The sequence below is a fragment of the Streptomyces sp. NPDC036815 genome (genome assembly GCF_055609205.1).
Map to the genome: position 1 here is coordinate 170389 of NZ_JBVJPW010000010.1, position 57052 is coordinate 227440.

Consider the following 57052-nt stretch of genomic DNA (forward strand, 5'->3'; position numbering starts at 1 on the left):
CTACGAGCCCGACCCCACTGCGGCGGGATTCGTGAAAGGCGAGCGGGAAGTCCGCCTGACGATCATCCGGACCATTCGTGATCACCTTCAGGACCCCACCGTGCCGACCACCTGGTGCGGGTGCGACCTGGACTTCACGGGGGCCGTCTTCGACGGCGGCGACTTCACGGGCGCCCTGTTCTCCGGCGGCACGGTCGACTTCAGCGGCGCGACGTTCTCCGGTGGCGTGGTCCACTTCATCCGTGCGACGTTCTCCGGAGGCATGGTCGACTTCGATGGCGCGACGTTCTCCGGAGGTGTGGTCCACTTCGATGGCGCGACCTTCTCCGGCGGCAGGGTCCACTTCGTCCGCGCCAGGTTCTCGGGCAGCGCGGTCTACTTCATCCGCGCGACGTTCTCCGGCGGCGTGGTCGACTTCACCATCGCGAGGTTCTCCGGCCGCGGAGTCGCCTTCGGCGGCGCCACGTTCTCCGGCGGCGCGGTCCACTTCAGCCGCTCGCTATTTTCCGGCGGCTCGGTCGCCTTCGACGGCACGAAGTTCTCCGGCGGCACGGTCGATTTCGAGGGCGCGACGTTCTCCAACGGCACGGTCGTCTTCCATAACGCGACGTTTTCCGACGGCACGGTCGACTTCAGCGGCGCGACGTTCTCCGGTGGCACGGTCGACTTCGCGGATGCACGCATTCATGCCGAAGCGGCCATCAGTTGGGGCCCGTTCCCGGTGATACCCACCAATCAGCCCTGACCTCAAGCCGGGACGCCGGCGCGTACGAGGGAGACGGGCTGAACACCGGAAGGGGTGCCCTTCCATGGAGGGGCATCCCTTCTGCCACTCGGTGCCCTTGCCCCCCGGTCGAGATCACCGGGCAAGGCATACGAGCCGTCACTCACCAGCCAAAGGGCTTACTCAGCAGGATGGAACTTTGACCCGGTCAGTGTGATCAGAGGTGAGCGTCGCCATCGTTTCGGCGTAGGCGCTCCAGGCGTTGCCCTTGGCGGCATAGTTCATCTTGTTGGTCATTCTCCAGTCTCCCTCCTCGCACGGATAGCCGGCGCCCTGGAGCTTGAGCATGCCATTGCCGGTGGCCCCGGAATACTCGCCGCTGTACTGCTTTCCGCTGGGGCTGGTGAGGCTGTAGGAGCCAGTGCCCTGACAGGCGACCTTTGGCCACTCGGTGAGGTTGCCGATGGCGTGGTTGTCGTACTTGCACCAGTGTGCCGCCGCCTCGGGCTGCACCTTTCCGCCGCCCTTGAGCAGGCAGCGACCGCTTTTCACTTCGAACGTCGGGTTGCTGACCCGGTCGTGGTCAAAGGTCGCTTCAGCGCATGACCACCCGCGCTTCCAGTCGATGTCCGACTGAGTAGTCGGGACTTTTCCGCCCTCGAGGGGGACCCACTTGCCGTTGACGCACTTGGCCAGCAGCTTGCCGGTGTCATCGCCGTAGAACTCGCCCTCTGGGACAACCGTGCCCGTCCAAGTGCAGTCCCGCGTGGGCTGCCCGAGCGGAGAGGCAAGAGCGACGGGCGCGGATAGCGCGGCTGCAGTCCCCAGGATCGTAGTCAGAGTCAGAGCCGTGCGGAAGATGGGCATGATCGTCTCTCTGTTCGGATGGGAACTGACCACCCATCTAGTCCCCGACGAGATAGTGCAATAACGGTGCGTGACTATTTGGAGTCGTTTGGCTCAGCGCGCCCGCTCGGCTTCCCTCGAATCGCGATCGTCAGTCGCTTCGGGTGCGCACCTCTCCGCCCACGATGCCCGAGAGCGACGCTCCCAGTGGCGAGACAGACCTCACGAAGATGGAGCCCACGGCTCTGCGGAGCGTGTATGGCTCCATACGTGAGTTCCGGGGCCACCTATCCGGATGACGAGGCGACCTCTCGTCAACTTGACACGAAATGGATCGAACCTGCTTCCGCCCCGGCTCCGGTCTGAGATTCTGGAGACTGATCGAGAGGGGCCGCAGGTATGGAGTGGAAGACCCACGGAGAGCGTCAGGTCTACACCAACAAGTGGGTGAATCTGTGTCTGGTCGACGTCCAACAGCCTGACGGGCGCCGGTGGGAGTACCACGTCGTACGTCTGCGGCACCTGGCCGTGGCCGCCGTGGTGAACGACCGCCAAGAGGTTCTGATGATGTGGAGGCATCGCTTCATCACGAAGTCCTGGGCATGGGAACTGCCCATGGGCCTGGTGGAAGAGGGCGAGACTCCTGAAGAGGCGGCGGCCCGCGAGGTGTTGGAAGAGACGGGTTACCAACCTGGCCCCATCAAGCCCCTCGTCTACGGCGAGCCCGCCAACGGGATCACCGACTCGCAGCACCACGTCTTCCGCATCGACGGCGGGACCTATGCGGGCCCACCAACCGAGAAGAACGAGTCGGACCGCGTCGAGTGGATTCCCCTCTCAGAGGTGCGCGGGATGATCGACCGCAAGGAGATCGTGAGCAGTGGATCGCTCATCGGCCTCCTGTACCTCCTCATGGACGAATCGATCCGCTGACCGGCGGAAGGAGCGCCCGTAGCCTCGCCTCGAAGGCCAGCGCTACGGGCTCGTTCCTATGCGGGGCGAGCTGGTCGTAGAACTCCCTGAGGTGGCCCGCGACCCGCTCGGACGCCACCGTCGAGGCCGACTCCAGTGCCTGACTGGCGGTATGGCAGGCCTGATCCAGCTTTCCCTGGTCCAGCTGCGTACGCGCGAGCCAGAACGAGTGGAAGGCCCGGCCGCGCTGGTTGGCGCGGTCTTCTCGACGTAATGCGTCCGCGATCAACGGCTCCGCGATCACGGCCTCACCCAACCGTCCGTGCGCAATGCCGGTGTCCACGATGAGCTTCGCCTCGTCGAAGTAGGACACCCACGACGGGTCCGGGTCTGCCGCCTGGATCTGCTCGAACTGGCGGTGTGCCTCCCCCAGTGCCCGGTGGGTGGAGTCCCGGTTCCCGAGCGTGGCGTGCGCGAAAGCCTCCCGCATGGCAAGCATCGACAGGACACGCGGGGTCGTGCCCAGAGTTGTTCGGGCCTGGTCCTGGGCGGCGTTCACGTAGGCCAGCGAGTCCGCAGGCTTGTCCTCATAGGTGGCCTGCAAGCTCAGGCAGCCCAGGATGTTGGTCATGGCCTGCCGGTCGTCGCTCTCCCTGGCGAGCTGCAACGCCTGCGTGAAGTAGGCCGTCGCCTGGTGGTACTGGCGGGCGTCGAAGTAGGTCCACCCCGCCATGCGTGCAAGCTCGGCGGCGACGCCGTACAGGCCGTTCTGGATGGCGGCGGGCCCGTTCTCCTTGAGTCGCCCGATCACATAGCGCAGCTGCCCGATGATGGCCGGCCGCAGTGCCTCGCCCCCGTGCTGGTCGTCCTGGCGCCAGTAGCCCTCGATGGACGACTGAAAGGCCGTGAGTGTCACCGCGTTGAGGCTCGTCCTGGTAGTCAACGCCAAGATGCTGTCTACGTCGGTGCCTGGCAGCATCGACGGTCCAAGCGTCTCCGGACTCGGCTCCTGCGGCCCCTCGGGTTGGCTGACCTCAAGTGGCTGAGGGGTTTCCCAAGGCCGTCGCGCGAGCCCCAGCATGTGTCCTGGAATGCGCAGACCGTCCGCGATGCGTTCGACCACGTCCATGTGCAGCAACCGACGTCGGCCCGCGATGACTTCACCGACACGGCTCGGAGTCAGATCACACTGTCTGGCGATCATTGAGGGGTAGACGCCCGCCCTGATCTTCACCATCCGGAAGACCCGGGCGAAGTCCCGCACGCGGCAGGCTTCGATCATCTCGGGGTCAGTCAGCAGCCCGGCAGGAAGTTCCTGCGGATGGGCCTGCCCGGTCATCGCGAAGCTCCCACGGACTACCCAACGTTGCCGCGTGTCACCTGCCGTGATGGTACCCAAGTCGGGTAATCAGCTGGGCCTTTCAGCGCGGTCACCGCACTCGCGATGCTTCGAGCATGGCGAACGAACAGCTACCAGCTGCTAGCCCGGCAGCGCGGCCCTCCGGCTCGGAGCGCACCACACCTACCGCGAGATCATCACGCGCCCCTGGCACGCATGGAGGAGAGCTTGACGCGATCAGCGGTCCAGCCCGTCGCTTCTCTGCGCTCCCGCCCTCACCGAACAAAGCCGATCGAGATGCTCTCCCACGCTCAAGGCGCGGTGGGGGCGGGTGCAACAACAAAAGACCGGACCACCCCTCAGCCTGGACAGCATTCCGGGTGTTCCGGTCGCGGAAACCCTGATCAGGGCCCCGTGCAGAATCCATCGTGGTCCACGCCTGGTCCACGCCTGGTCCACGCCTGGTCCACACACACGAAAAAGGGTGCCCCTCGACGAGAGGCACCCTTCTGACCGGCACTCACGCCGATCTGCAAGCGGTGGGTGTGGGATTTGAACCCACGGTGGCGTGAACCACGACGGTTTTCAAGACCGTTCCCTTAGGCCGCTCGGGCAACCCACCCCGCGCCGTCCCACCGGAAACGGAATCAGGACGGCGCGAGCACAAGACTAGCGGGTCAGCTGTCGCCCTTGCGCTGGCCCAGGGTCACGTCGACCGTGTGCTCCTTGCCGTCGCGCTGGTACGTGATCTTGACGGTGTCGCCCGGCTTGTGGGTCCAGATCTGGCCGATCAGGGTCGGGCCGCTGTCGACCACCATGTCGTCCAGCTTCGTGATGACGTCGCCGGGCTTGAGGCCCGCCTTGTCCGCCGGGCCGTTCGGGGTGACCGGCTGCGTCGTGTTGCCCGCGCCCTCCCGGCTGATGGTCGCGCCGTTGCCCTCCTGCTGCAGGGAGACCGAGGCGCCGATCACCGGGTAGACGGGCCGGCCGGTCTTGATGAGCTGCTGGGCGACCTGCTTGGCCTGGTTCACCGGGATCGCGAAGCCCAGGCCGATGGAGCCGGACTGGCCGCCGCCACCGCCGAGGCCGCCGCCGCTCTCGGCGGGCTTGATCGCGGAGTTGATGCCGATGACCGCACCGCGCGCGTCGAGCAGCGGCCCGCCGGAGTTGCCGGGGTTGATGGACGCGTCGGTCTGCAGCGCGCTCATGTACGAGCTCTTGCCGCTCTGGCCGCCGTCGCTGGAGGTCACCGGGCGGTTCTTGGCGCTGATGATGCCGGTGGTGACGGTGTTCGACAGGCCGAAGGGGGCGCCGATCGCGATGGTCGAGTCGCCGACGGCCACGCGGTCGGAGTTGCCGAGGGCGAGCGGCTTCAGGCCCTCGGGGGCGTTCTTGAGCTTGATGACCGCCACGTCGTAGCCCTCGGCGCGGCCGACGACCTCGGCGGCGTACTTCTTGCCGTTCGAGAACGTCACCTGGAGCTTGCCGCCCTCCGCGGCCGACGCCACCACGTGGTTGTTGGTGAGGATGTGGCCCTGCTTGTCGTAGACGAAGCCGGTGCCCGTGCCGCCCTCGCCGCCGCCGCTCTGCGCCTCGATGGTCACGACGCTCGGCAGCGCGTCGTTCGCGGTCTTGGCGACGGAGCCGGGCTCGCGCTTCAGGTCGGCGGGGGTGTCCGCGGCGGAGACCGTCGTGGAGCCCGTGTTGTCGTCGTTCCGCTCGGCCGCCCAGTAGCCGACGCCACCGCCGATGCCGCCCGCGATCAGGGCGGCAGCGAGCACCGCGGCGACCAGGCCGCCGCGCCGGCCGCCGGGCTTCGGCTCCTGCGGGTGGTACGAGGCGCCCCAGCCGGAACCGGAGCCGCCGTCCGTGGCGTACGAGGGAACGGCGGGCGGCGGCGGGGGCGGCCAGTGCCCGGCGGCGGGAGCGGCCCCGGGAGCGTGCCCCGGAGCGGCCTGCGGAGCTCCCGCGTGGGCCGGGGCGTGCCCGGGAGCGGCGTGCGCCCCCTCGTGACCCGGCTGCCCGGCGGACGCGGTGGCACCCGCGGAGGCCGGAGCCGCGGCACCGGGCTCGGCCCCGGCGGCGGAACCGGCGATACCGGCTGAACCGGCGGTACCGGCCGCAGGACCCCCGGCAGCGGAGTCGGCAGGAACAGCGGGAGCGTCCACCGGCGCAGGGGGCGCGGACGGGGCCTTGGGTACCTCGTTGCCCTCGTTCTCGGTGCTCACAGCTCTTCTCCTCGGTCCATGCTGTCGTTGCGTGCGTTCTCGGTCACGGCCTGGCTGTGCCAACTGTGCAGCTGTCATCTCTGAGCATCTGTCTGCAGTCAGCTTTTCCCATGGGCTGTCAGGGCACCATAAGCCGAGCCTGTGTGTCCGGCGCTCCCGGAGGGTGCCGTCCGGCGAGCCGTCGAGTACCCCGTGATGGCACCATGACGCGGTGACCCTCGCACGACAGCACCAGATCCAGGTCGTCGCCCACCGCGGAGCCTCCCAGGACGCTCCGGAGCACACGCTGGCTGCCTACAAGAAGGCGGTCGACGACGGTGCCGACGCTCTCGAATGCGATGTACGGCTCACCGCCGACGGGCACCTCGTGTGCGTCCATGACCGGCGCGTCAACCGTACGTCGAACGGCCGCGGGGCCGTCTCCGCCCTCGAACTCGCCGATCTCGCCGCCCTGGACTTCGGGTCCTGGAAGAAGCAGCACGGGGAGGCCGACGAAGGGCCCGACTGGGAGGGCTCCGCGGGCGAGGCCACGTCCGTGCTGACCCTGGAACGCCTCCTTGAACTGGTGGCCGAAAGTAATGCCTCCGGGCGGCGGGTGCGGCTGGCGATCGAGACCAAGCACCCCACGCGCTGGGCGGGCCAGGTCGAGGAGCGGCTGCTTCTGCTGCTCAAGCGCTTCGGTCTGGACGCCCCCTCCAGTGAGGCCGAATCGCCGATCCGGGTCATGAGCTTCTCCGCGCGTTCGCTGCACCGCGTGCGGGCCGCGTCGCCGATGCTGCCGACCGTCTACCTGATGCAGTTCGTCTCGCCGCGCCACCGGGACGGACGCCTTCCGGCGGGCGTCCGCATCGCAGGCCCGGGCATGCGGATCGTGCGCAACCACCCCGGGTACGTGGCCAAGCTGAAACGCGCGGGACACCAGGTGCACGTGTGGACGGTGGACGAACCCGCGGACGTGGAACTCTGCGCCGAGCTGGGTGTCGACGCGATCATCACCAACCGCCCCAAGCAGGTTCTGTCCCACCTGGACCGTCTGGGACTCCATTAACTCCGGTTACAGGGAGTGCACCGGCGCGTTCGGTCCGTATTCGATCGTTACGAGTGCGTCACCGGACGGGGATTGGCCGGTTTCCGGTCCAGTCCATTGGGGCATCCACACCGTGGCGTGGGGCGAAGGAGGTCTCGGGGGTGGCGTTGGTGGTGGCACGGGAGGTGCCCACGTCGTCGAGCATGGCCGTTCCCCATGGCCCTGCGGGCGTGGGGGAAGCGAGACACCGTATGCGCAATCAGCTGCGCATGAGCGGGGTCCCGGAATCGGTGGTCGACGATGCCGTACTGATCCTGTCGGAGTTGCTCAGCAACGCCTGTCGGCACGGCAGGCCGCTGGGCCGCGGCATGGTCGGCGACGGCGATGTACGAGCGGCCTGGCACATCGATCAGACGGGCCGGCTGACGGTCGAGGTGACGGACGGCGGCGGCCCGACCCGCCCGGCCCCCGCCACCCCCTCGGTCACGGCGCACGGCGGCCGCGGGCTCAACATCATCACGGCACTCTCCGACACCTGGGGAGTCCGCGACGACGTGCACGGCGAGGTCACCGTGTGGGTCGTCCTCCAAGCGGGGCACCACCGCGAGGACTTCGCTACGCGCGTCGCCGCGCCGACGCCGGCCGCGATATCCGACCTCGCCTTCGCGGACCCCTTCGACGACGTGGACTGACCGGGCCGTACACCGACCCCCGTACGGGCAGCCGTCCGAGAACGCGACCCGACGGCCCCCGTGCCAGCGGCTAGGCTCGCGCCCGTACGCAAGAGAGAGCCGTAGCCGGGAGACACCCAAGATGGCCAAGAAGCGCCCGCAGACCAAGGGCAAGTCGCAGCAGCCGCAGCGGGGGGACGGGGAGATGCCGGTCGTCGGCGCCCGCGAACCCTGCCCCTGCGGCTCGGGCCGCCGGTACAAGGCCTGTCACGGCCGGGCCGCCGCCCACGCGGTGACCGAGCTGGTGCAGCGCCCCTTCGAGGGCCTGCCCGGCGAGTGCGACTGGGTCGCGCTGCGCGAGCTGGTCCCCGCCGCCACGGTGGAGCTGACCCTCAAGGCCGGGCTCCCCGAGGGCGTCCCCACGGTCTCCCTCGCCACCGTGCTGCCGATGGCCTGGCCCGCGCTGCGCCGCGACGACGGCTCGGTCCTGCTCGGCCTGCAGAACGACACCTCGTCCGGCGACATCAGCCGCGACCTGGCCGACACCCTCCAGCGCGCCCTCGAGGCCGAGCCGGGTACGCCGGTGAAGGGCCGCCGCGCCCCCGCCGACGGCCCGCGGCTGCAGGACCTGCTCGACCCGGCGGGCCCGTTCGAGCCGGTCGTGCACGCCGGCTTCGAGTTCTGGGTGCCGGACGCGGAGAACGCGACGCCGGAGGTCTCCGCTTCCCTGGAGCGGGCGAACGACGCCGCCATCCCGACCGTGAAGCTGACCGGCGTGGACGCCGCGTACTGGTGTGAGACCCCGGACAAGAACCACCTGCGCTGGGTCATGCCGCACCCCGAGGAGCAGCTCCTGGACGCGCTGGCCCGGCTGCACGCGGCCGGTGCGTCGAGCCTCGGCGAGGGCACCCGCCTGGTCGGCTCCTTCCGGGCACACGGTCTGACCGTGCCGGTGTGGGACCTGCCGAGCGAGGTCGGCGCCGCGGACGTCGAGAAGCCCGCGGCGGAGTTCGCCGAGCGGCTCGCGGCGGCGCTCGCCTCGGACGCCCCGCTGACCGCTGACGAGCGCCGGGCGCGCGGTGGCCTCACCAACCGCCAGGTCACGCTGAGCTGAAACCGTGTGCGCGCGCCGCTCAGGCCGTGTGCCGCGCCGCTGAAGCCGTGTGCCGGGCCGCACCACTGACGCGTCAGTCAGTCGGTGCGGCGGGGGAGGAACGGGTGACTCCCGTCACAACTCCCCTAGGGGGCAAGTAAATCCCTGTCCGGATAACTGGGATCGAATTTGCCAAGAGCCGATCTCTTGTTACCGTTCAGGTAGCCCGGTTGCTGGTGCATCCCCCGTCGCCAGCAACCGGGCCTTTGCGTGCCCGCAAGCCGGTTCAGGGCTCAACTGTCCTGCGGCGATGCGGAGTTGCTCCCCGAGCGCAGCAACAGCCCGCCCGCCTCTCCCGCCGCGTACTCCGCCACCGCCGTGTACGCCGCCGCCTCGCCCGCCGACCGCTCGCGCGGAGTCTCGCAGGTCGCCGGTTCGTCCCCCGCACCCACCGAACAGTGCATCTGCACCGTGTGCGCGCCGGGGCCCATCAGGGTCAGGACGGCGGTCAGCTCCTTGCCGGTGGCATTGCGGTAATAGGTACGCGCCCACGTGTCGTGCCCCAGCGCGAGGACGCACGTCTGCGCTTCGATGCCCTCGGGCGAGGAGACTTGGGGGCCGCAGTGGGCGGCGGTGGTGGCGCCGAGGCCCGCGAGCAACGAGGGCTCCGCGTCGGCCTGCGCCGGTCCGCGCGGCTCCGAAGAGGCGTTCGAAGGGGCGGGGAGGGGCGACTTCGCGTCACCGTCACCCACCGGCCCCGCGGATGCGCCGGCGAGCGGCAGGAGAACCGTGAGGGCCGCGACGCCCAGGAGCACGATCAGGCGGGGTTGCATGAGCCGAAGATAACGACAGTGGGCGCGCGGCCCGGTCGCCGCGCGCCCAATTCCCCTACAACTCGGGCGCGCTCACACCCGTACGAGTGAGGGCGTCCACGACGGCGTCCACCACCGCTTCGACGTCCGGCACCCAGGGGGCGGCGGAGCCGGGCAGCGGCGCGCGCTCCCAGCGGACCCGGCCCTGTCCCGTCCCGGAGGGGGGCAGGGCGAGATAACCGCCCTCGCCGTGGAAGCGCAGCGAGCCGGGGACGCAGTCCTTCGCATAGAGGAGCTCGCCCAACTGGGCCATGGAGTACGGCGCGACGAGCAGGTGGATCCTGGCCTCGGTGGCGACCACCGGGCCGAGCCTGATGCCCATCTCGTCGAGCGCGGCGAGGGCGCGCACGCCCGCGTCCACGGGGAGGCTCACGGCGCACGGGGCGCTGCCTCCGGTGGCGAGCACGACGGGTGCGCCGGGTCGGTTGGTCCACCACCAGCGGACCATCCGCTCGTCGGTGGTGGCGGCGAGGAGGCCGGGGTCGAGGGGGTGCGCGCCCGGTACCGCGCAGTCGGGGTCGGGGCAGGCGCACCGGCTGCCGTCGCGTCGGTCGAGTCCGACTCCCGGCAGTACGGGCCACCGCCATGCGGTCGCGAAGGTCAGAGCCGCGCCGAGCTGTCCGGCGCTCCGGCCGGGCTTTCTTCCGATTCGCCAGGACAGGAGCCTGCGTCGCCTTCCGAGGATCTCGCGCATGAGCGCTCGTTCCTTTCCGTTGCACGCCGGCGTTAGCCGGGGAGACTGCGGGCCACATCACACCATGTGTGGATCTCTTCGCTGTACGTACGAGCTGGCACATCCGACCCCAGCCTGCGGCATGGGGAACCACTCTGAACCGAGCGTTGACGTGGCGTGGGGTGGCGGCGCCTGGCGTTTGCCGTCCCGCGATATTGCTTGCCGCCTCCGCCACGGGAGGATGGGGCACGGTCGTCGTGAGTTAGGACGCCCGGGTCCTTGGTCAGGTTCCGGACGGGTCCCAACTGCCCCTGGCCATCACTGAGTACGTACCCAGCGCGACCATTGCAACGCTTTACCGAACAACGTCAGTCGACCCCAATATGCCCTAACCCGGCGCTGTTTTCAGCCATATTTTCAAGATCTTTTTCAAGTCACGCAATTCCCTCGGACACCAGGAATCCCAGCAGGACAATGCTGGACATCTCCTCATCAGTGCGTGTACATCTGGAGGCACTGCTAGCGGCGCAGAATGACATGGGGGTTTGCGATGCTATCGAGCATTACGCACCGGCCGGAAAGCCGTCGGCCATGAACGCCCCGCACCTTCGGAAAGTGGCCGGAATCGATTCCACAGTTCCGCCACCGGCCCACACTGTCGCGCCCACCGCGCAGGCCACGCCCGCCGCAGCGCCCCCGGAGGGCACTTCCCTGCCGGGCGCACCGGGTGCCGTGCTCCAGGACCGCCTCGCGGGCTGGGTCTCCGACCTCACCACGCTCCACGAACTCACCGAGCGGATCGCCCGCACGACCACCCTCGACGACGCCCTGCACGAGCTCCTGCGCGCCGGTGCCGCGCTGGTGGGCGCCCGGCGCGGGCTCGCCGTCGTGGAGCCCGCCGACGGGCTCGGCCCCGACACGACCGTCGGCCTCGGCCTCGACCGCGCCGACCTCGGGCACATCGAGACGGTGCCGCGCGGCGCCACCTCGTACGGCAGGATCCTCGACGCCGCGGAGGGCCGGCCGGGTGGTGTGCCGGACGAGATCGCGCAGCCCGACCTGCTCGCCGAGGACGGCCTCGACCCGCGCCACCGCGAGGTGGCCGCCCGCCTCGGCTACGCCGCGAGCTACGCCGTGCCGCTGGCCACCGGCACGGCGGGCCGGATCGGCGCCGCCGTCTGGCTGTACGACGAGCCCGCGGAACCGGCCGAGCGCCGCCGCCACCTCGTCGGGCTCTACACCCGCCACGCCACCGAGCACCTCGCGCGGCTCATCGACCTCGACCGCGCCCGCGCCGCCGACGCCACCCTGCGCGAGGAGCTCATGCCCTCGCGGCTGCCCCGCATCGCCGGGGTGCAGCTCGCCGCCCGGCACCGCACGGGCCCGCGCGGCGGCGGTGACTGGCACGACGCGCTGGCGCTGCCGGACGCGGCGCTCGGCCTGGCGGTCGGGTCCGTGACCGGCTCCGGCCCCAGCGCCGTGGCCGCGATGGGGCGGCTGCGCGCCTCCCTGCGGGCGTACGCCGTGATGGAGGGCGAGGACCCGGTCGCCGTCCTCTCCGACCTGGAGCTGCTTCTCCGGCTGACCGAGCCCGCGCGCTCGGCGACGGCGCTCTTCGCGTACTGCGAGCCCGCCCTGCGCAAGGTCGTGCTCGCCGGTGCCGGGCACAGCCCGCCGCTGATCGTCGGCGAGCGGCGCACGGAGTTCGTCGAGACCTCCCTGTCCGCGCCGCTCGGGATGCTCGCCTGCTGGGAGGCGCCGAGCGTGGAGATCAGCCCGGAGCCCGGAGAAACGGTGCTTCTCTACACCGACGGGCTCCTGCACCGCACCGGCGACCCGATGGACCGGGCCTTCGCGCGGCTGCACGCGGCGGCGGCGAGCGTGCCCAGGAGCATCAGGGACGACCCCGGAGCCATCGCCGACCACGTGCTGCGCACCGTGCTGCCGGACGGCCTCGACACCGCGGACAGCGACGAGGACGTGGTGCTGCTGGCGGCGCGCTTCGAGTGAGCGTGGGGTACGTCCCGGCGGGGCGTCGGGCACGCGCGCGTGGAGGGTTCTTTCGTGAGGCCCCGGGCACGGTGTGTAAGTGGCCTTCCGGCCCTGGGACCCCTTCCGTACACCCGTACGATGGAGGATGGTCCAGTGTCGTACAGAGGAGGCAGATCGTGTCGGAGGCGCTCAACCCGGCGGAGCCCATTGCTGCTACCGCAGCGGGCCCGGAGGAGACCGAAGCAGAGCCGATCAAGCAGCGCAAGAACGGCCTGTACCCGGGCGTTTCCGATGAGCTCGCCGAGAACATGCAGTCCGGCTGGGCCGACACCGAGCTGCACGACCTGCAGCCGATCGCGCAGGCCGAGCACACCGCGGCCCGCCGCGCCGCGCTCTCCGCGCGCTTCCCCGGCGAGCGCCTGGTCGTCCCCGCGGGCAACCTGAAGACCCGGTCGAACGACACCGAGTACGCCTTCCGGGCCTCCGTGGAGTACGCGTACCTCACGGGCAACCAGACCGAGGACGGCGTCCTGGTCATGGAGCCCACCGCGACCGGCCACGACGCGACCCTCTACCTGCTGCCGCGCTCCAACCGTGCGAACGGCGAGTTCTGGCTGGACGGCATGGGCGAGCTCTGGGTCGGCCGCCGGCACTCCCTCACCGAGGCCGAGAAGCTGTACGGCATGCCCGCATCCGACGTGCGCGAGCTGGCCGGGGCGCTGCGCGAGGCCACCGGGCCCGTCCGCGTCGTGCGCGGCCACGACGCAGGCATCGAGGCGGCCCTGACCGACAAGGTCACCGCCGAGCGCGACGAGGAACTGCGCGTCTTCCTCTCCGAGGCGCGGCTGGTCAAGGACGCCTTCGAGGTCGGCGAGCTGCAGAAGGCCTGCGACTCGACGGCCCGCGGCTTCGAGGACGTCGTGAAGGTCCTCGACAAGGCCGAGGCCACCAGCGAGCGCTACATCGAGGGCACGTTCTTCCTGCGCGCCCGCGTCGAGGGCAACGACATCGGCTACGGCTCGATCTGCGCCGCGGGCCCGCACGCCACCACCCTGCACTGGGTGCGCAACGACGGAGCCGTGCGTTCCGGAGAGCTGCTGCTGCTCGACGCCGGTGTGGAGACGCACTCGTACTACACCGCGGACATCACGCGCACGCTGCCGATCAACGGCCGCTTCGACGCGCTGCAGAAGAAGATCTACGACGCGGTGTACGAGGCGCAGGAGGCGGGCATCGCGGCGGTGAAGCCGGGCGCCAAGTTCCGCGACTTCCACGACGCCGCGCAGCGTGTGCTCGCCGAGAAGCTGGTCGAGTGGGGCCTCGTCGAGGGCCCGGTCGAGCGCGTCCTGGAGCTCGGCCTGCAGCGTCGCTGGACCCTGCACGGCACCGGCCACATGCTCGGCATGGACGTCCACGACTGCGCCGCCGCGCGCACCGAGGCGTACGTGAACGGCACGCTGGAGCCCGGCATGTGCCTGACCGTCGAGCCCGGCCTGTACTTCCAGGCGGACGACCTGACCGTGCCGGAGGAGTACCGCGGCATCGGCGTGCGGATCGAGGACGACATCCTCGTCACGGAGGACGGCAACAAGAACCTGTCGGCGGCTCTGCCGCGCACGTCCGACGAGGTCGAGGCGTGGATGGCGCGGCTCAAGGGCTGACCTTTCGCGGACCGGCGTCATCGCGAGCCAGGCCTCTTCGCGAACCGGGCCTCTTCGCGAACCGGGTCTCTTCTTTAAGAAGAGGCCCGGTTCCGCGTTTCCGGGTGCCTAGCGCTCATCCTCGCCCGCCACCTTGGCGGTGCTCAGGGCGATGCGGTTCCAGGTGTTGATGGTGAAGATCAGGGCGAGGACACGGGCCAGTTCCGGGGCGTCGAAGTGGCGGGCCGCCTCGGCGTAGACGTCGTCCGGCACGCCACCCCGGGAGACGAGCGTGACGGACTCGGTCAGGGCGAGGGCCGCCTGCTCCTTCGCCGTGAAGAAGTTCCTGGCCTCGCGCCACACGCCGATCATGTGCAGCCGCGCCTCGTCCTCGCCCGCCTTCCGGGCGTCGGAGGTGTGCATGTGGAGGCAGTAGGCGCAGCCGTTGAGGAGCGAGGCGCGGATCTGGACCAGCTCGACCAGGGCCGGGTCGAGGCCTTCGCGGGCGGCGGCGTCGAAGCCTATGAGGGCCTTGAACGCCTTGGGGGCGGACTTGGCGAAGTCGAGGCGGGGCGCGTGCTCGTGGGGCTGGGGCTGGGGCTGGGGCTGAGCGTCGGTCGTGGTCTGCAAGGTGGTCGTGGTCTGCAACGTGTCCGTGCTGTTCGTCATGACCATGAATCTACGGCCGGAAAAGACCTCGGGTAGGGTGCATTTCCATGCCGGAATCATGGGTCAATCTGGCGGAGCGCATCGGCAGCGACCTGCATGTGGAGCTGTCGGGCCCCGGCAGTCGCCGAGCCGTCCTCATCCGTGCGCTGCGGGACGCCGTACGCGAGGGCAGGCTCGCCCCCGGCACCCGTCTGCCGCCCTACCGTTCGCTCGCCGCCGACCTCGGTCTGGCCCGCAACACGGTCGCCGACGCCTACGCCGAGCTGGTCGCGGAAGGCTGGCTGACGGCGCGGCAGGGCTCGGGCACACGGGTCGCGGCCACGGCCTCCGCCGCGCGGACACCGCCCCGGCGCCCCCGGAAGCCCGCCCCCGCCCGGCCCGCCGCCCCCGCCCACAACCTGCGGCAGGGCACGCCGGACGCCGCCTCCTTCCCCCGCACGGCCTGGCTCGCGGCTGCCCGTCGCGCGCTGGGCGCCGCGCCCAGCGAGGCCTTCGGGCCCGGCGATCCGCGCGGCAGGGCCGAGCTGCGCCAGGCGCTCGCCAACTACCTGGCGCGGGCCAGGGGGGTGCGGGCGGACCCCGAACGGATCGTGGTGTGCTCCGGTTTCGCGCACGGTCTCCGGCTGCTCTTCGGGGGCGCGCGGGGCGCGGGCGGTGGGGTGCTGCGCGGGCCCTTCGCCGTGGAGTCGTACGGTCTCGGCTTCCACCGGAAGATCCTGGCGGACTCGGGCGTACGGACGGTGCCGCTCGGCCTGGACGAACAGGGCGCCCGCGTCGAGGAGTTGACCGAGGGGCCCCGGGTCCGCGGCGTCCTGCTCACGCCCGCGCACCAGTTCCCGACCGGTGGTCCGCTGCGGGCCGCGCGGCGCGCGGCGGTCGTCGACTGGGCCCGCGCCAGCGGCGGTGTGGTCCTGGAGGACGACTACGACGGCGAGTTCCGCTACGACCGCGAGCCGGTCGGAGCCCTGCAGGGCCTCGACCCCGAGCGGGTCGTCCATCTCGGCTCGGTCAGCAAGAGCCTGTCCCCCGCGGTGCGCCTGGGCTGGATGGTGCTTCCGGAGCATCTCGTCGACGGCGTCCTCGCGGCCAAGGGGGAGCGGGAGGCGTGGGCGAGCGTCCTCGACCAGCTCACGCTTGCCGACTTCATCGCCTCCGGGCAGTACGACCGGCACGTCCGCCGGATGCGGCAGCGTTACCGGAACCGCCGCGACCGCCTCGTCACCGCCCTCGCCGCGCACGCCCCCCACGTCACGGCGACCGGCATCGCGGCCGGCCTGCATGCGGTGCTGCGGCTGCCGCCCGGCACGGAGGCGTCCGCGGTCAAGGCCGCGTCCTGGCAGGGGGTCGCGCTCGACGGCCTCGCCGCCTTCCGGCATCCGCTGGCGACGATGCCCGCCGGGGACGGGCTCGTCGTCGGGTACTCGACGCCCGCCGAGCACGCCTACGGGGCGGCTCTCGAAGCGCTGCTCCGGGCGCTGCCGCCCGCGGACGACGCCTCCTGAGAGGGAGACAGGCCCGGCGGAGAGGGGAAATAGGCTCGGCTCCTTGATCGTTCAGTGCGGATACCAGTCGGCAAGCGGAGGGGATCTGACCATGAGCAGCGCGAGCGGCACCGTCGAGGGCGAGAGCCGGGTCGAGGGCGAGAGCCGGGTCGACGGCGACGGCAGCAACAACGCGAATCCCTTCAACCGCCGTGTCATCGAGGAGTTCCGGGCCAACGGCGGCCGGGTGGGAGGACCCTTCGAGGGGGCGAGTCTGCTCCTGCTGACCACCCGCGGCGCGCGGAGCGGGCTGCCGCGGACTACGCCCGCGGTCTACCTGCCGGACCCTCGCCCCGGCGGCGACCGCCTCGTCGTCTTCGCCTCCAACGGCGGCTCGGAGAAGGCCCCGGGCTGGTACCACAACCTCGTGCGCGACCCCGCGGTCGTCGTCGAGGTCGGCACGGAGCGGTACGAGGCCCGCGCCACGCCCGTCGACCCTCGCGAGCACGACGAGCTGTGGCGTCGGCAGATCGAACGGGACCCGAACTTCGCGGAGTTCCGGGACCGGGCCCCGCGCACGATCCCGGTGATCGCGCTGACCCGCGCGGATCAGCCGGCGGAGTCCTCCGCGTAGGAGCCCTGCCCGGAGGAGCCCTTCCCGGAGGAGCCCTCCGGGCAGGGCACCCACCGGTACCCGTCGCCGTCCCGGCGGACCGTGCCGAAGGGGACGTCCGCGAAGTGGATGCCGAAGCCGAAGGTGCCGGGCTCCGCGAGCTCGGCGACCAGGGCGCGGCGGGCCTCGGCGGCCGCGTTCCGGTCCAGGTCCGGGGAGGCGGACCACTCGGGGTGGGCGACCTGGACCGGCGAGTGCAGCGCGTCGCCGAACGCGATGACGCGCTGCCCGCCCGCCGAGATGACGTACGCGGTGTGCCCGGACGTGTGACCGGGGATCAGCCGGACCCGGACGCCGGGGCGGATCTCCTCGCCGTCGGCCACGGTGCGCACGCGCGGCGCGAGGGTCGCGAGGACGTCCTCGCCGAGGCCCTCCGCACCGGCGTGCAGGCGTCCGGCCCACTCCTGCTCGGCCAGCAGGTACTCGGCACCGGCGAGCGCGGGCCCGTCGCCGCCGGGCGCGGCCTGCCAGGCCCAGCCGACGTGATCGGGGTGGAGGTGGGTGAGGGCGACCGCGCCGATCTCCGCCGGAGGGCGGCCGGCCGTGGTCAGGTTGTCGAGCAGCGCACCGCTTTGGACCGCGCCGAGCCGCTCGCCCTCCCGCGCGGGCAGCGTCATCGGGCCGAAACCGGCGTCTATCAGCAGCGCGCCCGCGCTGCCGCTGTCCTCGCCGTCCGACCCGTGCTCGTGCTCGTACTCGTACTCGACGAGGAGGCCGCCGATTCTCGCCACCAAGTAGCCGTCGGCGTCGAGGTATTCGGGGTGCGCGGCCCAGTCGGCCCCGGTGGAGTCGGCGAACCAGAGGCGGGGCGACAGCTGCACCATGCCGTCGGGTACGTACGTCAGCTTGAGGTGGCCGATCCGCAGCGAACGCATCCGTGCGGGGCTCCGGAGCCGCTCGCCGCCATGTGCCGCTGTGTGACGGGTAGTTGTCATGGCCGCTGCCAACCGCGCCGCCGGTGCCCCGCATTCCCGTACCCGGCCGCCGAACCCTTCAGGCCGTCATCAACGGCGCGTCCTCACGCCACTTGAGGATCTTGTCGAAGCTGATCACCGCGCCACCCCTGCCCGGCTTGTTGCCGAGGTGGACGTGGTCGGCGAGTTCCCTGATGAGGCAGAGGCCCCGCCCGTGCTCGTCCGTCTCCGCGGCGGGCGGCCGGGGTGGCGGACAGCCGCGCGAGGCTCCGGGGAAGCCCGGCCCGGAGTCGGTCACCTCGATACGGCACTTCTCGCCGTCCAGATAAGCCGTGACCCGATATCCGCCCGTACCGCCCGCCGCACCCCCGGGGATGCCCGCACCGCCGTGTTCCACGGCGTTGGCGCACGCTTCGCTGAGAGCGACCGACAGGTCGTAGGAGACTTCCGGGTCCACGCCCGCCGTCTCCATCGTGCCGATCAACAGGCGGCGGGCGAGCGGAACGCTCGCAGCTTCGCGCCGCAAATGGAGAGACCACCAGATGCTCATGCTCCAGCCTCCTGGCTGCGGCTCGACATACCGATACGTATTGCCACACGCGCTCACGGCTAAGCGCCCGCCCGACGTGATACCGCCCATACGGCGGATGCGCGGCCCGCGCCACCCGGTGTAGGACGGCGGCACCGGGCCCCTCCCCGGACCGGCGCGCAGATCCGTCCGGCGGCCCGCAGAAGCCCCCAACACCCTGGAACGGGACCTTCCGGACCTGCCGTACGCACGGGGCGGGCCCAGTGCGATGATGGCCCCGCCATGACTGCCCCCCACCAGCACCAGCCGTGCGACGGAGCCGATCTCCGGCTGCTCAGGGCCGCGACCTTCGCCGCGGTCTGCGTCGTGCTGTCCGCCGGGGGTCATGTGCTCGCTTCCTGTGCGGGCGTCCCGCTGTGGACGCTGGGGCTCGCCTTCCTCCTCGTCCTCGCCGTCGCGCTGCCGCTCGCCGGGCGGGCCCGTTCGCTGCCCGGCATCGCCGCGCTGCTCGCGGCGGGACAGCTCGGCCTGCACGCCCTGTTCGGCCTCGGCCAGCACGGCGCCGTCACCGTCGCCGTCACCCGCAACGGTGACGGCACCCTGGTGGAACGGGCCGCGCGCCTGGTCTGCGGCGCGGGCGCCGCGACGATCACGCCCGCGCAGGCCCACCGGATCCTGACCACCGCCGGGCTCGGCCCCGACGGCGCGGGCTCCTCCGGAGCGATGCACTCCGCGGGACACGGGCACGGCGGGCCCGCCGCCGCGGACACCGCACTGGACTCCGTGGCGGGCGCTCAGGGAGCCGGGGGCCCGACGGGCTCCATGGGGTCGATGGGCGCCATGTCGCTGCTGCCCTCCGTGCCCATGCTCATCGCCCACGTCCTCGCCGCCCTGGCCGCCGGCTGGCTGCTGCGCCGCGGCGACGTCGCGCTGCTGCGCCTCGTCCGGCTCGCCGACGGGGCGCACGGGGTCGCCGAGGGCGCGCTCGTCCGTTCCCTGCGGTCGGCGCTCACCCTCGTCCGCGCCCTGCGGGCGGGGCTGCCCGGCGCGCCCGAGACGACCGGACCGCGGGCTCCGCGCACCGCCCGTCTCGCGCCTCCCAAGCCGCGCACCGTCGCACTCGAGGACACCGTGATCAGGCGCGGCCCCCCGGTGGGCTCCCTCGCCGTCGAACTCGCCGCCTGAGGCGACACACTCCACATCGCTGTACGGAGGGGTCGCCCGGCGCCGCGCGCGTGCCCGACGGGCCGCGCTCACCCCTCGTATCCAGCACCGGTAGGCGACCCGCGCGTCGCGTACCGCTCACCACTGACGAAAGTGGAGTGTTCCTGTCATGAAGATGTCCCGTATCGCCGCCGTCGGCACCGTCGCCGCCTCCGCCGTCCTCGTCCTCTCGGCGCCCGCGTTCGCGCACGTCAGCGTCTCCCCGGAGGGCGAGGCCGCCAAGGGCGGGTACGCCACGGTCAACTTCAAGGTGCCGAACGAGATGGACGACGCCTCGACCAACAAGCTCGAGGTCTCCTTCCCGACCGACCACCCGCTCGCCTCCGTGATGACCCAGCCCATCCCGGGCTGGACCGTCAAGGTCACCAAGAGCAAGCTCGACAAGCCGCTGGAGATCCACGGCGAGAAGATCGACGAGGCCGTCACCAAGGTCACCTGGACCGCCGACGGCAAGGGCATCCAGCCCGGCACCTTCCAGAAGTTCCCGGTCTCCATGGGCCAGCTGCCCGAGGACACCGACCAGCTCGTCTTCAAGGCGATCCAGACGTACGACAACAAGGACGTCGTCCGCTGGATCGAGCCGCAGCAGAAGGGCCAGGAGGAGCCGGAGCACCCGGCGCCCGCCCTCACCCTGACCGCCGCGTCCGAGGGCCACGGCGCCGCCGGTGACAACGCCTCGGACGACAAGCCCGCCAAGACCGAGAGCGCGTCCTCCGACTCCTCGGACAGCAGCGACACCACCGCCCGCGTCCTCGGCATCGTCGGCATCGTCGTCGGCGCCGCGGGCGTCGCGTTCGGCGTGCTCGCGGGCCGTCGCCGCGTCACCGGCTGAGCCGCAGGACGAGCCACCCACGGGGTGCGCCGCCGCGGCAGACAGCCGCCCCGGTGCACCCCGGCCCCCTCACATCTGGGACATTTTCGTATGCGCACGATGAGCTCGAAGAGCCACTCCACGTACCCCTCGCAGAGCGCCGCGAAGGGCACCCGCAAGAAGGTCGCCGCGGCCGCGCTGCTGGCCGCGGCCGCTCTCACGCTGACCGCCTGCGGCGGCGGTGACGACAAGAAGCCCGCCGCCGACGTCTCCGTAGAGACCGATTCGGGCAAGGCCGCCACGGTCCTCGACCGGCCGTACAAGAAGCCGGACCTCGTCCTCAAGGACACCCACGGCAAGAAGTACGACCTGCGCAAGGAGACCGCGGGCAGGCCGACGCTGATCTACTTCGGCTACACGCACTGCCCGGACGTCTGCCCGCTGACGATGAACAACATCGCCGCCGCCAAGCAGAAGGCCCTGTCCAAGGCCGACCAGAAGAAGCTCAAGGTCGTCTTCGTCACCACCGACCCCGAGCGCGACACCCCCGCGGAGCTCGGCAAGTGGCTCAAGGGCGTGGACGCCGACTTCGTCGGTCTGACCGGTGACTTCGCCACCATCCAGGCGGGCGCCCGGCAGCTCGCCATCAGCGTCGAGCCGTCCAAGAAGGACAAGAACGGCAAGATCGTCTCGATGCACGGCACGCAGGTCATCGCCTTCTCGCCGAAGAACGACGCGGGATACGTCATCTACAACGACAAGGCCACGGCGGACGACTACGCCAAGGACCTCCCCAAGCTCCTCAAGGGACAGAACCCGTGAACCACCGCACCACCCGACACCGCGCACTCGCCGGCGGGGCCATGGCGCTGGCCGCCGCGCTCACCCTGGCGGGCTGCGGCGACTCGGACTCCGACAAGGCGTCCGGGCCTGCCTCCGCGAAGGCGCCCGAGCTCAAGGTCGGCGGCGCCTACATCCCCGAGCCCACCATGGACGACATGGCGGCCGGTTTCTTCACGCTCACGAACAAGGGCGGCGCCGACAAGCTCACCTCCGCGACCAGCGACGTCGCGGGCTCGATCACGCTGCACAGCACCAAGGGCGGCGTGATGAAGGAGCAGAAGTCCTTCGACGTGCCCGCGGGCGGTCACCTCGACTTCGCCAGCGGCGGCAACCACCTGATGCTCGAAAAGCTCAAGCGCAAGCCGGAGAAGGGCCAGAAGGTCGCCCTGACCCTGCACTTCCAGAAGTCGGACCCGATCACGATCGAGGTGCCGGTCAAGGAAGCGACGTACAAGCCGCAGCACGACTCGTCACACAACTCGCACTGAGGGACGGACCGTTGATGCAGACCATCGCTCCCCGCTCCAGGGTCGCTCCCCGGACCAGTGCCGCCCCACGCGCCTGGCGGCTCCTCATCGTGCTCCTCGCCGCGGCCGGCGCCTTCCTCGCCGGTTCCGCGCCGGCCTCCGCGCACGCCGCGCTGACCGGCAGCGACCCGAGGCAGGGAGCGGTGGTCGCGTCGGCCCCCGCCCAGGTCAAGCTCACCTTCTCGGAGAAGGTCGCCATGTCGGACGGCTCCGTGCGGGTGCTCGACCCGGCCGGCAAGCGCGCCGACACCGGCAGGACGGCGGACCTGGGCGCCAACACGTACGGCGTGAAGCTGCGGCCGGGCCTGCCCGACGGCACCTTCACCGTCGCCTACCAAGTGGTCTCCGCCGACAGCCACCCGGTCGCCGGCGCCTTCACCTTCTCCATCGGCGCGCCCTCCGACACCAAGGTCGCGCTGCCCGACCAGGAGGCCGGCGGCGGCCTGGTCGGCCTGCTCTACGACATCACCCGCTACCTCTCGTACGCCGGGTTCATCGTGCTCGTGGGCGGCGCCGCCTTCGTCCTCGGCTGCTGGCCGCCCGGCGCCGCGGTCCGGCCCCTGCAGCGGCTCGTGACGTCCGGCTGGGTCACGCTGACCGGCGCCACCCTCGTCCTGCTGCTCCTGCGCGCCCCCTACACCGGCTCCGGGAAGCTCGCCGACGCCTTCGACATGGGCGCGCTCGGCGACGTCCTCAACACCAAGACGGGTGCGGCCCTCGTCTCCCGGCTGCTGCTCCTCGCCGCCGCCGCGCTGTTCATCGCGGTGCTCTTCGGCGCGTACGTGCGACGTGACGGGCCCGAAGCCGCCGCCGAGAAGAAGGACCTCACCTTCGGGCTCGCCATCGGCGGCACCGTCGTCGCCATCGGCATCGCGGCGACGTGGGCGATGGCCGAACACGCCTCGACCGGCATCCAGGCGGGCATCGCGATGCCCGTCGACGTGCTGCACCTGCTCGCCGTCGCCACCTGGCTCGGCGGGCTCGCGGCGCTGGGCCTGGCGCTGTTCCGCACGACGGCGGTGGACGCGCGGGCCGTGCGACGGTTCTCGACGGTCGCCTTCACCAGCGTCGTCGTCCTCGCCGCGACCGGCACCTACCAGGGGTGGCGCCAGGTCGGCTCGTGGTCGGCGCTGACCGGCACGTCGTACGGGCAGCTGCTCATCATCAAGATCGGTCTGATCGTCGTCCTCGTGGGCGTCGCCTCCATCTCCCGCAGGTGGACCCGGCGGATCGCCGCCGAGGCGGACGGGTCGGTCACCGAGTCGGCGGCCGCCGTGGTCGTCGAGCAGCGCGGCAAGCAGCCGTCGAAGAAGCCGCAGAAGAAACCGGTCACGGTGCCCGCGTCCGGCGAGGGTACGGACGGCGCGGGCGGCGACTCCAAGCGCTCCGCGCAGCTGGCGCGCCAGCAGGCCGCCATGGAGACCGCCCGCGAGAAGCGTGTCCGCGACGCCGACCCGCACCGCTCGGGCCTGCGCCGCTCGGTGCTCACCGAGACCTGCGTCGCCGTCGTGCTGCTCGCCGTCACGACGATCCTCACCACCACCGAGCCGGGCCGCACCGAGGAGGAGGCCGCCAACGCCACCTCCGCCGCGGCGGCGCAGCGCTCGGGCCCGCTCAGCCTCAAGGTGCCCTTCGACACGGGCGGCACCGACGGCAAGGGCACCGTGCAGATGGACCTCGACCCGGGCCGCGGCGGCAGCAACACCCTGCACGTGTACGTGAAGCGCCCCAACGGCAGCGCCTTCGACGTCCCCGAGGTCAAGCTCTCCTTCACCCTCAAGTCGAAGGACGTCGGGCCTCTGCCCGTCAAGCCCGACCACATCGCCACCGGACACTGGAGCGCGAACGGCGTGCAGATCCCGATGGCAGGAAACTGGCAGATCGCGGTGACGGTGCGGACCTCCGACATCGACCAGATCACCGTGAAGAAGAACGCGCAGATCGGCTGAACGGAACCACCATGGCGGACAACGGCATTTCGAGGCGACGGCTGCTCGGTACCGCGGGCGCGACCGGTCTCGCACTCGGCGCGGCGGGCGGCGCCGCCGGTTACGCCGCGGCGCCCTCGTCGGACGGGTCCGCCCCGGCGGGCGCGTCGTCCGCCCTGGCGTCCCTCGGCACGGACGAGGTGATGTTTCACGGGAAACATCAGCCCGGCATCACCACGCCCATGCAGTCCCGCGGCCATCTCGCCGCCTTCGACCTGGCGGCGGGCGCGGGCCGCAAGGAGGCGGCGGCCCTGCTGCGCCGCTGGTCGGCGACTGCCGAGCGGCTGATGGCGGGCAGGCCGGCCGACGGTGAGGACACGGCGGTCGCCCGCGACGCGGGTCCGTCCTCGCTCTCCGTCACCTTCGGCTTCGGCGCCTCCTTCTTCTCCCGCACGGGCCTGCGGAAGCAGCGTCCGGACGCCCTGAACCCGCTGCCCGACTTCTCCTCGGACCACCTCGACAAGGCGCGCAGCAACGGCGACCTGTGGGTGCAGATCGGCGCGAACGACCCGCTGGTCGCCTTCCACGCGCTGCGCGCGCTCCAGCGGGACGCGGCGGGCACGGCGAAGGTGCGCTGGCAGATGAACGGGTTCAACCGCTCGCCGGGCGCCACCGCGCGTCCGATGACCACGCGCAACCTGATGGGCCAGATCGACGGCACGAACAATCCCAAGCCGTCGGAGAAGGACTTCGACCGGCGCGTCTTCGTCCCCGACGACGGGGACCCGGCGTGGATGGCGGGCGGTTCCTACGTCGTCGTACGCCGCATCCGCATGCTCCTCGACGACTGGGAGAAGCTCGGCCTGAAGGAGCAGGAGGCGGTCATCGGACGGCACAAGTCGGACGGCTCACCGCTGACCGGCGGCACGGAGACGACCGAGCCGAAGCTCGAAGAGGCGGGCCCGGACGGCAAGGTCGTCATTCCGCTCAACGCCCACGCCCGCATCACCCGTCCCGACCAGAACGGCGGCGCCGCGATGCTGCGCCGCCCGTTCTCGTACCACGACGGCTTCGACGCCAAGGGGGAGCCCGACGCGGGGCTGCTCTTCGTCTGCTGGCAGGCCGACCCGATGACCGGCTTCATCCCGGTGCAGCGCAAGCTCGACCGGGGCGACGCCCTGTCGGAGTTCATCCGGCACGAGGCGAGCGGGCTCTTCGCGGTGCCGGGCGGGGCGGCGAAGGGCGAGTACGTGGGGCAGCGGCTGCTGGAGGCGTGAGGCGCCGCTCGCCGTACGGCGTGGGCCGTACGTCTTCGCACGCGCGTACGCGGGGCGGGCGCCGCTCCGTGAGACGCGTGAGCCGCGCCACGTCGGGCCCATTAGGGTGACGGTATGTCGGCGACGCGCTATACGTACCTGGGCCCCGAAGGCACCTTCACCGAGGCGGCCCTCCGCACGCTGCCCGAGGCGGCGGCCCGGGAGCTCGTCCCCATGGTCTCCGTGCCGGCCACGCTGGACGCGGTCCGCAGCGGCGAGGCGGCGGCCGCGCTGGTGCCGATCGAGAACTCCGTCGAGGGCGGCGTCACCACCACCGTCGACGAGCTCGCCAAGGGCGAGCCCCTGATGATCTACCGCGAGGTCGTCCTGCCGATCGCGTTCGCCCTGCTCGTGCGGCCCGGCACCGAGTTCAAGGACATCAAGACGGTCACCGGCCACCCCGTGGCCCAGCCGCAGGTCCGCAACTGGCTGGCCGCGCACCTGCCGGACGCCGTGTGGGAGTCGGCGGCCTCGAACGCGGACGGCGCGCGCCTCGTCCAGGAGGGCCGCTTCGACGCCGCCTTCGCGGGCGAGTTCGCCGCGGCGACGTACGGCCTCGTACCGCTGGTCAGCGAGATCCACGACGCGGCGAACGCCGAGACCCGCTTCGTCCTGGTCGGCCGCCCGGCCCGCCCCGCCGCGCCGACGGGCGCCGACAAGACCTCGGTCGTCATCTGGCTGGGCGACGACCACCCCGGCGCCCTGCTCGAACTGCTGCAGGAATTCGCCGTGCGCGGCGTCAACCTCATGCGGATCGAATCGCGGCCGACGGGCCAGGGCATCGGCAACTACTGCTTCTCGATGGACGCCGAGGGGCACATCACGGACCGCCGGGTCGGCGAGGCGCTGATGGGGCTCAAGCGGATCTGCCCGCAAGTGCGCTTCCTCGGGTCGTATCCGCGGGCCGGGGTGGCGACCGAGGATGTCCGGCCGCTGCGGCCCGGGACCACCGACGGCGAGTTCATGGCGGCGTCGGACTGGTTGACGCGCTGCCAGGACGGTCGTTTCTAGCCACGCGCGGTAGTCCTTCCGACCGCTCTCCGTAGCCCTTCCGGCAGCTCCCTGCGGCTCTTTTCGCCTGTCTTGTGACTATGCCGTAGCTGGCCCCTGTGGTCCTACCTGCAGATTTACGTTGTCCACAGAAGTTATCCACAGGCGCGCGTCTCGACCTGGGGACAAGTCGACAACGAAGCGCGACATGGTCGACAAATCGGCCCACAGCCCCCAAGTCCGTCCACAGTCCGCCACGTCACCCCTCGTCCACTCTTTTCTATTGATCAACTCTTTGGAGCGAGGTATTTCCACTCGAAAGTGGGTGTGCGGGCGGTTTGGGAAGGGAATCTTTCGGCCCGTACGAGGCTTTCGGAACACATCCTTCCGACATCCACAGATCTTTCGCACAGGCTGTGGATAACCGTCCGGAGGCGCCGATTCCTGTGGACAACCGCGGTGGACAGACGGCCCAAGTCCCTGCCGCCGCAAGGGGTTCCGGTCAAGGCGGCGGACACACTCTGCCCCATTTCGGGGAATCGTGGCTTTTTATTGACTCAGCCGGACGACGGGCCCGGGGCGCGGGGCGGCAGAGCTTTTCCGGCCGCATCGATCTTGATTCGGGGCGGATGCCGCCGGGAATTCACACTCCGGCAAACCAGACATAACGCACACCCGGGAATATCGATTCGTAGGCCGGAACCGCGCGACGGTAGCCTTGAGGGGTGATTGACCTTCGCCTGCTCCGTGAGGACCCCGACCGTGTTCGCGCCTCCCAGCGCGCCCGTGGAGAGGACGTCGCGCTCGTCGACGCCCTGCTCTCCGCCGACGAGCGGCGCAGGTCGTCCGGCCTCCGCTTCGACGAGCTCCGCTCCGAGCAGAAGGCGCTCGGCAAGCTGATCCCCAAGGCCGCGCCCGAGGAGAAGCAGGAACTCCTCAAGAAGGCGGGCGAGCTCTCCGCCGCGGTCAAGGCCGCGAACACCGCGCAGGACGAGGCCGAGGAGGAGACCAAGCGTCTCCTGCAGCAGCTGGGCAACATCGTCCACCCGGACGTCCCGGTCGGCGGCGAGGAGGACTTCGTCGTCCTCGACACCATCGGCACCCCGCGCGACTTCGCCGCCGAGGGCTTCGAGCCCAGGGACCACCTGGAGCTCGGCGAGCTGCTCGGCGCCATCGACGTCGAGCGCGGCGCGAAGGTCTCCGGCTCGCGCTTCTACTACCTCACCGGTGTCGGCGCCCTGCTCGAACTGGCCCTGGTCAACGCCGCCATCGCGCAGGCGACCGAGGCCGGCTTCATCCCGATGCTGACCCCGTCGCTCGTCCGCCCGCGCGCCATGGAGGGCACCGGCTTCCTCGGCCAGGCCGCGGAGAACGTGTACCACCTGGAGAAGGACGACTACTACCTGGTCGGCACCTCCGAGGTGGCCCTCGCGGCGTACCACATGGACGAGATCATCGACGCCGACAAGCTGCCCCTGCGGTACGCGGGCTTCTCGCCCTGCTACCGCCGCGAGGCCGGCACCTACGGCAAGGACACCCGCGGCATCTTCCGCGTCCACCAGTTCGACAAGGTCGAGATGTTCTCGTACGTCGACCCGGCCGACGCGGAGAACGAGCACAAGCGCCTCCTGGAGTGGGAGAAGCAGTGGCTGACCGGCCTCGGCCTGCCCTTCCAGGTGATCGACGTGGCCACCGGCGACCTCGGCTCCTCGGCCTCGCGCAAGTACGACTGCGAGGCGTGGATCCCCACCCAGGGCAAGTACCGCGAGCTGACGTCCGCATCGAACTGTGACGGGTTCCAGGCCCGCCGCCTGTCGATCCGCATGCGGGACAGCCGCGACGGCAAGAAGGTCCTCCAGCCGCTCGCCACGCTGAACGGCACGCTGTGCGCCGTCCCGCGCACCATCGTGGCCATCCTGGAGAACCACCAGCAGGCCGACGGCTCCGTGGTGGTGCCCGAGGTCTTGCGTCCGTACCTGGGGGGACGAGAGATTCTGGAGCCCATCGCCAAGTGAGTCACCCTGCCCCGGTCACGCCCTCCTTCCCGTACAAGCTGGTCGCGACCGACCTCGACGGGACGCTGCTGCGCCCCGACGACACGGTGTCCGAACGGACGCGTCAGGCGCTCACCGCGGCCACCGCGGCGGGCGCGGCGCACATCATCGTCACCGGCCGTGCGGTGCCCTGGACCCGCCACATCCTCGACGACCTCGGTTACGACGGTCTCGCGGTGTGCGGCCAGGGCGCGCAGGTCTACCACGCGGGGGAGCACCGGCTGCTCACCTCGGTGACGCTCGACCGGCAGCTCGCGGGCCTGGCGCTCGCCAAGATCGAGGCGGAGGTCGGGCCGCTCTTCCTGGCCGCGAGCCGCGACGGTCTCGACGGCGAGGTCCTGGTCGGCCCGGGGTACGCGGTCCAGGACGGCCCGCTCCCCGCCGTCCCCATCGAGGACGCCGCCGACCTGTGGGCGGCCCCGCTGAACAAGGTCTACATCCAGCACCCCGGCCTCGGCGACGACGCGCTGGCCGAGGTGGCGCGCGTCGTGGCGGGCGACCTGGTCGGCGTGACCATGGCGGGCGAGGGCATAGTCGAACTCCTCCCGCTCGGCCTCTCCAAGGCCACCGGCCTCTCCCTGGCGGCGCGCCGGCTGGGCGCGAAGGCCGCGGACACGATCGCGTTCGGCGACATGCCGAACGACATCCCCATGTTCGGCTGGGCGGCCCACGGCGTGGCCATGGCCAACGCCCACGACGAACTGAAGCTGGTCGCGGACGAGGTGACGACGTCCAACGAGACGGACGGCATCGCGGTGGTCCTGGAGCGGTTGCTGGGCTGAGCGGCCCTTCGGCGGAGGATGCGGATCGACCCCCTCCCGGGAGGGAGGGGCGGCCCGCGCAGCGATGCGGATTCCGCGCGCTCGAAGCGGCCGCCCCCGGGCAGCTCCCCCGTGAAGCGGGACTCCACGAAATGGGTGACCACTCCGAAGCCTGCCGCACGCTGCCCTGCCGGGAACTCGACTGACCCGTACTGGACGGGTTCGTCGGCTCCTCTCCCGGACGGTGACCGCGCCGGTCTCCCGCCGCGGTGACGTCAACTACTCTGCCCGCGACCCGAATTCACCGCTACCGAATAAATCGGGTCACCTGATCCGAATTAATCGAGGCGCCTCGCTCCGGGGCGCCTCGCGACGGGTCACTCCTCACCGGCCAGCGTCAGCGACCGCAGCTTCTGTCCCGCGTACCAGGTGGCGAGCGCCGTGACGGCGACCAGCAGGACCGTCGCGGCCGGCAGGCCGACGTCCGAGGTGATCAGATCGCCGTGGCCGACCTTCTGGGCCACGGCGAGGGACCACTGCTGCACGCTGAGCGTGCGCGCTCCGGAGACCAGCGATCCGAAGAGCGCCTCCCACACGAGGGCGTAGACGAGGCCGAAGACCACGGCGTGCCGGGTGACCGTGCCGAGGAGCAGGAAGATCGCGGCGTACGTGACGGACGCGACGAGCGCGGCGATCGTGTAGGCGATGGCGACCTGCTGGCCGTTGCCGTTCAGGATCATCCCCGCGACGAACGTGGGGATCGCGGAGAAGGCCATGGTCACGGCGATGGCGACGATCAGCTTGGTGAAGATGATCGTGGGCCGCTTGACCGGCTTGGACAGCAGGTAGACGACGGAGCCGTCGTCGATCTCCGGGCCGATCGCGCCGGTGCCCGCGATGACGCCGATGATCGGCACCATCGTGGCGAGCGCGAAGCCGCCGAGGACGTCGACGGCCACCTGGTCGTCGGCGCCGCTGAAGCCCCGTACCGCCGCGGAGATGACGATCAGGAGGAGGGGCAGGGCGAAGAGGATCAGAGCCCGGCGCCGGCCGAGCAAGGCCCGGTAGGTGAGCCGGGCGACAGTGGGGTTGTACACGGTGACTCCCTTCAGGCCGCGACGAGGTAGGAGAAGACCGACTCGAGGGACTCGTCCGAGGGCGAGACCGTCAGGAGCCGGATGCCGTGCTCGCGCGCGACCCGGGGCAGCAGCGCCGTGAACCGGCCGAAGTCGACCGCCTGGATACGCAACGCGCCCTCCTTGAGGTCGACTTCGATACCGGCCGTCGAGGGGTCGGCGATCAGCGCGGCGGCCAGGGTGCGGTCGTCGCTGGAACGGATCAGATAGCGGTGCGGACGGTCGGTCATCAGGCGGCGGATCCTGCGGAAGTCGCCGCTCGCCGCGTGCCGTCCGGCGACGATCACCTCGATGTGCGAGGCCAGTTGCTCGACCTCTTCGAGGATGTGCGAGGAGAACAGGACCGTGCGGCCCTGGCCGCCCATGGTCCGCAGGAGGTCCATGAGCTGCATGCGCTGGCGCGGGTCCATGCCGTTGAAGGGCTCGTCGAGCAGCAGCACGGACGGGTCGTGGACCAGGGCGGAGGCCATCTTCACGCGCTGGCGCATGCCCTTGGAGTACGTGGAGATCTTGCGGTCCTGCGCGTACTCCATCTCGACCGTGGCGAGCGCCTTCCGGGCGGCCCGCTCGTCCAGGCCGTGCAACTCGGCGTTGGCGACCACGAATTCGCGGCCCGTGAGGAAGTCGTACATGCCCTCGCGCTCGGGGACGATGCCGATGTCCCGGTAGATCGCCTCGTTGCGCCAGATCGGCTTCCCGTCGAGGGTGACGCTGCCCGTGGAAGGGGCGAGGAAACCACCCATCATGTTGATGAGGGTCGATTTGCCCGCGCCGTTCGGACCGAGGAGCCCCGTGACTCCCGGGCCGATGTTCATGGTGATGTCGTTGACCGCCACCACGTTGCCGAACCAGCGCGACGTGTGGTCGATGCTGATGGTGGTCATTAGAGGCCGACCTTCCGGTAGCGGCGCATCAGTGCGCCGTAGCAGCCCGCGATGAGGCCGAGAACGACTACTACGTAGATGACGCCCACGCCGGACGAGGGGCCTTCCGCTCCGGGGAAGGCGGAGGTCGCGCCGAGGAAGGCGGTCTGCACCCCGTCGACGAGCGTGATCGGCGAGAAGAGTCCGAGCCAGGCGATGGCTCCGTTGCTGCCCTGCTCGAAGGCGATGGCCTGGACCGTGGACACCGCTCCGTAGGTGATGGTCAGGACGGCGATGACGGCGGCGATGCCGAAGCCGCGGCGGGGCGTGATCGCCGAGATGACGAGCGCGATGCCGGAGAAGAGCAGACAGAGCACCGCTACGGAGACCAGGCCTTGGGCGAACCCCGCGCTCTGGTCGGCGAAGTCGAGTTTGGCGAGCAGCGCGCCCACGTAGAGCACGAGGAGCGGCGCGGCGGTGAGCACGAAGAGGGCGCAGGACATCGCGGCGAACTTCGCGAGGACGTAGTCGCCGCGTTCGATGGGACGTGAGAAGTAGAGGGGCACCGTCTTGAAGCGCAGGTCGCGCGAGACGGTCTGCGGTGCCTGGGCCGCCAGGAAGAGGCTGATGACGGCCTGGAGCACGATCGCGTAGCGCGTGTAGTCGACGGGCAGGTCGTCGGCCTTCGTGGCGACGGCGACCGCCACCATGATCGCCGCGGGCAGGCACATGACCGCGAACAGGATCATGGGCAGGACCTTGGACTTGGCGGAGCGCCCGAGTCCGTACGCGCCGCGCAGGCTCTGCGAGAAGAGCGAACGGCGGGCGTAGGCACGGCCGAGGCGCGGGCCTTCGTAATTGCGGTACCCGATGTTGTGGATCTGGGTGGACTCGGTGCTCATCGCGCCCCTCCCTCCTTCTGCTGTGCGGCGGCGGTGGCCGCCCAGGCGGCGGCACGCTCGGTCACGGGCTCCTGCCGCGGCTCGTCCTTGAAGACCTCCGCGATGTGGTGCCTGCGCTGTTCCATCCGGACCAGGCCGAGGCCGAGGTCGGCGACGAGGTCGCGCACGATGTCGTACGTCTCCTCGCCGTCGGCGGTGAGCAGGATCGTGTGGCCCGCGCCGGGCAGTTCGCCGCCCGTCTCGGTGCCGATGCCGCGGTTGTCCAGCGCGTCGCGCAGGGCGCGGGTGCCGTCGGGGTGTTCGTCGGTGTCGGTGACCTCGACGGCGAGCGTCGTGGTGGTCTGGGTGAAGTCGGTGGTGGAGCTGGACCGCAGGAGCTTGCCGCCGTCGATGACGACGACGTGGTCGCAGGTGCGCTCCAGCTCGCCGAGGAGGTGCGAGGTGACCAGGACCGAGATGCCGAAGTCGGTGTGGACGCGGCGGATCAGGCCGAGCATCTCGTCGCGGCCGACCGGGTCGAGGCCGTTCGTCGGCTCGTCGAGGAAGACCAGCTGGGGGTCGTGGACGAGGGCCTGCGCGAGTTTCACGCGCTGCTTCATGCCGGTCGAGTAGCCGCCGATGGGGCGGTACCGCTCTTCGTAGAGCCCGACGTGGCGCAGGGTGTCGGCGGTGCGCTCGCGGGCCGCGGTGGGCGGGAGTCCGGACATGCGCGCCATGTGGACGACGAACTCGGTGGCCGAGACGTCGGGCGGCAGGCAGTCGTGCTCGGGCATGTACCCCACGCGTTCGCGGATCTCGCCGCCGCTCGTGGCGACGTCGAGGCCGAGCACGGCGGCGCGGCCCTCCGTGGCGGGGGACAGACCCAGCAGGATCTTGATCAGAGTGGACTTGCCGGCTCCGTTGGCTCCGACGAGTCCGGTCACACCGGGCCCGATGTCCATGGAGAGCCGGTCAAGCGCGGTCACCTTCGGGAACCGCTTGCTCAGGCTTTCGGTCGCGATCACAGTCACGCTTCGACGCTAGTGGCGCGGACCACACGGGTCGTCAGTCCAAGGGCCTGCCCTGACCTCACTCTGGAGTATTACGGGCCCGTAGGGGTCGTCCGGACGTCGGCCCCTGGGGGTTCTTCCGGACGTGTCCCGCAGGTTGGGCAGAACTCTTGACGTAGCCGCTGGGCATTGTCACATTCATCAGTGTCAAGTTACGACCGCGTACGGCGATGGACCGGACACGGGATGACCGGACTCTGGACGGACGGTGGCATGACCTCAGCAGTGGCAGGCGAGCTCTCCGCGGAACTGCGGGGGTTCAGAGAAGTGCAGACCCTCGCGTACGCATGCGCGGAGGCCGTCGCGGCCCAGCTCAAGCCGGGGGTGACGGAGCGCGAGGCGGCGCGGATGCAGCGCGAGTGGCTGCGCGAGCGGGGTGTGCGGGACTGGTTCCACCTGCCCTTCGCCTGGTTCGGGGACCGCACGGCGTTCGTGAACTTCCGGATCCCCCTGCAGTTCTTCCCGACCCACCGCAAGCTGGAGCCGGGGATGCCGTTCATCCTCGACATGGCGCCGGTGTACAAGGGCTTCACCGCCGACATCGGCTATTCCGGCTGCCTCGGTCTGAACCCCGTGCACGACAAGCTCCTCGCCGACCTGGAGGCACACCGCGAGCTGCTCCTGCGCGAGGTGCGCGAGCGCCGCCCGCTCCGGGAGATCTACGAGGACGTCGACCGGCTCATGGTCCGCCAGGGCTATGCCAACCGCCATCGCGCCTATCCGTTCGGCGTCATCGCGCACAAGGTCGACCGGGTCAAGGAGCGCCGACTGGCCCCGCACGTCTTCGGGTTCGGCACGCAGTCGCTGAAGGGCCTCGCGAGCGACGCGATCCACGGCCACCGCGACGGCTGGTCACCGCTCTGGTCCCCGTACAAGTTTTCCGACCACCCGCCCCAGAAGGGGCTCTGGGCGGTCGAGCCGCACCTCGGCTTCAGGGGTACGGGCGCGAAGTTCGAGGAGATCCTGGTCGTCACCGACTCCAAGGACCCCGAGGAGAGCGCGTTCTGGCTGGACGACGATCTGCCGCACGTGCGGCGCTGGGCTGAGGAGAGGGCCGCCGCATGACGACCGGAGACATCGGCAGGAGCGCCGGTACGGCGCAGGGGCTGAAGGGCGCGCGCGAGCGCTGGGTGCGCACGGGCGGCGTGGAGCTGTGCGTCGCCGAGCTGGGCGACCCGGAGCGGCCCACGGTCCTTCTGGTGCACGGCTATCCGGACTCCAAGGAGGTGTGGAGCGAGGTCGCGGGCCGTCTCGCCGACCGCTTCCACGTCGTGCTGTACGACGTGCGCGGACACGGCAGGTCGACCGCTCCGCAACCGCTGCGCGGCGGCTTCACCCTGGAGAAGCTGACCGACGACTTCGTGGCGGTCGTCGACGCGGTCAGCCCGGACAGGCCGGTGCACGTGGTCGGGCACGACTGGGGCTCGGTGCAGTCCTGGGAGTTCGTCACCGTGAAGCGCACGGAGGGCCGCATCGCGTCCTTCACCTCGATGTCGGGTCCTTCGCTCGACCACTTCGGTCACTGGATCAAGCAGCGCATGTCCCGGCCCACCCCCCGCAAGGTGGGCCAGCTGCTCGGCCAGGGCGCCAAGTCCTGGTACGTGTACATGCTGCACACCCCCGTCCTCCCCGAACTCGCATGGCGCGGCCCGCTCGCCAAGCAGTGGCCGAAGATCCTCCAGCGCCTGGAGAAGGTCCCGGCCGGCGACTACCCGACGCCGTCGCTGCCCCAGGACGCCGCGCACGGCGCCTGGCTCTACCGCGACAACGTCCGCGCGAGGCTGCGCAGGCCGCGCCCCGACGCGTACGCCCACGCGCCCGTGCAGCTCATCACGCCGTCCGGGGACATCTTCCTGTCCGCGCGGCTCTACGACGAGCTGGAGCTGTGGGCCCCGCAGCTGGTCCGCCGCACCCTGCCCGCCAAGCACTGGGTGCCGCGCACCCGGCCCGACCAACTGGCGGCCTGGATCAGCGAATTCGTCACGACGAACGAGGATGGCATGCCCGTCAACGACAGCGGCGCGACCGGGAAGCACGCCGACCGGTTCGGCGGCCAGCTCGTGCTCGTCACCGGCGCGGGCAGCGGCATCGGACGGGCCACCGCCTTCGCCTTCGCCGAGGCGGGCGCGCGTGTGGTCGCCGTCGACCGGGACGCGGAGAGTGCGGCCCGTACGGCGGAGATGTCCCGCCTGATAGGCGCGCCCGCCGCCTGGGGCGAGACGGTCGACGTCACCGACGAGCAGGCCATGGAGAAGCTCGCCGAACGGGTCGCCACGGAGTACGGCGTGGTGGACGTCCTGGTGAACAACGCCGGGATCGGCCTCGCGGGCTCCTTCCTCGACACCAGCAGCGAGGACTGGAAGAAGGTCCTCGACGTCAATCTGTGGGGCGTGATCCACGGGTGCCGGCTGTTCGGCAAGCAGATGGCCGAGCGCGGCCAGGGCGGCCACATCGTCAACACCGCCTCCGCGGCCGCGTATCAGCCCTCCCGGACCCTGCCCGCCTACAGCACCTCCAAGGCGGCCGTCCTGATGCTCAGCGAGTGCCTGCGCGCGGAGCTCGCCGGCCAGGGCGTCGGCGTCTCCGCGATCTGCCCGGGCATCGTGAACACGAACATCACGGCGACGTCCCGCTTCGTCGGTGTCGAGGCCGATGAGGAGAAGCGCCGCCAGAAGAAGTCCGCCCGGCTGTACGGCATGCGCAACTACCCCCCGGAGAAGGTCGCCGACGCGATCCTGGACGCCGTCGTCAAGAACCAGGCGGTGGTCCCGGTCACCCCCGAGGCCCGCGGCGCCCGCCTCCTGTCCCGCTTCAGCCCGAAGGCCCTGCGTGCGATCGCCCGATTGGAGCCGCCGTTGTGAGCAAGGAAAGGGATCCGCGGACACGGACCGAGGAGCACTACACGATCGTTCCGCGCCGGGTCTCGTTCGACTGGGACGGGACACCGCTGCACTGGATACCGGACGAGCCGACCGCCACCCACGTCATCAACGTCCTGCACCTGCTGCTCCCCGCGGGAGAGCGGTGGTTCGTGAAGGTCTTCAAGGAGGGCCTGCCGCTGATCACCGATCCGCTGCTGCGGAAGGACGTCAAGGGGTTCATGGGCCAGGAGGCCACGCACAGCGTGCAGCACGCGCACGTGCTCGACCACCTGGCGGCGCAGCGCCTCGACACCGCCGCCTTCACCAAGTACGTCGACTTCCTCTTCGAGAAGCTTCTCGGTGAGAAGCCGCCGCTGGGTGCGCCGGTGCCGACGCAGGAGTGGCTGCGGTTCCGGCTGGCGGTCGTCGCCGCGATCGAACAGTTCACGGCGGTCCTCGGCGACTGGGTGCTGCGCGCCGAGGGCCTCGACCGCGCCGGGGCCGACGAGGTCATGCTCGACCTGCTGCGCTGGCACGGCGCGGAGGAGGTCGAACACCGCGCGGTCGCCTTCGACATGTACCAGCACTGCGGCGGCAGCGGCCTGCCCCGGTACGCCCGCCGGATCGCGGGCATGACGGTCACGGCACCCGTGATGCTGTACCTGTGGATGTGGGGCACGGCCTACCTGATCCGGCACGACCCCCAGCTCGCGGGCCGCCTGCGGTACTCACTGGCGGAGCACAACCGGGCGGTCGCCAAGGGCCTGCTGCCCACCTGGCGCGAGATGGGCAGGGCGATACCGCGCTACCTGCGGCGGTCGTACCATCCCTCGCAGGAAGGCTCGTTGCGCGAGGCCGTCGCGTATCTGGCACAGTCGCCGGCGGCGCGGGCCGCGGCGGGCGCGATCGGCCGGGCGGCCACCGCCTAGGGTCCGGCACGAGGCACGACGAAGGGCGGGGAGCGTGGCGTACACGGAGCCCACGGAGCAGCGGGCAGAGTACCGCGCGGAGTACCGCATCGAGGACCTGGCGCACCACAGCGGTGCGACGGTCCGCACGATCCGCGCCTATCAGGACCGCGGGCTGCTCCCCCGCCCGGAGCGGCGCGGCCGGTCCAATGTGTACGGGGACGCGCACCTGGCCCGGCTGCGGCAGATCGCGGACCTGCTCGACCGCGGGTACACCCTGGCCTCCATCAAGGAGCTCCTGGAGGCCTGGGACGCGGGCCGGGGGCTCGGCGGGGTGCTCGGCCTGGCCGCGGAGGTCGACGGCCCGTGGACGGACGAGAAGGCCGACCGGATCACCCGCGCCGAGCTCGACGCCGCCTTCGGGGGTACGCCCGACGAGGCGGCGGTGGCCGACGCGGTCGCCCTCGGCGTGCTCGAACCGATGCCGGGGCGCGAGGACGAGTTCCTGGTGCCGAGCCCCCAAGAGCTGTCGGTGGCGGTGGAGTTGCACGCGGCGGGCGTGCCGCTGTCGGCGATCTCCGGCCATCTGCGGGAGTTGAGGGGGCAGGTCGAGCACATAGCGTCCCGCTTCCTGGAGTTCACCACCGAGCATGTGTTCGCGCGCTACCTCGGCCATCACCCGCCGACCGAGTCGGACGCGGCGGAAGCGGCCTCGCTGGTACGCAGGCTCCGGCCGCTCGCCCAGCAGTCGGTGGACGCCGAACTGGCCCGTGCGATGCGCCTGTTCGCCACGCGGCACCTGCGTCGGCACTTGGAACCGGGCCAGTCCGCTCAGCCCATGGATGAGCCGCAGAGTGTCGCGCTCCCGATGTCCACAATCCGTGCGGTACAGGCCTTGGTTGGCGAGGAGAACGCGGCACAGTTCATCGCTGCGGCCGCCGAACGGGAAGTGCAGACAAGGACATTGGATGCACTAGCGGCAAGTCGGAGCGATACCGGGTGAATTGGGCAAATGCCTTTGATCGCCCGGGAGTTGTCCACAGAATTATCAACTAGCCTGTGGATAACTCGACTTGGCTGTGGATCAAACCTTCGGACCGAAATACGTCGATGAAAAGTCGGTGGACGAAAATCGAGTGCACGGAGAACGGATCAGGGCGACGCTCTCACCCGCGCCGAGCCCGACCACGTGGTGGCCGTCAACGAACCGGCACGCCGTGCACCTGTCGGCCGACCGCGAGACCGCGACGCGCGTCGGCGCGCGCCGCGGCCGACCCGTCGTCCTGTCCGTCGACGCGGGCAGGATGCACCGCGAGGGCCAGGTGTTCCAGGTCAGCGCCAACGGCGTGTGGCTCACGGCCGCCATCCCGCCCCACTGCCTGCGCTTTCCGGGACCGCACTGAACCAAGCGAGCTGCCCACCGGCGCTCGTGTCCGGGTGCCGGGGTGTCCGGGAGTCCGGGAGTCCGGGAGTCCGGGAGTCCGGGGAGAGGCTCAGCCCAGCTGGCGGGCCGCCTCCGTCGCGATCTTCTCGAACACCGACTCGTCCGCGGCGAAGTCGGAGTCGGGGATCGGCCAGTGGACGACGATCTCCGTGAAGCCCAGCTCCTGGTGGCGGCCCGCGAAGTCCACGAACGCGTCGACGGACCGCAGCGGACGGCTGCGGTCCGGCGTGAAGCCGGTCAGGAGGACCTTGTCCAGCTCGGCCGTGTCCCGGCCGATCTCCGCGCACGCCTTGCCCAGCTTCTCGATCTGCCCGGCGAGCGCCTCGCGCGACTGCTCCGGCGTGCCCGCCTCGAACAGCTTCGGGTCCCCCGTCGTCACCCACGCCTGCCCGTGCCGGGCCGCGAGCTTCAGACCGCGCGGGCCGGTGGCCGCGACGGCGAAGGGCAGCCGCGGCCGCTGCACGCACCCGGGGATGTTGCGAGCCTCGGTCGCCGAGTAGAAGGCCCCGTCGTACGTCACCGAGTCCTCGGTCAGCAGCCGGTCGAGCAGCGGCACGAACTCCCCGAACCGGTCGGCGCGCTCGCGCGGCGTCCAGGGCTCCTCGCCGCTCTTGAGCAGCGTCGTGGCGTCGAAGCCGTTGCCGCCCGCGCCGATGCCCAGCGTGATCCGGCCGCCGGAGATGTCGTCGAGCGAGATGAGTTCCTTGGCGAGCGTCACCGGGTGGCGGAAGTTGGGCGACGTGACGAGCGTCCCGAGGCGCAGCCGCTCGGTGGCCGCCGCGGCGGCGGTCAGCGTGGGCAGCGCACCGAACCAGGGACCGTCACGGAAGGAGCGCCAGGCCAGGTGGTCGTACGTGTACGCCGCGTGGAAGCCGAGCTCCTCGGCCCGCAGCCACTGGTCGCGGGCGCCCTCGTGCCAGCGACGGACGGGAAGAATCACGGTGCTCAGGCGCAGACTCATGTCACAGAGCTTACGGCGACACCGGCACGCGGCCGATCCGCCCCGGGGGGCCCGCGGAGCACTCACATGTGCGCCCCAGCGCACGCCCGTGCACCCCGGTGCGGGACAATCGACGGTGTGACCTCAGCTACCCCAGGGCCCCGGCGCCCGGCCCCCACCGCCCCGGCAGCCACCGTTTCGGCAGTCGGTGCCCCGGCCGGGCCGCGACCACGGCCCCGGCTGATCGCGACGGACCTCGACGGCACGCTGCTGCGCGACGACAAGACGGTCTCGGACCGCACCGTCGCGGCGCTCGCGGCCGCCGAGGAGGCCGGTATCGAGGTCTTCTTCGTGACCGGCCGCCCGGCCCGCTGGATGGACGTCGTCAGCGCCCACGTCCACGGCCACGGCCTCGCCATCTGCGGCAACGGCGCCGCGGTGGTCGACCTGCACGGCGGCCCCGGCACCCACAGCTTCGTCAAGACCCGCGAGCTGGAGCGGGCATGCGCTCTCGACGTCGTCCGCAGACTGCGCGCCGCCGCGCCGGGCACGTCGTTCGCGATCGAGCGGACCGGCGGACTGCACCACGAGGAGACCTACCCGCCGCTGCACATGGAGCCGGGCGAAAGCATCGCGCCCGCCGAGAAGCTGCTCGCCGAGCACCCTGCGGACTCCGCGGCCGCCGACCAGCCCGTCCTGAAGGTGCTCGCCTTCCACCCCGGCCTGGCCCCCGACGAGTTCCTGGTGCTCGCCCGCGCGGCCATCGGCGACCGGGCCACGGTCACCCGCTCCAGCCCCAGCGCCCTCCTGGAGATCAGCGGACCCGGCGTCTCCAAGGCAAGCACCCTGGAGCTGTGCTGCGCCGAGCGCGGCATCAGCCCGCAGGAAGTCGTCGCCTTCGGTGACATGCCCAACGACATAGAGATGCTCGCCTGGGCGGGCACGTCGTACGCGATGGGCAACGCCCACCCCGACGTCGTCGCCGCGGCTTCCGGGCGCACCGTCGCCAACAACGACGACGGCGTCGCGGTCGTGATCGAGCGGATCCTCCGGGAGCGCGGGCAGTCCGACGGCTGAAGCCCTTCTCCGAGGTGCCGGCGTTTCCGTCGTGCAGCCGTTTCCGTCGTCCAGCCCTTCTCCGTCGTGCAGCCCTTCTCCATAGAGGTCGCTCAACGGCAACCGGTACGTACGCCGAGGGCGCTCACCGTGCGCCCTCGTGCGGTTCAGAGCCTGACGCCCCGCTTGGCCAGCCACTTCACCGGGTCGACCGCCGACCCCATACGCGGCGTGCGCCGCGCCTCGAAGTGCAGGTGCGGACCGGTCGAATTGCCGGTCGTGCCGGCCTGCCCGACCCACTGGCCGGGACGCACCCGGTCCCCCCGCTCGACGGTGACGGCCGCGAGGTGCGCGTACTGCGTGAAGTGCCCGCCCTCGTGCCGCACCACGACCTCGATCCCGAAGCCCCCGCCGCACGACACGCTCACCACCCGGCCCGCACCGACCGACCGCACGGGCGCCCCGATGCCGACCGCGAAGTCCTGCCCGGTGTGCCGGTGGGCCCAGTGCGCACCGGCCCGGTCGAAGCCCGCCGAGAGTTCGTACGACGCCACGGGCGCCACCCACGCGCGCGTGACGCGCCTTTTCGGCTGGTCGAGCCGGACCGCGCCGCGGCAATTCCCCGCGGCGACCGCCCGGTCGGCCTCGCCCTGCAGGGTCCACCGCGCCGTCTCCAGCTTCCGCCTGATGTCGCGCTTGAGCCTGGCCAGGCGCACGTTGCGCCGGTCCAGGGAGCGCTTGGCGCGGGTCGCCTCGCGCTTGGCGACGGCCAGACCCGCCGCCGCCCGCCGGGTCTTGGCGACGACGCCGTTGACGGCGAGGTCCGCCTGCCGGAACGCGTGCTCCCCGCGCACCAGGGCGTCGGGGCTGTCCGCGAGGAGCAGCTGCGCCGTGTAGGGCAGGCCGCCGCCCGAGCGGTACTGGGCCCTGGCCAGGCGGCCGAGGTCGCCGTGGAGCGCCTTGGCCTCGTGCCGCTCCCTGGCGAGGAGCCGGTCCAGTTTCCGGACCTTCACCCTCTGGATGCCCGCTGCCCGCCGCACCTTTTCGTAGCGGGCGGTCGCCGTGGAGGCCTCTTCGTAGAGCCGCGCCACGTCGGCGCTCGTGCCCGGCCCCTCGAAGGCGGGCGCGGGAGTGGGAGACGTGGTCCAGAGCAGCGCGCACAGCAGCACGGGCACACTGACGAACGGGTGCGGGCGGCGGCGGCTGAGGACCATGTCACGGATCGTTGCCCGCCGCGGCGGCGCGGTCCCTGTGCCACTCGTGCACGCGGGGGTCACGGTGCCCCGTACGGCCCACCCGGGTACCGCCGAACAGGGCCCCCGCCCCGCACCGTGAGACCCCGGCCGCCCTACGTCAGTACGGCGCCTCCCACACCACCGTCGTGCCCCCGCCGTCCTCGCCGATCCCGGACCCGTACCAGCTGTCGCCGCCCAGCGACTCGGCCCGCCTCTTGAGGTTCTTCAGGCCGCTGCGCCTGCCGCCCTCCGCGATGCCCACGCCGTCGTCGGCGACGGTCAGGCGGACGCCGTGCTGCCCGTCCGGGAGGACCACGGTCGAGTCGACCACGACGTCGATCCGCGCGGCCTGCGCGTGCCGGAACGCGTTGGACAGCGCCTCCCGCAGCGCCGCGATGAGGTTTTTGCCGGTGAGTTCGCCGACCACCGTGTCGACGGGCCCCACGAAGTGGTGCGAGGGCTTGAAGCCCAGCGGGACGGCGGCCATGTTGATCTCGCGCAGGACGCGGGTGCGCAGTCCCGAAGGCGCCTCGGCCGGGCCCTGCTGCAGGGCGAAGATCGCCGTCCGGATCTCCTGGATCGTCACGTCCAGTTCGTCGACGGCCCTGCCGACGCCGACCTGCACCTCCGGCACGACCGACCGGCGCTGGGCGCTCTCCAGCATCATCCCGGTGGCGAAGAGGCGCTGGATGACGAGGTCGTGCAGGTCCCTGGCGATCCGGTCGCGGTCCTCGTAGACCGCGAGCCGTTCCCGGTCCCGCTGTGCCTCGGCCATCATCAGCGCGAGCGCCGCCTGCGAGGCGAACTGGGTGGCGAGCGTCCGCTCCGCCTCGCTGAACGGGCGCTCGCCCCGCGCGCGTGGCGTCACGAGCGTGCCGAGGACGCGGCCGTCGCTCTGCAGCGGCAGCATCATGACGGGGCCGAAGGCGCGGGCGATCTCGGTCATGACGCGCGGGTCGGTGGCCATGTCGTCGATGAATACGGAGTGGCCTTCGAGGAGGTCGGCCACGATGCGGCTCTCCGGGGGGACGATCACGCCGAGGGCGCCGGTGGGCTCCTCCGAGGAGACCGCGACGACCTCCATGCCGCCCTCCTCGTCGGGCAGCAGCACGATGCCCGCGGTCGAGTCCGCGAGGTGCCTGGCCTGCTCGGCGACGACCGCGAGCGCGTCCTCCGCGTCGCTGCCGGACAGCAGCGCCGTGGTGACCGCCACGGAGCCGTCGATCCAGCGCTCACGCTGTTTGGCGGCTTCGTAGAGGCGGGCGTTGCCGATGGCGATGCCCGCCTCCGTGGCGAGGACGCGCACCATGTGCACGTCGTAGTCGCTGAATTCCGCCCCGTCCCGCTTCTCCGTCAGATAGAGGTTGCCGAAGATCTCGCCCTGGACGCGGATGGGGACGCCGAGGAAGGTCCGCATCGGGGGGTGGTGGGGCGGGAATCCGCAGGAGCGCGGGTCGGCGGAGAGTTCGCCGAGGCGCAGCGTCCGCGGCTGGTGGATGAGGGCACCGAGGAGGCCCTTGTGGCCGTCGGGCAGGTGCCCGATCCGCTCGGCGGTCTCCGCGTCGATGCCGTGGTAGACGAAGTCGGAGAGCCCCTCGCCGTCCTCGGCGACGACGCCGATCGCGGCGTAGTGGGCGTCCGCCAGCTCGGCGGCCGTCTCGCAGATGCGGTCCAGGGTGGTGTGCAGTTCGAGCCCGGTACCGACCGAGCGCATGGCTTCGAGCAGCTGCGGCACGCGCGAGGTCAGCTCCGGCGAGAGCCCCTGGAGGCTGCGGGTCGCCCGCGCCGCCGCCTCGTCCGAGTGCGATGTGCCGTCGGAGGGCGGGGGGTCGGCGGAGGCCGAGGGTGCTGACATGCCTTTGAGCCTAGTAAGTCCTATTTACAGGGGAAAGTCGAAGCCGTCGAGGATCCGCCCGCCCACGGCCTTGTCCCGGCTCGGGCCGGGACCCCCGATCACCGCACATCGATCCCTCCGCTCCCGCTGCTCGCTCATCCCGCCACCAGCAGATCCGCCGCCCGCTCCACCTCGAGCATCCGCCGCAGCGGCCCCTCCTCCGCCGCGAGCTCCGCGTACGTGCCGCGCTGCGTCACCCGCCCGGCGGCCAGGACGATCACCTCGTCCACGGCGTCGAGCCCGGCGAGCCGGTGGGTGATGAGCAGGGTCGTGCGGCCCTCGGTCGCCGCCAGCAGATCGGCGGTGAGGGCGTCGGCGGTCGGCAGGTCGAGGTGCTCGGCGGGCTCGTCGAGGACGAGGACGGGGAAGTCGGCAAGGAGCGCGCGGGCCAGCGCGAGGCGCTGCCGCTGCCCTCCGGAGAGCCGCGCTCCGTGCTCCCCGACGAGCGTGTCGAGCCCGTCGGGCAGCGCATGCACCCACCCGTCGAGCCGGGCCCGCTCCAGGGCGTCGCGCACCTCCTCCTCCGTGGCGTCCTTCTTGGCGAGCAGCAGGTTCTCGCGCACCGAGCTGTCGAAGATGTGGGCGTCCTGGGCGCAGAGCCCGACCGTGCGGCGCACGGTGTCGCCGTCCAGCGCGGTCGCGTCCGTGCCTCCGAGCGTGTACGTCCCCTGGCTCGTCCCGAGGAATCGCAGCAGCACCTGCGCGAGCGTCGTCTTGCCGGACCCGGACGGGCCGACCACGGCGATCCGCCGCCCGCGCTCCAGCGTGAGTCCGACGCCGGCGAGCGCGTCCCGCTCCTGCCCTTCGTACCGGGCGTGCAGGTCCTCGACGCGGAGCGGGAAGGGTGTCCGCGGCGCCGGTGCGGGCACGGCGGGCTCGGGGACGGGTACGGGCGCGTCGAGGACCTCGTAGACCCGCTCGGCGCTCTTCCTGACCCGCTGGCGGTACTGCACGGCGAGCGGCAGCCCCATCACCGCTTCGAAGGCGGCCAGCGGGGTGAGGACGACCGCGCCCAGGGCCACGCCGCCGAGCCGCCCGTCGTGGACCGCCTGTACGCCGACGAGCGAGGCCGCGGCCACGGTGAGCCCGGTGATGAGCGCCCCGAGACCGTCGCCGAGCGCGGTGGCGGTGGCGCTCCTCGATGCGATCCGGGTCAGCTCGGCGTCGGCCTCGCCCGCCTCGGCCGTACGACGCTTCAGCGCACCGGCGACGGTCAGTTCGGCGGTCCCGGTGAGCAGGTCGGCGACGCGGGTGGCGAGCACCCCGCGCGCCGGGGCCAGCTTCCGCTCCGTGCGCCGGGCCACGGCGCCGCTCACCAGCGGGACACCGGCGCCCGCGGCGAGCAGCCCCACGGCGAGCACGGCACCCGCCTCGGGCAGCAGCCAGGCGGTGAAGCCGACGGCGCCCGCGCTCACGAGGGCCGCGGCGGACGCGGGGAGCAGCCAGCGCAGCCAGTAGTCCTGCAGGGCGTCGACGTCGGCGACCAGGCGGGAGAGGAGGTCGCCGCGCCGGGCGCCGCGCAGGCCCGTGGGGGCGAGCCGCTCCAGGCGCCGGTAGACGGCGACCCGGGTGTCGGCGAGCATCCTCAGCACGGCGTCGTGCGAGACGAGGCGCTCCGCGTACCGGAAGACGGCGCGGCCGATGCCGAAGGCGCGGGTCGCCGTGACGGCGATCATCAGGTACATCACGGGCGGCTGCTCCGAGGCCCGCGAGATCAGCCACCCGGAGGTGGCCATGAGTCCCACGGCGCTGCCGAGCGCGAGGGCGCCGAGCAGCAGCGCGAGCGCCAACTGCCCGCGCCGGGCCCGCGCCGCCGCCCGGACCCGCCCCAACAGGCCCCGCCGCGCAGCCTCCGCAGGCTCCGGACGCTGCGGAGCCGCCGGAGTCTTCGGAGTCCCCCGAGTCGCCGCAGTCGTCGCAGTCGTCGAAGGGGAGTCCTCCGCGGCGGTGCCGCTGACCTCGCCGTCGTGGGCAGCTGTTCCCGGCGCGGGACGAGTCCCGCCCCGCGCCCCCCGCTGCCCGGCGCCGTCCGCCGACGCACCGATGCGCACCACCCTGTCGGCCACGGCCAGCAGCGCGGGCCGGTGCACGACCAGCAGAACGGTCCGCCCCACCGCCAGCCTGCGGACCGCCTCGACCACCTCCGCCTCGGTTCCGCCGTCGAGCGCCGCCGTCGGCTCGTCGAGGAGCACCACGGGCCGGTCGGCGAGGAACGCCCGCGCCAGGGCGAGCCGTTGCCGCTGCCCGGCGGAGAGCCCGGCTCCGTTCTCGCCGAGGGCGGTGTCGGCCCCGGCGGGCAGCGCGTCCACGAACTCCAGGGCACCCGCCTCCCGCAGGGCGTCCCGCAGCCGCGCGTCGTCCGCGTCCGGCCGCGCGAGGCGTACGTTCTCCGCGACGGTCCCGGCGAAGAGGTGCGGCCGCTGCGGCACCCACGCGATCCGCTCCCGCCACCGCTCGGGCGAGACGTCGGCCAGGTCGACGCCTCCGACGCACACGCGCCCCTCGGTGGGCCCGACGAACCCGAGCACCACGTTCAGCAGGGTCGACTTGCCCGCCCCGCTCGGCCCGACGAGCGCCACGGTCTCGCCGGGGGCCACCTCGAAGGAGGCGCCGGAGACCGCGTCGGAGGACCGCCCCGGAAACCTGACCGTCACACCCTCCACGCTCAGCACGCCCGTGGGCGCCGCCCCCGACCCGGCATCCGGCACCGGTGTCTCCAGGACCTCGAAGATCTCCTCGGCGGCCGAGAGCCCCTCCGCCGCCGCGTGGTACTGCGCCCCGACCTGGCGCAGCGGCAGGTAGGCCTCGGGGGCGAGGACGAGGACGACGAGGCCGTCGTACAGCTCCATCTCGCCGTGCACCAGCCGCATGCCGATGGTGACCGCGACCAGCGCGACCGAGATCGTCGCGAGGAGTTCCAGGGCGAACGACGACAGGAACGCGATGCGCAGCGTGCGCATCGTCGCCTGCCGGTACTCGCCGGTGATCTTGCGGATCGACTCGGCCTGCGCCTTGGCGCGGCCGAACACCTTCAAGGTGGGGAGCCCCGCCACCACATCGAGGAAGTGGCCCGAGAGGCGCGAGAGGAGCCGCCACTGGCGGTCCATGCGGTTCTGCGTGGCCCAGCCGATGAGGATCATGAAGACCGGGATGAGCGGCAGGGTCACGACGATGATCACCGCCGACACCCAGTCCTCGGTGACGATACGGGCGAGCACCGCCACGGGCACCACGATCGCAAGGCCCAACTGCGGCAGATAGCGCGAGAAGTAGTCGTCGAGCGCGTCCACACCCCGCGTGGCGAGGGAGATCAGCGACCCCGTGCGCTGTCCGCCGAGCCACCCGGGCCCGAGCGCGCCCGCCCGCTCCAACAGGCGCCCCCGCAGCTCCGACTTGACCGCCGCGCTCGCCCGGTGCGCGGCGAGTTCGGTCAGCCAGGCGACCAGCCCCCGCCCCGCCGCGACGACGGCGAGCAGCACCAGCGGGGTGCCCAGGTCACCCGCGGAGAGGTCCTTCTGGAAGGCGCCCACCACGATCTCGGCGATGAGCATCGCCTGACCGATGACCAGGCCGGCCCCGATCAGCCCCAGAACCACCACGGCGACGAGGAAGAAGCGGGTGGCGCGGGCGTACCGAAGCAGGCGCGGGTCGATCGGTTTCACGTGAAACACACCCTCCGAAGGACAGGGGGCCGGCAGGTGAGGACGGGCTCAGTGCGCGGCGGACGACACGGGCTCAGTGTGCGGCGTCCGCGATGTGCTGCGTACCGATCCGCTTGCGGAACACCCAGTACGTCCACGACTGGTAGAGCAGCACGACCGGCGTCGCGACGCCCGCGCACCACGTCATGATCTTCAGGGTGTACGGGCTCGACGAGGCGTTGGTGACCGTGAGGCTCCACTCCTCGTTCAGCGACGACGGCATCACGTTCGGGAAGAGCGTCAGGAAGAGCATCGCGACGGCGGCCGCGATCGTGATCCCCGACAGCGCGAACGACCAGCCCTCGCGCCCGATCCTGATCGCCGCGATGGCACCGACGAGCGCGACGACCGCCACGACCATCGCGACCAGGCTCTTGCCGTCCCCCTTGTCGGCCTGGGTCCAGAGCAGGAACCCGAGCGCGAGGACGGCGGTGACGAGTCCGAGGCCCAGCGCCGTCTTCCGCGCCCGCACCCGGATGTCGCCCACCGTCTTGAGCGAGGCGAACACCGCACCGTGGAAGGTGAACAGCGTCAGGGTGACCAGGCCGCCCAGGATCGCGTACGGGTTGAGCAGGTCCCAGAAGGTGCCCACGTACTCCTTGTGGGCGTCGATCTTCACACCGCGCACGATGTTGCCGAAGGCCACGCCCCACAGCACCGCCGGGATCAGCGAGGTCCAGAAGATCGCGTGTTCCCAGTTGGTCTGCCACCGCTCCTCGGGCCGCTTGGCGCGGTACTCGAAGGCGACGCCGCGCACGATCAGGCAGATGAGGATGAGCAGCAGCGGCAGGTAGAAGCCGGAGAAGAGGGTCGCGTACCAGTCGGGGAAGGCGGCGAAGGTCGCGCCGCCCGCCGTGAGCAGCCACACCTCGTTGCCGTCCCAGACGGGACCGATGGTGTTGATGAGGACCCGCTTCTCGACCCGGTCGCGGGCGAGCAGCTTGGTCAGCACACCGATCCCGAAGTCGAAGCCCTCCAGGAAGAAGTAGCCGATCCAGAGGACGGCGATCAGTACGAACCAGACGTCGTGAAGTTCCATGTCCTGCTCGCTCCTTCCTTCAGTACGAGAAGGCCATCGGCCGGTCGGAATCGGAGTCGGCGTCGGAGTCGGAGCCGTTGCCCGCTCCGGGGCCGCCGATCTTGGTGGGCGGGTTGAGGTCCGCCTCGGTCAGCTCGGGCGGGCCCTTCCTGACGTACTTGAGCAGCAGTTTCACCTCGATCACGGCGAGGATCGCGTAGATCAGCGTGAACCCGATCAGCGAGGTGAGCACCTCGCCCTGCGAGACCCCGGGGGAGACCGCGTCCTTGGTGCGCAGGACGCCGTAGACCACCCAGGGCTGCCGCCCGGTCTCCGTGAAGATCCAGCCCCAGGCGGTGCCGATGAGCGGGAAGATCAGCGTCCACTGCGAGAGCCGCCACCACCAGTTGCCGATCTTGGGCGAGAGCTCCTTGTTCTTGGTGAGCATCAGCTTGGGGATCTCGTCCGCGCCGGTGCGGTGCTCGGGCGCGAGCCAGAACTTCTTCCGCGTCAGCCACAGACCCGCGGTGCACAACACCATCGAGACCCCGCCGAAGCCGATCATCCAGCGGTACGACCAGTAGGCGGTGGGGATGTTCGGCCGGTAGTCACCGGGCCCGAACTTGTCCTGCGCCTGCTTGTTGAGGTCGTTGATGCCGGGGATCTCGGCGTTGAAGTTGTTCTTGGCGAGGAAGGACAGGACGCCGGGCACCTCGATGGCGACGTCGTTGTGCCCCTTGGCGACGTCTCCGTACGCGAAGAGCGAGAACGGCGCCGGCTTCTCGGTCTCCCACAGCGCCTCGGCGGCCGACATCTTCATCGGCTGCTGCTCGTACATGACCTTGCCGAGGGTGTCGGCGCTGATGACGGTGAGCAGCGTGCCGACGAACGCGGCGACCAGACCGAGCCGCATCGACATCCGCATGGTGCGGACGTGCCGCTTCTTGCGCAGGTGGACGATGGCGATGCCGGTCATGAAGGCGCCGCCGACCAGGATGGCCGCCGATATGACGTGGAAGAAGTTGACGAGCGTCGTCTCCTGGAAGAGCACCTTCGAGAAGTCGGTGAGCTCGGCGCGCTTGCTGCCGTCCCGCTGCACGATCTTGTAGCCGACCGGGTGCTGCATAAAGGCGTTGGCGGCGATGATGAAGTACGCCGACAGGACGGTGCCGACGGAGACGATCCAGATCGTCGCGCAGTGCAGCTTCTTCGGCAGCTTGTCCCAGCCGAAGATCCACAGGCCGATGAAGGTCGACTCGAAGAAGAAGGCGATCAGCGCCTCGAACGCGAGCGGCGCCCCGAAGACGTCACCGACGAAGCGCGAGTAGTCGGACCAGTTCATGCCGAACTGGAACTCCTGGACGATGCCGGTGACGACACCCATCGCGATGTTGATCAGGAACAGCTTTCCCCAGAACTTGGTCGCTCTGAGGTAGTGCTCCTTGCCGGTCCGCACCCACGCGGTCTCGAGGATCGCCGTGAGGGCGGCGAGCGAGATCGTCAGGGGGACGAACAGGAAGTGGTAGACGGTCGTGATGCCGAACTGCCATCGCGCCAGGGTTTCCGGCGCCAGAGCCAGGTCCACTGCGACTTCTCCTTACTCACCGCGGGCCAAGGAGACTTTTTTGCCCCTTTTGTCCCACTGATCTCCGGATGAACCGGGACACGCTTGTGAACGCGTTCACATTCACAAGCATTATGTCGTACGGACTGTCGACACCCAAAAGGGGGGTCCCCCCTTACCGCCGGGAACGCGAAGAAGGCCTCGGGATCCCGCCCGAGGGCTTCCACAAAACTTCAACATATTGTTGAATCCGCGCCATGCAGATACGGATCTCCTGGCCCGCCGGGCACCTGACCGCGACGCTCGACGACACCCCGACCGTCCGGGCGCTGGGCGGCGTCCTGCCGCTCAGCTCCACCGCCCGCACCTGGGGCGAAGAGGTGTACTTCGACACAGGCGTCAGCGTCCCGCGCGAGGGCGGAGCCCAGCAGGTCGTCGCACCCGGCACGGTCGCCTTCTGGACCGACGGCGACGCCCTCGCCCTCCCCTACGGCCCGACGCCGATCTCGCGGGGCGACGAGTGCCGCCTCGCGAGCCCGTGCAACGTCCTCGGCCACCTGGACGGCGACGCCCGCCTCCTTGCCACCGTGCGCGACGGCGACCCCGTCCGCGTCGAACTGACGGACGACTGAACGGCGGAGGCGGCTGACGACTGAACCGCAGCGGCGGTTAGAGCTCCTTGTGGAAGGCCTCCGCCGCCTGCAGGAACAGGTCGTTGGCCTCGGTCTCGCCGATCGTGGCCCGCATCCCCTCACCCGCGAACGGCCGCACGACCACGCCGGCCTCCTCGCACGCCGCAGCGAAGTCCGCCGTACGGTCCCCGAGCCGCAGCCACACGAAGTTCGCCTGCGTCTCGGGCACCGTCCAGCCCTGCCCGCGCAGCGCCTCGACCACGCGCGTGCGCTCGCCGACCAGCGAGCCGACCCGGCCCATCAGCTCGTCCTCGGCCCGCAGCGACGCCACCGCCGCGTCCTGCGCGAGCTGGCTCACGCCGAAGGGCACCGCCGTCTTGCGCAGCGCGGCGGCCACCGGCTCGTGGGCGACCGCGAAGCCGACGCGCAGGCCCGCGAGGCCGTACGCCTTGGAGAAGGTGCGCAGGACGCAGACGTTCGGGCGGTCGCGGTAGATCTCGACGCCGTCCGGCACCTCGGGGTCGCGGATGAACTCGCGGTACGCCTCGTCGAGGACGACGAGCACGTCGCTCGGCACCCGGTCCAGGAACCGCTCCAGCTCCGCCCTGCGGACCACGGTGCCGGTGGGGTTGTTGGGGTTGCAGACGAAGATGAGCCGGGTGCGGTCGGTGATCGCCGCGGCCATCGCGTCGAGGTCGTGCACCTCGCCGTCCGTCAGCGGCACCCGCACCGAGGTCGCCCCGCTGACCTGCGTGATGATCGGGTACGCCTCGAAGGACCGCCACGCGTAGATCACCTCGTCGCCGGGGCCCGCGGTGGCCTGCAACAGCTGCTGGGCGACGCCCACGGAGCCGGTGCCGGTGGCGATGTGCGAGACGGGCACGCCGAAACGGTCGGCCAGCTCTGCCATCAAGGTCGTGCACGCCATGTCGGGGTAGCGGTTGAAGGAGCCGGCCGCGGCGAGCACACTCTCCATCACGCCGGGGAGCGGCGGGTAGGGGTTCTCGTTCGAGGACAGCTTGTAGGCCGCCGGACCGTCGGCCGCCGCGGGCTTGCCCGGCTTGTAGGTGGGAATCCCCTCAAGCTCGGCGCGCAGCCTCGGGTTCGTCTCGCTCACCGCAGTCCTCCTCGTAGCCAGTCACAACCGTTCGAATACTGCTTACCTTATGAGGATTCGGCGCCCCTGCGAATGGGCTTCCGGCGTATCGGACGAGAGGGGCGCCCCGTGCTCCCCCGTGCGCCGGTGGCTCGCTCCGTGGCGCGCGTCCCCCGTGAAGGTGAGTTGAGACCTCTTCGAGACCTGGCCCTTTTGGCAGGCCCATGCGCGACGATCAGGGGCAGCTGCCCATCGGGGCCGACAACTCCCTTGCATTCCATGGTCATTGGGTCGGTCGAGCCATGCAGAAACGTGCCTGTCAATGTGTGAATATGCGCCCCTGCTACCCACCCCCATGAGCCCTACTATCGGCTCGCCATGACAGCAGCAGGGAAGCACCAGGTGAGCCGAGCGGAGACCGCACGCCGGGGCAACCGGCAAAGTCGAGCGGGGATCAGAGACGTCGCCGCAGCCGCCGGTGTCTCCATCACGACTGTCTCCGACGCCCTCAACGGCAAGGGACGGCTGCCCGACGCCACCCGACGCCACGTCCGCGAAGTCGCAGAACGGCTGGGCTACCGCCCGTCCGCGGCGGCCCGCACCCTCCGTACCGGCAAGTCCGGCCTCATCGGCCTGACCGTGACGACGTACGGGGATGAACCTTTCACCTTCACCGAATTCGCCTACTTCGCCGAGATGGCCAGAGCCGCCACCTCGGCCGCACTCGCCCGGGGCTACGCCCTGGTCATCCTCCCCGCCACCTCCCGCCGCAGCCCCGTCGACGTGTGGTCGAACGTCGCACTCGACGGGACCGTCGTCGTCGACCCCTCCGACCACGATCCCGTGGTCAGCGAACTGGTCAGACAGGGCCTGCCCGTGGTCTCCGACGGCCGTCCGGCGGGTTCGCTCCCGGTCACCGCCTGGGTCGACAACGACCACGAGGCGGCGGTCCTGGAGATCCTCGACCACCTCGCGGCCGCCGGCGCCCGCCGGATCGGCCTCCTCACCGGCACCACCACGGACACGTACACCCACCTCTCCACCACCGCGTACCTGCGCTGGTGCGAACGCGTCGGACAGGACCCGGTCTACGAGTCCTATCCCGCGCACGACCCGTGCGCGGGCGCCGTCGCCGCCGACCGGCTGCTCGCCAGGCCCGACCGGCCCGACGCCGTCTACGGCCTCTTCGACCCCAACGGCACCGACCTGCTCGCCGCCGCCCGGCGGTACGGCCTGCGCGTCCCCGACGACCTGCTGCTCGTCTGCTGCAGCGAGTCCACGGTGTACGCCACCACCGAACCGCCCATCACCACGCTCTCCCTCAAACCCCGGCGCATCGGCACGGCCGTCGTACAGCTCCTCATCGACGCCATCGAGGGCCTCGACACGGGCCGGCCCGTCGAGCAGGTGATACCGACCGAACTGATCGTGCGCACCTCGTCCGAGCGACGACCACCGCGCACGACGGTCAGCCCGCCCCGCTCGCCCGGGCACGGCTGACCGCTCCCGCCGTAGCACCCGGCCCCGGGCAGAGGTCGGCTTCCTCCCCGCCACCAGCGGGGAAACCTCTGCCCAATTCGGGAGAAAACCTCGGCGAACCGGGGTCCGGAACCGATTCACCACCCCTGGTGCACCACACAGCGGGAGCCGCATTCCTATGATGGGCGGACGACACCGCGGGCCGCTGCGACCAAGCAGTCCGATCTCGGTGCAGATGCGGCGCAATGGTGGTGGAGGGGTCGATGACTCAGGGGGCCGGTCAGGGACCCGATGTGCGGACGGCGACGCTGCGCGACTTCCGCGTACCGGCGTACGTCCATGAGACGACCGGACCCGCCCCGGCGAGCCCCGGAGCGCCCGGCGAACCGCCGGAGGAGGGCTACACCCCCACCCAGCGCGACCTGCCCGTCATCAACCGGGGCGACACGGTCCAGGTGCAGGTCATGCCGGAGCCACCGCAGCCGCGGGCGAGCGAGGAATTCGGTCCGCTGTTCGTCGTGGGCGACGTGCACGGCTATCTGGGCGAGCTCCTCGCGGCCCTGCACGAGCAGGGACTCGTCGACGACGAGGGCAACTGGTCCGCGGGCAACGCGCGCCTGTGGTTCCTCGGCGACTTCACCGACCGCGGGCCCGACGGCATCGGCGTCATCGACCTCGTGATGCGGCTCTCCGCCGAAGCGGCCGCCGCCGGCGGCTACTGCAAGGCGCTCATGGGCAACCACGAGCTGCTCCTGCTCGGCGCCAAGCGCTTCGGCGACACCCCCGTCAACTCCGGCGCGGGCACCGCCACCTTCCAGGCCGCCTGGCTGCTCAACGGCGGGCAGAAGACCGACATGGAGCGCCTGGAGGACCACCACCTGCAGTGGATGGCCCGCCTGGACGCGATGGAGGAGGCCGACGGCCACCTGCTCGTGCACTCCGACACGACCGCCTATCTGGATTACGGCGACTCGATCGAGGCGGTGAACGACACGATCCGGGAGACCCTGACGCGCAATGACGCCGACGAGTGCTGGGACCTCTTCCGCAAGTTCACCAAGCGCTTCGCCTTCCGCGACGAGTCCGGCCCCTCGGCCGTCCGCGAGCTCCTCGATGTCTACGGCGGCACACGCATCGTCCACGGTCACAGCCCCATCCCCTACCTCCTGGGCGACGTCGGCTCCGAGGACGAGTCGGACGGCGGCGGCCCGGTCATCGAGGGCCCGCACGTCTACGCGGACGGCCTGGCGATCGCCATGGACGGCGGAGTGACCATGGCCGGAAAGCTACTGGTCTGCCAACTCCCCCTGACTGACTGAGCGTTCTTCGGGCAGGCACTCCCCTACACGATCACGCTGGCCAGGGGGGCAATTTCCGGAAACCCCCTGTCACCGCATGCGGTCACGGCTCTACCATCGGCTTATCCGTAGCAGGCTCCCCTCCGTTTCTGCCCAACGGCTCGCAGCCATGCGAGCCTCAGCCCTACGGAGCATCGGGGGATGCACATGAACAGCGCTCCACACCTGCTCAATGAGGACCGCCCCGAGTACGAGCGGATCCTCGATGAGGCGCTGCGCAACGCACCTGATCGTCCTGAACTCGCCGCAGTGGGCCAGCGGCTCAACACCGAACAACTGCGCACCATGGCCCTGAACGCGACAGCACTGATCACGGCCTCGGCCGCGGCCGAGTACGCGCACTACGTGAAGGTTCGCGAGGAGTTGCGCGAACCTCGACCGACGTCCACATCGATCCGTGAAGGGAACGGACAGAGTGCCGCGGAGTCGGGCTCCGGCGGCATCAGCCTCGCCACCACGATGGGCGAGGTGGCGGAACCAGTGGCCGCGGGAGCCGGGGCGATCGCCGTCGTCGCGGTCCTCGCGCCCGTCCTCGCGGGCACGGCCGCGGTGATATTCCTGCTCGTCGGCTACATCCTGAAGATGCTCACCCCTGAGCCCGCCTTCGCGGACACCCTGCTCACCGCGGGATGGCTGTTCGGCGCGCTCACCGCCGGGGGCATCCTGGTCGCCGCGGTCGGTCTGCTCCTGACCGCCCTGCGCAACGGCTCCACCTCGCTCCAGGCAGAGCTGCACGGTGAGCGCTACGAGGAGGTGACCCGCGCCAGGGAGGACTGGGGCCGGGCACTCCTCGAACGCGGCGTCGTGCCGTTCCTGCGGGAGGCCCTGACGGACCCGGGCGCAGCTCCCGCCGCCCGCGCGCCGTCGTCGGGCGCCGGAGGATCCGGTGCGCACGGCAGCCGCATGCCCCAACTCGGCTATCACAGGCCGGGGTTCAGCAGCCCGGAGGGCGGCTCCACGGCGGGGTCGCGCCCGAGCTACTCCAGCCCGGACTTCTCCAGCCCCGACTTCGGCGGTCCCGACCACAAGCCGGAGTAGTGGGGCCGGGGACGGGCACGGGGCAAGACCGTGCACAGGTACGCAGCGGCCGGACGAGGGACCGGCCAGGTCGGACCGTGTGACCTGGCCGAACACCGGCAGGACGAGGCGCGAGGCAGGGCAGTGACCGGCTGGATGCCGGTGTGCTGCCCTGCTCCCGCGTGCCGTCGGCCGTGGGAACCGCCACGGAGCCGGTCGTGAGGTCGGCCGGGGAGTCAGCCGTGGAGACGGCTCAGTCGGCGATCGGCAGGTAGACCCGGTTGCCCGCCGCGGCGAACTCCTTGGACTTCTGCTCCATGCCCGCCTCGATGTCGTCCTGCCCCAGGTCACCACCGTGCTGACGCCGGATGTCCTGCGAGATCTTCATGCTGCAGAACTTCGGCCCGCACATCGAGCAGAAGTGCGCCGTCTTCGCGGGCTCGGCCGGCAGCGTCTCGTCGTGGAACTCCCGTGCCGTGACCGGGTCGAGGGCCAGATTGAACTGGTCCTCCCAGCGGAACTCGAAACGCGCGTCCGAGAGCGCGTCGTCCCAGTCCTGCGCGCCCGGGTGGCCCTTGGCGAGGTCCGCCGCGTGCGCCGCGATCTTGTACGTGATCACGCCGGTCTTCACGTCGTCGCGGTTGGGCAGGCCCAGGTGCTCCTTGGGCGTGACGTAGCAGAGCATGGCCGTGCCCCACCAGCCGATCATCGCGGCGCCGATGCCGGAGGTGATGTGGTCGTAGGCCGGGGCGATGTCCGTGGTCAGCGGGCCGAGCGTGTAGAACGGCGCCTCCTCGCAGATCTCCTGCTGGAGGTCGATGTTCTCCTTGATCTTGTGCATCGGGACGTGACCGGGGCCCTCGATCATCGTCTGTACGTTGTGACGCTTGGCGATCGTGTTGAGTTCCCCGAGCGTCCGCAGCTCGGCGAACTGCGCCTCGTCGTTGGCGTCCGCGATCGAGCCGGGCCGCAGGCCGTCGCCGAGCGAGTACGTCACGTCGTACGCCGCGAGGATCTCGCAGAGTTCCTCGAAGTGCTCGTAGAGGAAGCTCTCCTTGTGGTGCGCGAGACACCAGGCGGCCATGATCGAGCCGCCGCGCGAGACGATGCCGGTCTTGCGGCGCGCGGTGAGCGGCACGTACGGAAGGCGCACGCCCGCGTGCACCGTCATGTAGTCCACGCCTTGCTCGGCCTGCTCGATGACCGTGTCCTTGTAGATCTCCCAGGTCAGCTCCTCGGCCTTTCCGTCGACCTTCTCCAGGGCCTGGTAGAGCGGCACGGTGCCGATCGGCACGGGGGAGTTGCGCAGGACCCACTCGCGGGTGGTGTGGATGTTGCGGCCGGTGGACAGGTCCATGACCGTGTCGGCGCCCCACTTGGTCGCCCACGTCATCTTGTCCACCTCCTCCTCGATGGACGAGGTGACCGCGGAATTGCCGATGTTGGCGTTCACCTTCACCAGGAACTTCTTGCCGATGATCATCGGCTCGATCTCCGGGTGGTTGACGTTGGCGGGGATCACCGCGCGGCCCGCGGCGACCTCCGCGCGCACGACCTCGGGGTCGAGGTTCTCGCGGATCCCGATGAACTCCATCTCGGGCGTGATCTCGCCGCGGCGGGCGTACGCGAGCTGCGTCACCGCCTGCCCCGCACGCCCCCTGCGCGGCTGGCGCGGGCGGCCCGGGAAGACCGCGTCGAGGTTCTTCAGGCCGCCGCGGGGCGAGGTGTGCTTGATGCCGTCGTCCTCGGGACGGGGCGGGCGGCCGGTGTACTCCTCGGTGTCGCCGCGGGCGATGATCCAGTTCTCCCGCAGCGGCGGCAGGCCGCGGCGGACGTCGGTCTGCGCCGACGGGTCGGTGTAAGGGCCCGAGGTGTCGTAGAGCGTGACAGCCTTGCCGTTGGTGAGGTGCACCTGACGGACCGGCACGCGCAGGTCGGGGCGCGAACCCTCGACATACGCCTTGTGCCAGCCGATGGACTTCCCGGCCTCGTCGGCCGCGACGGTGTTCTCGTCGCTGCCGGAGGCAGGCGTGCGTGCGTCCGATGTGGTCATGAGACCTACTCCCTACGCCGGCATTACCCGGTAACAGGTTCGGCGGTCGACGCAGCGGATTCCGTACGGCTCGTACACGATCGTGCCGGTTCGTACGGAGGTCAGCGCC

47 protein-coding genes, 1 tRNA gene and 1 pseudogene (1 of these 49 cut by a window edge) are annotated in these 57052 nt (G+C 71.0%); 28 read left to right on the forward strand and 21 right to left on the reverse strand.

Going from position 1 to position 57052, the window contains the following annotated elements:
- A protein-coding gene (locus ACZ69I_RS21785) for a pentapeptide repeat-containing protein (RefSeq protein WP_470834025.1) crosses the window boundary here: on the forward strand, positions 1-745 show its 3' portion. It extends 455 nt beyond the left edge of the window; only the last 745 of its 1200 coding nucleotides appear in the window; its start codon lies beyond the left edge, outside the window; the stop codon is at positions 743-745.
- 162 nt (positions 746-907) lie between these two features.
- Here ACZ69I_RS21785 and ACZ69I_RS21790 read toward each other — a convergent pair whose 3' ends face one another.
- The gene (locus ACZ69I_RS21790) at positions 908-1591 is read right to left on the reverse strand and encodes a hypothetical protein (RefSeq protein ID WP_470834027.1); all 684 of its coding nucleotides are present in this window, start codon (positions 1589-1591) and stop codon (positions 908-910) included.
- A 378-nt stretch (positions 1592-1969) separates the two neighbouring features.
- Here ACZ69I_RS21790 and ACZ69I_RS21795 point away from each other — a divergent pair, with 378 nt between their 5' ends.
- Entirely contained in the window at positions 1970-2503 is a 534-nt protein-coding gene (locus tag ACZ69I_RS21795; protein ID WP_470834028.1) for an NUDIX hydrolase, read from the forward strand.
- On the opposite strand, the gene ACZ69I_RS21800 is transcribed toward ACZ69I_RS21795, so the two are convergent.
- The 3 genes from ACZ69I_RS21800 to ACZ69I_RS21810 all read right to left on the reverse strand — a co-directional run bounded on the left by ACZ69I_RS21800 (position 2481) and on the right by ACZ69I_RS21810 (position 6049).
- Positions 2481-3821, reverse strand: coding sequence for a helix-turn-helix domain-containing protein (locus ACZ69I_RS21800; RefSeq protein WP_470834029.1), 1341 nt, complete (start codon positions 3819-3821; stop codon positions 2481-2483). The two genes, ACZ69I_RS21795 and ACZ69I_RS21800, sit on opposite strands and share 23 nt — an antisense overlap.
- A gap of 537 nt (positions 3822-4358) precedes the next feature.
- Positions 4359-4443, reverse strand: a tRNA-Ser gene (locus tag ACZ69I_RS21805).
- Positions 4444-4498: 55 nt separating this feature from the next.
- Complete coding sequence (locus ACZ69I_RS21810) at positions 4499-6049, reverse strand: S1C family serine protease (protein WP_470834031.1); 1551 nt, start codon at positions 6047-6049, stop codon at positions 4499-4501.
- A 211-nt stretch (positions 6050-6260) separates the two neighbouring features.
- Between ACZ69I_RS21810 and ACZ69I_RS21815 the strand changes: the two genes are divergently transcribed.
- The 3 genes from ACZ69I_RS21815 (at position 6261) to ACZ69I_RS21825 (ending at position 8861) form a co-directional block, all read left to right on the forward strand.
- On the forward strand, positions 6261-7097 hold the full coding sequence (locus ACZ69I_RS21815) for a glycerophosphodiester phosphodiesterase family protein (RefSeq protein ID WP_467679017.1): 837 nt from the start codon (positions 6261-6263) through the stop codon (positions 7095-7097).
- A 53-nt stretch (positions 7098-7150) separates the two neighbouring features.
- Entirely contained in the window at positions 7151-7768 is a 618-nt protein-coding gene (locus tag ACZ69I_RS21820) for an ATP-binding protein (RefSeq protein WP_467679019.1), read from the forward strand.
- Positions 7769-7889: 121 nt separating this feature from the next.
- Complete coding sequence (locus ACZ69I_RS21825) at positions 7890-8861, forward strand: DUF5926 family protein (RefSeq protein WP_467679022.1); 972 nt, start codon at positions 7890-7892, stop codon at positions 8859-8861.
- A 272-nt stretch (positions 8862-9133) separates the two neighbouring features.
- On the opposite strand, the gene ACZ69I_RS21830 is transcribed toward ACZ69I_RS21825, so the two are convergent.
- Both ACZ69I_RS21830 and ACZ69I_RS21835 read right to left on the reverse strand, forming a co-directional pair.
- Positions 9134-9673, reverse strand: a complete 540-nt coding sequence (locus ACZ69I_RS21830; RefSeq protein ID WP_470834033.1) for a hypothetical protein — start codon at positions 9671-9673, stop codon at positions 9134-9136.
- A 55-nt stretch (positions 9674-9728) separates the two neighbouring features.
- Positions 9729-10406, reverse strand: a complete 678-nt coding sequence (locus tag ACZ69I_RS21835; RefSeq protein ID WP_467679026.1) for a bifunctional DNA primase/polymerase — start codon at positions 10404-10406, stop codon at positions 9729-9731.
- A gap of 453 nt (positions 10407-10859) precedes the next feature.
- Between ACZ69I_RS21835 and ACZ69I_RS21840 the strand changes: the two genes are divergently transcribed.
- Positions 10860-12395: a PP2C family protein-serine/threonine phosphatase gene (locus tag ACZ69I_RS21840; RefSeq protein ID WP_467679029.1), complete on the forward strand. Its 1536-nt coding sequence runs from the start codon at positions 10860-10862 to the stop codon at positions 12393-12395.
- Positions 12396-12553: 158 nt separating this feature from the next.
- On the forward strand, positions 12554-14038 hold the full coding sequence (locus ACZ69I_RS21845) for an aminopeptidase P family protein (protein WP_470834036.1): 1485 nt from the start codon (positions 12554-12556) through the stop codon (positions 14036-14038).
- 108 nt (positions 14039-14146) lie between these two features.
- Here ACZ69I_RS21845 and ACZ69I_RS21850 read toward each other — a convergent pair whose 3' ends face one another.
- Positions 14147-14692 carry a carboxymuconolactone decarboxylase family protein gene (locus tag ACZ69I_RS21850; protein ID WP_470834038.1) on the reverse strand — a complete coding sequence of 182 codons (546 nt, stop codon included), beginning with the start codon at positions 14690-14692 and terminating at the stop codon, positions 14147-14149.
- 41 nt (positions 14693-14733) lie between these two features.
- On the opposite strand from ACZ69I_RS21850, the gene pdxR reads away from it, so the two are divergent.
- Complete coding sequence (gene pdxR, locus ACZ69I_RS21855) at positions 14734-16188, forward strand: MocR-like pyridoxine biosynthesis transcription factor PdxR (RefSeq protein WP_470834040.1); 1455 nt, start codon at positions 14734-14736, stop codon at positions 16186-16188.
- A 91-nt stretch (positions 16189-16279) separates the two neighbouring features.
- Entirely contained in the window at positions 16280-16801 is a 522-nt protein-coding gene (locus ACZ69I_RS21860) for a nitroreductase/quinone reductase family protein (RefSeq protein WP_470834041.1), read from the forward strand.
- Here the strand turns inward: ACZ69I_RS21860 and ACZ69I_RS21865 are convergent.
- Positions 16777-17715: an MBL fold metallo-hydrolase gene (locus ACZ69I_RS21865; protein WP_470834042.1), complete on the reverse strand. Its 939-nt coding sequence runs from the start codon at positions 17713-17715 to the stop codon at positions 16777-16779. The two genes, ACZ69I_RS21860 and ACZ69I_RS21865, sit on opposite strands and share 25 nt — an antisense overlap.
- Before the next feature lie 118 nt (positions 17716-17833).
- Positions 17834-18304 (reverse strand): ATP-binding protein, encoded by a 471-nt coding sequence (locus ACZ69I_RS21870; RefSeq protein ID WP_467679042.1) that lies wholly within the window; start codon positions 18302-18304, stop codon positions 17834-17836.
- Between the two features lie 261 nt (positions 18305-18565).
- Here ACZ69I_RS21870 and ACZ69I_RS21875 point away from each other — a divergent pair, with 261 nt between their 5' ends.
- From ACZ69I_RS21875 to ACZ69I_RS21915, 9 genes are all read left to right on the forward strand, one after another.
- Positions 18566-19468, forward strand: coding sequence for a hypothetical protein (locus tag ACZ69I_RS21875; RefSeq protein ID WP_470834044.1), 903 nt, complete (start codon positions 18566-18568; stop codon positions 19466-19468).
- 148 nt (positions 19469-19616) lie between these two features.
- Positions 19617-20339 carry a YcnI family copper-binding membrane protein gene (locus ACZ69I_RS21880; protein WP_467679047.1) on the forward strand — a complete coding sequence of 241 codons (723 nt, stop codon included), beginning with the start codon at positions 19617-19619 and terminating at the stop codon, positions 20337-20339.
- 99 nt (positions 20340-20438) lie between these two features.
- Positions 20439-21140 carry an SCO family protein gene (locus ACZ69I_RS21885; RefSeq protein ID WP_470834046.1) on the forward strand — a complete coding sequence of 234 codons (702 nt, stop codon included), beginning with the start codon at positions 20439-20441 and terminating at the stop codon, positions 21138-21140.
- Positions 21137-21649 carry a copper chaperone PCu(A)C gene (locus tag ACZ69I_RS21890; RefSeq protein WP_467679052.1) on the forward strand — a complete coding sequence of 171 codons (513 nt, stop codon included), beginning with the start codon at positions 21137-21139 and terminating at the stop codon, positions 21647-21649. The genes ACZ69I_RS21885 and ACZ69I_RS21890 overlap by 4 nt, the downstream gene beginning before the upstream one ends.
- 14 nt (positions 21650-21663) lie before the next feature.
- The gene (locus tag ACZ69I_RS21895; RefSeq protein WP_470834047.1) at positions 21664-23637 is read left to right on the forward strand and encodes a copper resistance CopC/CopD family protein; all 1974 of its coding nucleotides are present in this window, start codon (positions 21664-21666) and stop codon (positions 23635-23637) included.
- Between the two features lie 11 nt (positions 23638-23648).
- Entirely contained in the window at positions 23649-24893 is a 1245-nt protein-coding gene (gene efeB, locus ACZ69I_RS21900) for an iron uptake transporter deferrochelatase/peroxidase subunit (RefSeq protein ID WP_470834049.1), read from the forward strand.
- Positions 24894-25007: 114 nt separating this feature from the next.
- Positions 25008-25943: a prephenate dehydratase gene (pheA, locus tag ACZ69I_RS21905; protein ID WP_467679058.1), complete on the forward strand. Its 936-nt coding sequence runs from the start codon at positions 25008-25010 to the stop codon at positions 25941-25943.
- 704 nt (positions 25944-26647) lie between these two features.
- Positions 26648-27937, forward strand: coding sequence for a serine--tRNA ligase (serS, locus tag ACZ69I_RS21910; protein WP_389716021.1), 1290 nt, complete (start codon positions 26648-26650; stop codon positions 27935-27937).
- Positions 27934-28758: an HAD family hydrolase gene (locus ACZ69I_RS21915; protein WP_467679061.1), complete on the forward strand. Its 825-nt coding sequence runs from the start codon at positions 27934-27936 to the stop codon at positions 28756-28758. Before serS ends, ACZ69I_RS21915 begins: the two co-directional genes overlap by 4 nt.
- 356 nt (positions 28759-29114) lie before the next feature.
- On the opposite strand, the gene ACZ69I_RS21920 is transcribed toward ACZ69I_RS21915, so the two are convergent.
- From ACZ69I_RS21920 to ACZ69I_RS21935, 4 genes are read right to left on the reverse strand one after another with little or no spacing between them, the layout of a single operon-like run.
- A complete protein-coding gene (locus ACZ69I_RS21920) occupies positions 29115-29834 on the reverse strand; it encodes an ABC transporter permease subunit (RefSeq protein ID WP_467679063.1) in 720 nt (239 codons plus the stop codon).
- Positions 29835-29845: 11 nt separating this feature from the next.
- The gene (locus ACZ69I_RS21925) at positions 29846-30757 is read right to left on the reverse strand and encodes an ABC transporter ATP-binding protein (protein ID WP_467679065.1); all 912 of its coding nucleotides are present in this window, start codon (positions 30755-30757) and stop codon (positions 29846-29848) included.
- Entirely contained in the window at positions 30757-31638 is an 882-nt protein-coding gene (locus ACZ69I_RS21930) for an ABC transporter permease (protein WP_467679068.1), read from the reverse strand. Before ACZ69I_RS21930 ends, ACZ69I_RS21925 begins: the two co-directional genes overlap by 1 nt.
- Positions 31635-32642 carry an ABC transporter ATP-binding protein gene (locus ACZ69I_RS21935; protein WP_470834164.1) on the reverse strand — a complete coding sequence of 336 codons (1008 nt, stop codon included), beginning with the start codon at positions 32640-32642 and terminating at the stop codon, positions 31635-31637. Before ACZ69I_RS21935 ends, ACZ69I_RS21930 begins: the two co-directional genes overlap by 4 nt.
- 258 nt (positions 32643-32900) lie before the next feature.
- Here ACZ69I_RS21935 and ACZ69I_RS21940 point away from each other — a divergent pair, with 258 nt between their 5' ends.
- From ACZ69I_RS21940 to ACZ69I_RS21960, 5 genes and pseudogenes are all read left to right on the forward strand, one after another.
- The gene (locus ACZ69I_RS21940; RefSeq protein ID WP_470834052.1) at positions 32901-33752 is read left to right on the forward strand and encodes a M24 family metallopeptidase; all 852 of its coding nucleotides are present in this window, start codon (positions 32901-32903) and stop codon (positions 33750-33752) included.
- On the forward strand, positions 33749-35548 hold the full coding sequence (locus tag ACZ69I_RS21945) for an SDR family oxidoreductase (RefSeq protein ID WP_470834054.1): 1800 nt from the start codon (positions 33749-33751) through the stop codon (positions 35546-35548). The genes ACZ69I_RS21940 and ACZ69I_RS21945 overlap by 4 nt, the downstream gene beginning before the upstream one ends.
- Positions 35545-36477, forward strand: coding sequence for a metal-dependent hydrolase (locus ACZ69I_RS21950; protein ID WP_470834056.1), 933 nt, complete (start codon positions 35545-35547; stop codon positions 36475-36477). Before ACZ69I_RS21945 ends, ACZ69I_RS21950 begins: the two co-directional genes overlap by 4 nt.
- A gap of 34 nt (positions 36478-36511) precedes the next feature.
- Positions 36512-37459 carry a MerR family transcriptional regulator gene (locus ACZ69I_RS21955; protein WP_470834058.1) on the forward strand — a complete coding sequence of 316 codons (948 nt, stop codon included), beginning with the start codon at positions 36512-36514 and terminating at the stop codon, positions 37457-37459.
- 202 nt (positions 37460-37661) lie between these two features.
- Positions 37662-37859 (forward strand): annotated as a pseudogene (locus ACZ69I_RS21960) (RNA 2'-phosphotransferase); the annotation flags it as partial.
- Between the two features lie 90 nt (positions 37860-37949).
- Here the strand turns inward: ACZ69I_RS21960 and ACZ69I_RS21965 are convergent.
- A complete protein-coding gene (locus ACZ69I_RS21965; protein WP_470834059.1) occupies positions 37950-38861 on the reverse strand; it encodes an LLM class flavin-dependent oxidoreductase in 912 nt (303 codons plus the stop codon).
- A gap of 117 nt (positions 38862-38978) precedes the next feature.
- On the opposite strand from ACZ69I_RS21965, the gene ACZ69I_RS21970 reads away from it, so the two are divergent.
- A complete protein-coding gene (locus tag ACZ69I_RS21970) occupies positions 38979-39917 on the forward strand; it encodes a Cof-type HAD-IIB family hydrolase (protein ID WP_467679082.1) in 939 nt (312 codons plus the stop codon).
- Positions 39918-40063: 146 nt separating this feature from the next.
- Here ACZ69I_RS21970 and ACZ69I_RS21975 read toward each other — a convergent pair whose 3' ends face one another.
- From ACZ69I_RS21975 to ACZ69I_RS21995, 5 genes are all read right to left on the reverse strand, one after another.
- Positions 40064-41110: a murein hydrolase activator EnvC family protein gene (locus ACZ69I_RS21975; protein WP_467679084.1), complete on the reverse strand. Its 1047-nt coding sequence runs from the start codon at positions 41108-41110 to the stop codon at positions 40064-40066.
- Between the two features lie 139 nt (positions 41111-41249).
- Entirely contained in the window at positions 41250-42986 is a 1737-nt protein-coding gene (locus ACZ69I_RS21980; protein ID WP_470834060.1) for a GAF domain-containing sensor histidine kinase, read from the reverse strand.
- A gap of 134 nt (positions 42987-43120) precedes the next feature.
- Positions 43121-46687: a thiol reductant ABC exporter subunit CydD gene (gene cydD / locus ACZ69I_RS21985; RefSeq protein WP_470834062.1), complete on the reverse strand. Its 3567-nt coding sequence runs from the start codon at positions 46685-46687 to the stop codon at positions 43121-43123.
- Between the two features lie 73 nt (positions 46688-46760).
- A complete protein-coding gene (gene cydB / locus ACZ69I_RS21990; RefSeq protein WP_470834063.1) occupies positions 46761-47765 on the reverse strand; it encodes a cytochrome d ubiquinol oxidase subunit II in 1005 nt (334 codons plus the stop codon).
- A gap of 19 nt (positions 47766-47784) precedes the next feature.
- The gene (locus tag ACZ69I_RS21995) at positions 47785-49329 is read right to left on the reverse strand and encodes a cytochrome ubiquinol oxidase subunit I (RefSeq protein ID WP_470834065.1); all 1545 of its coding nucleotides are present in this window, start codon (positions 49327-49329) and stop codon (positions 47785-47787) included.
- A 236-nt stretch (positions 49330-49565) separates the two neighbouring features.
- Here ACZ69I_RS21995 and ACZ69I_RS22000 point away from each other — a divergent pair, with 236 nt between their 5' ends.
- On the forward strand, positions 49566-49940 hold the full coding sequence (locus ACZ69I_RS22000) for a cyclophilin-like fold protein (protein WP_470834067.1): 375 nt from the start codon (positions 49566-49568) through the stop codon (positions 49938-49940).
- Positions 49941-49977: 37 nt separating this feature from the next.
- On the opposite strand, the gene hisC is transcribed toward ACZ69I_RS22000, so the two are convergent.
- Positions 49978-51057, reverse strand: a complete 1080-nt coding sequence (gene hisC, locus ACZ69I_RS22005) for a histidinol-phosphate transaminase (RefSeq protein WP_470834069.1) — start codon at positions 51055-51057, stop codon at positions 49978-49980.
- Between the two features lie 357 nt (positions 51058-51414).
- Here hisC and ACZ69I_RS22010 point away from each other — a divergent pair, with 357 nt between their 5' ends.
- From ACZ69I_RS22010 to ACZ69I_RS22020, 3 genes are all read left to right on the forward strand, one after another.
- Positions 51415-52536 (forward strand): LacI family DNA-binding transcriptional regulator, encoded by a 1122-nt coding sequence (locus ACZ69I_RS22010; RefSeq protein ID WP_467679104.1) that lies wholly within the window; start codon positions 51415-51417, stop codon positions 52534-52536.
- A gap of 242 nt (positions 52537-52778) precedes the next feature.
- The gene (locus ACZ69I_RS22015) at positions 52779-53834 is read left to right on the forward strand and encodes a metallophosphoesterase (protein WP_467679106.1); all 1056 of its coding nucleotides are present in this window, start codon (positions 52779-52781) and stop codon (positions 53832-53834) included.
- A 180-nt stretch (positions 53835-54014) separates the two neighbouring features.
- Positions 54015-54911, forward strand: a complete 897-nt coding sequence (locus ACZ69I_RS22020) for a hypothetical protein (RefSeq protein ID WP_470834071.1) — start codon at positions 54015-54017, stop codon at positions 54909-54911.
- A gap of 232 nt (positions 54912-55143) precedes the next feature.
- On the opposite strand, the gene thiC is transcribed toward ACZ69I_RS22020, so the two are convergent.
- Entirely contained in the window at positions 55144-56943 is a 1800-nt protein-coding gene (thiC, locus tag ACZ69I_RS22025) for a phosphomethylpyrimidine synthase ThiC (RefSeq protein WP_467679110.1), read from the reverse strand.
- Positions 56944-57052: the final 109 nt, after the last annotated feature.

What these genes read in the sequence shown, in the direction of transcription:
- ACZ69I_RS21790 (WP_470834027.1), bottom strand. Translation starts at nt 1,591, where the DNA reads ATGCCCATCTTCCGCACGGCTCTGACTCTGACTACGATCCTGGGGACT.
- ACZ69I_RS21795 (WP_470834028.1), top strand. Translation starts at nt 1,970, where the DNA reads ATGGAGTGGAAGACCCACGGAGAGCGTCAGGTCTACACCAACAAGTGG.
- ACZ69I_RS21800 (WP_470834029.1), bottom strand. Translation starts at nt 3,821, where the DNA reads ATGACCGGGCAGGCCCATCCGCAGGAACTTCCTGCCGGGCTGCTGACT.
- ACZ69I_RS21825 (WP_467679022.1), top strand. Translation starts at nt 7,890, where the DNA reads ATGGCCAAGAAGCGCCCGCAGACCAAGGGCAAGTCGCAGCAGCCGCAG.
- ACZ69I_RS21830 (WP_470834033.1), bottom strand. Translation starts at nt 9,673, where the DNA reads ATGCAACCCCGCCTGATCGTGCTCCTGGGCGTCGCGGCCCTCACGGTT.
- ACZ69I_RS21835 (WP_467679026.1), bottom strand. Translation starts at nt 10,406, where the DNA reads ATGCGCGAGATCCTCGGAAGGCGACGCAGGCTCCTGTCCTGGCGAATC.
- ACZ69I_RS21840 (WP_467679029.1), top strand. Translation starts at nt 10,860, where the DNA reads ATGCTGGACATCTCCTCATCAGTGCGTGTACATCTGGAGGCACTGCTA.
- ACZ69I_RS21850 (WP_470834038.1), bottom strand. Translation starts at nt 14,692, where the DNA reads ATGGTCATGACGAACAGCACGGACACGTTGCAGACCACGACCACCTTG.
- pdxR (WP_470834040.1), top strand. Translation starts at nt 14,734, where the DNA reads ATGCCGGAATCATGGGTCAATCTGGCGGAGCGCATCGGCAGCGACCTG.
- ACZ69I_RS21860 (WP_470834041.1), top strand. Translation starts at nt 16,280, where the DNA reads ATGAGCAGCGCGAGCGGCACCGTCGAGGGCGAGAGCCGGGTCGAGGGC.
- ACZ69I_RS21865 (WP_470834042.1), bottom strand. Translation starts at nt 17,715, where the DNA reads ATGCGTTCGCTGCGGATCGGCCACCTCAAGCTGACGTACGTACCCGAC.
- ACZ69I_RS21870 (WP_467679042.1), bottom strand. Translation starts at nt 18,304, where the DNA reads ATGAGCATCTGGTGGTCTCTCCATTTGCGGCGCGAAGCTGCGAGCGTT.
- ACZ69I_RS21875 (WP_470834044.1), top strand. Translation starts at nt 18,566, where the DNA reads ATGACTGCCCCCCACCAGCACCAGCCGTGCGACGGAGCCGATCTCCGG.
- ACZ69I_RS21880 (WP_467679047.1), top strand. Translation starts at nt 19,617, where the DNA reads ATGAAGATGTCCCGTATCGCCGCCGTCGGCACCGTCGCCGCCTCCGCC.
- ACZ69I_RS21885 (WP_470834046.1), top strand. Translation starts at nt 20,439, where the DNA reads ATGAGCTCGAAGAGCCACTCCACGTACCCCTCGCAGAGCGCCGCGAAG.
- ACZ69I_RS21895 (WP_470834047.1), top strand. Translation starts at nt 21,664, where the DNA reads ATGCAGACCATCGCTCCCCGCTCCAGGGTCGCTCCCCGGACCAGTGCC.
- efeB (WP_470834049.1), top strand. Translation starts at nt 23,649, where the DNA reads ATGGCGGACAACGGCATTTCGAGGCGACGGCTGCTCGGTACCGCGGGC.
- pheA (WP_467679058.1), top strand. Translation starts at nt 25,008, where the DNA reads ATGTCGGCGACGCGCTATACGTACCTGGGCCCCGAAGGCACCTTCACC.
- ACZ69I_RS21925 (WP_467679065.1), bottom strand. Translation starts at nt 30,757, where the DNA reads ATGACCACCATCAGCATCGACCACACGTCGCGCTGGTTCGGCAACGTG.
- ACZ69I_RS21930 (WP_467679068.1), bottom strand. Translation starts at nt 31,638, where the DNA reads ATGAGCACCGAGTCCACCCAGATCCACAACATCGGGTACCGCAATTAC.
- ACZ69I_RS21940 (WP_470834052.1), top strand. Translation starts at nt 32,901, where the DNA reads ATGACCTCAGCAGTGGCAGGCGAGCTCTCCGCGGAACTGCGGGGGTTC.
- ACZ69I_RS21945 (WP_470834054.1), top strand. Translation starts at nt 33,749, where the DNA reads ATGACGACCGGAGACATCGGCAGGAGCGCCGGTACGGCGCAGGGGCTG.
- ACZ69I_RS21965 (WP_470834059.1), bottom strand. Translation starts at nt 38,861, where the DNA reads ATGAGTCTGCGCCTGAGCACCGTGATTCTTCCCGTCCGTCGCTGGCAC.
- ACZ69I_RS21975 (WP_467679084.1), bottom strand. Translation starts at nt 41,110, where the DNA reads ATGGTCCTCAGCCGCCGCCGCCCGCACCCGTTCGTCAGTGTGCCCGTG.
- ACZ69I_RS21980 (WP_470834060.1), bottom strand. Translation starts at nt 42,986, where the DNA reads ATGTCAGCACCCTCGGCCTCCGCCGACCCCCCGCCCTCCGACGGCACA.
- cydB (WP_470834063.1), bottom strand. Translation starts at nt 47,765, where the DNA reads ATGGAACTTCACGACGTCTGGTTCGTACTGATCGCCGTCCTCTGGATC.
- ACZ69I_RS22000 (WP_470834067.1), top strand. Translation starts at nt 49,566, where the DNA reads ATGCAGATACGGATCTCCTGGCCCGCCGGGCACCTGACCGCGACGCTC.
- ACZ69I_RS22010 (WP_467679104.1), top strand. Translation starts at nt 51,415, where the DNA reads ATGACAGCAGCAGGGAAGCACCAGGTGAGCCGAGCGGAGACCGCACGC.
- ACZ69I_RS22015 (WP_467679106.1), top strand. Translation starts at nt 52,779, where the DNA reads ATGACTCAGGGGGCCGGTCAGGGACCCGATGTGCGGACGGCGACGCTG.
- ACZ69I_RS22020 (WP_470834071.1), top strand. Translation starts at nt 54,015, where the DNA reads ATGCACATGAACAGCGCTCCACACCTGCTCAATGAGGACCGCCCCGAG.
- thiC (WP_467679110.1), bottom strand. Translation starts at nt 56,943, where the DNA reads ATGACCACATCGGACGCACGCACGCCTGCCTCCGGCAGCGACGAGAAC.